The 57671-nt window shown below is 53.4% G+C and carries 50 protein-coding genes and 1 pseudogene (1 of these 51 only partly in view); 14 read left to right on the forward strand and 37 right to left on the reverse strand.

Annotated features, from left to right (window positions below; all coding sequences use genetic code 11):
* Nucleotides 1-39: 39 nt before the first annotated feature.
* The 8 genes from KDC22_RS25700 to KDC22_RS25735 form a co-directional block, all read right to left on the reverse strand.
* Complete coding sequence (locus KDC22_RS25700; RefSeq protein WP_173128643.1) at nt 40-798, reverse strand: tRNA threonylcarbamoyladenosine dehydratase; 759 nt, start codon at nt 796-798, stop codon at nt 40-42.
* A 73-nt stretch (nt 799-871) separates the two neighbouring features.
* A complete protein-coding gene (aspS, locus tag KDC22_RS25705) occupies nt 872-2650 on the reverse strand; it encodes an aspartate--tRNA ligase (protein WP_173128646.1) in 1779 nt (592 codons plus the stop codon).
* A gap of 45 nt (nt 2651-2695) precedes the next feature.
* The gene (hisS, locus tag KDC22_RS25710) at nt 2696-3949 is read right to left on the reverse strand and encodes a histidine--tRNA ligase (protein ID WP_173128648.1); all 1254 of its coding nucleotides are present in this window, start codon (nt 3947-3949) and stop codon (nt 2696-2698) included.
* Nucleotides 3950-4639: 690 nt separating this feature from the next.
* A complete protein-coding gene (locus KDC22_RS25715; RefSeq protein ID WP_211720818.1) occupies nt 4640-5101 on the reverse strand; it encodes a hypothetical protein in 462 nt (153 codons plus the stop codon).
* A 47-nt stretch (nt 5102-5148) separates the two neighbouring features.
* The gene (locus tag KDC22_RS25720; RefSeq protein WP_173128652.1) at nt 5149-5655 is read right to left on the reverse strand and encodes a type 1 glutamine amidotransferase domain-containing protein; all 507 of its coding nucleotides are present in this window, start codon (nt 5653-5655) and stop codon (nt 5149-5151) included.
* Nucleotides 5656-5914: 259 nt separating this feature from the next.
* Nucleotides 5915-6070, reverse strand: a complete 156-nt coding sequence (locus tag KDC22_RS25725) for a hypothetical protein (RefSeq protein WP_173128654.1) — start codon at nt 6068-6070, stop codon at nt 5915-5917.
* 248 nt (nt 6071-6318) lie between these two features.
* The gene (gene dtd, locus KDC22_RS25730; protein ID WP_211720819.1) at nt 6319-6762 is read right to left on the reverse strand and encodes a D-aminoacyl-tRNA deacylase; all 444 of its coding nucleotides are present in this window, start codon (nt 6760-6762) and stop codon (nt 6319-6321) included.
* Between the two features lie 28 nt (nt 6763-6790).
* Nucleotides 6791-8971, reverse strand: a complete 2181-nt coding sequence (locus tag KDC22_RS25735) for a RelA/SpoT family protein (RefSeq protein ID WP_173128658.1) — start codon at nt 8969-8971, stop codon at nt 6791-6793.
* Between the two features lie 322 nt (nt 8972-9293).
* Here KDC22_RS25735 and uraA point away from each other — a divergent pair, with 322 nt between their 5' ends.
* Nucleotides 9294-10604, forward strand: a complete 1311-nt coding sequence (gene uraA, locus KDC22_RS25740; protein ID WP_173128660.1) for a uracil permease — start codon at nt 9294-9296, stop codon at nt 10602-10604.
* Nucleotides 10605-10880: 276 nt separating this feature from the next.
* Here the strand turns inward: uraA and KDC22_RS25745 are convergent, their stop codons facing one another.
* From KDC22_RS25745 to KDC22_RS25770, 6 genes are all read right to left on the reverse strand, one after another.
* Nucleotides 10881-11399 (reverse strand): adenine phosphoribosyltransferase, encoded by a 519-nt coding sequence (locus tag KDC22_RS25745; protein WP_211724198.1) that lies wholly within the window; start codon nt 11397-11399, stop codon nt 10881-10883.
* An 84-nt stretch (nt 11400-11483) separates the two neighbouring features.
* Nucleotides 11484-13886, reverse strand: coding sequence for a single-stranded-DNA-specific exonuclease RecJ (gene recJ, locus KDC22_RS25750; RefSeq protein ID WP_211720820.1), 2403 nt, complete (start codon nt 13884-13886; stop codon nt 11484-11486).
* Nucleotides 13887-13915: 29 nt separating this feature from the next.
* Nucleotides 13916-14878, reverse strand: coding sequence for a cation diffusion facilitator family transporter (locus tag KDC22_RS25755; RefSeq protein ID WP_173128666.1), 963 nt, complete (start codon nt 14876-14878; stop codon nt 13916-13918).
* A 120-nt stretch (nt 14879-14998) separates the two neighbouring features.
* Nucleotides 14999-15898, reverse strand: coding sequence for a protein translocase subunit SecF (gene secF, locus KDC22_RS25760; RefSeq protein WP_173128669.1), 900 nt, complete (start codon nt 15896-15898; stop codon nt 14999-15001).
* The gene (gene secD, locus KDC22_RS25765; RefSeq protein ID WP_173128672.1) at nt 15888-17141 is read right to left on the reverse strand and encodes a protein translocase subunit SecD; all 1254 of its coding nucleotides are present in this window, start codon (nt 17139-17141) and stop codon (nt 15888-15890) included. The genes secF and secD overlap by 11 nt, the downstream gene beginning before the upstream one ends.
* Before the next feature lie 230 nt (nt 17142-17371).
* The gene (locus tag KDC22_RS25770) at nt 17372-17623 is read right to left on the reverse strand and encodes a post-transcriptional regulator (protein WP_173128675.1); all 252 of its coding nucleotides are present in this window, start codon (nt 17621-17623) and stop codon (nt 17372-17374) included.
* 215 nt (nt 17624-17838) lie between these two features.
* Between KDC22_RS25770 and spoVB the strand changes: the two genes are divergently transcribed.
* Nucleotides 17839-19440, forward strand: coding sequence for a stage V sporulation protein B (spoVB, locus tag KDC22_RS25775; RefSeq protein ID WP_211720821.1), 1602 nt, complete (start codon nt 17839-17841; stop codon nt 19438-19440).
* An 11-nt stretch (nt 19441-19451) separates the two neighbouring features.
* Here the strand turns inward: spoVB and KDC22_RS25780 are convergent, their stop codons facing one another.
* Entirely contained in the window at nt 19452-20243 is a 792-nt protein-coding gene (locus KDC22_RS25780) for a YetF domain-containing protein (protein WP_425517076.1), read from the reverse strand.
* A gap of 219 nt (nt 20244-20462) precedes the next feature.
* On the opposite strand from KDC22_RS25780, the gene KDC22_RS25785 reads away from it, so the two are divergent.
* Both KDC22_RS25785 and KDC22_RS25790 read left to right on the forward strand, forming a co-directional pair.
* Nucleotides 20463-20855: a TIGR04086 family membrane protein gene (locus KDC22_RS25785; protein WP_173128683.1), complete on the forward strand. Its 393-nt coding sequence runs from the start codon at nt 20463-20465 to the stop codon at nt 20853-20855.
* Between the two features lie 115 nt (nt 20856-20970).
* Nucleotides 20971-21795, forward strand: coding sequence for a phosphatase PAP2 family protein (locus tag KDC22_RS25790; RefSeq protein ID WP_211720822.1), 825 nt, complete (start codon nt 20971-20973; stop codon nt 21793-21795).
* Nucleotides 21796-22019: 224 nt separating this feature from the next.
* Here KDC22_RS25790 and yajC read toward each other — a convergent pair whose 3' ends face one another.
* From yajC to KDC22_RS25855, 13 genes are all read right to left on the reverse strand, one after another.
* On the reverse strand, nt 22020-22334 hold the full coding sequence (gene yajC / locus KDC22_RS25795; RefSeq protein ID WP_036732365.1) for a preprotein translocase subunit YajC: 315 nt from the start codon (nt 22332-22334) through the stop codon (nt 22020-22022).
* 50 nt (nt 22335-22384) lie between these two features.
* Nucleotides 22385-23521, reverse strand: a complete 1137-nt coding sequence (gene tgt, locus KDC22_RS25800) for a tRNA guanosine(34) transglycosylase Tgt (RefSeq protein WP_173128688.1) — start codon at nt 23519-23521, stop codon at nt 22385-22387.
* 21 nt (nt 23522-23542) lie between these two features.
* Nucleotides 23543-24571: a tRNA preQ1(34) S-adenosylmethionine ribosyltransferase-isomerase QueA gene (gene queA / locus KDC22_RS25805; protein WP_211720823.1), complete on the reverse strand. Its 1029-nt coding sequence runs from the start codon at nt 24569-24571 to the stop codon at nt 23543-23545.
* 17 nt (nt 24572-24588) lie between these two features.
* A complete protein-coding gene (locus tag KDC22_RS25810; RefSeq protein ID WP_211720824.1) occupies nt 24589-26697 on the reverse strand; it encodes a SpoIID/LytB domain-containing protein in 2109 nt (702 codons plus the stop codon).
* An 89-nt stretch (nt 26698-26786) separates the two neighbouring features.
* Nucleotides 26787-27794, reverse strand: coding sequence for a Holliday junction branch migration DNA helicase RuvB (gene ruvB, locus KDC22_RS25815; RefSeq protein WP_211720825.1), 1008 nt, complete (start codon nt 27792-27794; stop codon nt 26787-26789).
* Between the two features lie 25 nt (nt 27795-27819).
* A complete protein-coding gene (gene ruvA / locus KDC22_RS25820) occupies nt 27820-28443 on the reverse strand; it encodes a Holliday junction branch migration protein RuvA (RefSeq protein ID WP_173128700.1) in 624 nt (207 codons plus the stop codon).
* Nucleotides 28440-28943 (reverse strand): crossover junction endodeoxyribonuclease RuvC, encoded by a 504-nt coding sequence (gene ruvC / locus KDC22_RS25825; RefSeq protein WP_211720826.1) that lies wholly within the window; start codon nt 28941-28943, stop codon nt 28440-28442. The genes ruvA and ruvC overlap by 4 nt, the downstream gene beginning before the upstream one ends.
* Before the next feature lie 193 nt (nt 28944-29136).
* On the reverse strand, nt 29137-29883 hold the full coding sequence (locus tag KDC22_RS25830; RefSeq protein ID WP_211720827.1) for a BofC C-terminal domain-containing protein: 747 nt from the start codon (nt 29881-29883) through the stop codon (nt 29137-29139).
* Nucleotides 29884-29985: 102 nt separating this feature from the next.
* Complete coding sequence (locus KDC22_RS25835) at nt 29986-31227, reverse strand: serpin family protein (RefSeq protein WP_211720828.1); 1242 nt, start codon at nt 31225-31227, stop codon at nt 29986-29988.
* 159 nt (nt 31228-31386) lie between these two features.
* A complete protein-coding gene (locus KDC22_RS25840) occupies nt 31387-33036 on the reverse strand; it encodes a CocE/NonD family hydrolase (protein WP_211720829.1) in 1650 nt (549 codons plus the stop codon).
* A complete protein-coding gene (locus KDC22_RS25845) occupies nt 33033-33518 on the reverse strand; it encodes a hypothetical protein (protein WP_211720830.1) in 486 nt (161 codons plus the stop codon). The genes KDC22_RS25840 and KDC22_RS25845 overlap by 4 nt, the downstream gene beginning before the upstream one ends.
* A gap of 13 nt (nt 33519-33531) precedes the next feature.
* Nucleotides 33532-34692 carry a dipeptidase gene (locus KDC22_RS25850; protein WP_211720831.1) on the reverse strand — a complete coding sequence of 387 codons (1161 nt, stop codon included), beginning with the start codon at nt 34690-34692 and terminating at the stop codon, nt 33532-33534.
* Between the two features lie 335 nt (nt 34693-35027).
* On the reverse strand, nt 35028-35996 hold the full coding sequence (locus KDC22_RS25855; protein WP_246553786.1) for an ornithine cyclodeaminase family protein: 969 nt from the start codon (nt 35994-35996) through the stop codon (nt 35028-35030).
* A 142-nt stretch (nt 35997-36138) separates the two neighbouring features.
* On the opposite strand from KDC22_RS25855, the gene fabV reads away from it, so the two are divergent.
* Nucleotides 36139-37329: an enoyl-ACP reductase FabV gene (gene fabV / locus KDC22_RS25860; RefSeq protein ID WP_173128716.1), complete on the forward strand. Its 1191-nt coding sequence runs from the start codon at nt 36139-36141 to the stop codon at nt 37327-37329.
* 390 nt (nt 37330-37719) lie between these two features.
* Here the strand turns inward: fabV and KDC22_RS25865 are convergent, their stop codons facing one another.
* The 3 genes from KDC22_RS25865 to KDC22_RS25875 form a co-directional block, all read right to left on the reverse strand.
* Nucleotides 37720-38430: an ABC transporter permease gene (locus KDC22_RS25865; protein WP_211720833.1), complete on the reverse strand. Its 711-nt coding sequence runs from the start codon at nt 38428-38430 to the stop codon at nt 37720-37722.
* Nucleotides 38427-39272 (reverse strand): ABC transporter ATP-binding protein, encoded by an 846-nt coding sequence (locus KDC22_RS25870; protein ID WP_211720834.1) that lies wholly within the window; start codon nt 39270-39272, stop codon nt 38427-38429. The genes KDC22_RS25865 and KDC22_RS25870 overlap by 4 nt, the downstream gene beginning before the upstream one ends.
* Before the next feature lie 104 nt (nt 39273-39376).
* Nucleotides 39377-40312, reverse strand: coding sequence for a LytTR family transcriptional regulator DNA-binding domain-containing protein (locus KDC22_RS25875; RefSeq protein ID WP_211720835.1), 936 nt, complete (start codon nt 40310-40312; stop codon nt 39377-39379).
* Nucleotides 40313-40418: 106 nt separating this feature from the next.
* On the opposite strand from KDC22_RS25875, the gene KDC22_RS25880 reads away from it, so the two are divergent.
* From KDC22_RS25880 to KDC22_RS25890, 3 genes are all read left to right on the forward strand, one after another.
* The gene (locus KDC22_RS25880; RefSeq protein ID WP_211720836.1) at nt 40419-40889 is read left to right on the forward strand and encodes a hypothetical protein; all 471 of its coding nucleotides are present in this window, start codon (nt 40419-40421) and stop codon (nt 40887-40889) included.
* An 86-nt stretch (nt 40890-40975) separates the two neighbouring features.
* Complete coding sequence (locus KDC22_RS25885) at nt 40976-42109, forward strand: glycoside hydrolase family 88 protein (RefSeq protein WP_211720837.1); 1134 nt, start codon at nt 40976-40978, stop codon at nt 42107-42109.
* Nucleotides 42110-42344: 235 nt separating this feature from the next.
* On the forward strand, nt 42345-43223 hold the full coding sequence (locus tag KDC22_RS25890) for a phosphotransferase family protein (RefSeq protein ID WP_211720838.1): 879 nt from the start codon (nt 42345-42347) through the stop codon (nt 43221-43223).
* On the opposite strand, the pseudogene KDC22_RS25895 reads toward KDC22_RS25890, so the two are convergent.
* A pseudogene (locus tag KDC22_RS25895) lies at nt 43220-43839 on the reverse strand (flavin reductase family protein). The gene KDC22_RS25890 and the pseudogene KDC22_RS25895 overlap by 4 nt on opposite strands.
* Nucleotides 43840-43933: 94 nt before the next feature.
* Between KDC22_RS25895 and KDC22_RS25900 the strand changes: the two are divergent.
* From KDC22_RS25900 to KDC22_RS25925, 6 genes are all read left to right on the forward strand, one after another.
* Nucleotides 43934-44638, forward strand: coding sequence for an ArsR/SmtB family transcription factor (locus tag KDC22_RS25900; protein ID WP_211720839.1), 705 nt, complete (start codon nt 43934-43936; stop codon nt 44636-44638).
* A gap of 57 nt (nt 44639-44695) precedes the next feature.
* Entirely contained in the window at nt 44696-45400 is a 705-nt protein-coding gene (locus KDC22_RS25905) for a response regulator transcription factor (protein WP_211720840.1), read from the forward strand.
* Nucleotides 45397-46395 carry a sensor histidine kinase gene (locus KDC22_RS25910; RefSeq protein ID WP_211720841.1) on the forward strand — a complete coding sequence of 333 codons (999 nt, stop codon included), beginning with the start codon at nt 45397-45399 and terminating at the stop codon, nt 46393-46395. Before KDC22_RS25905 ends, KDC22_RS25910 begins: the two co-directional genes overlap by 4 nt.
* Nucleotides 46396-46505: 110 nt before the next feature.
* Nucleotides 46506-47273: an ABC transporter ATP-binding protein gene (locus KDC22_RS25915; protein ID WP_173128744.1), complete on the forward strand. Its 768-nt coding sequence runs from the start codon at nt 46506-46508 to the stop codon at nt 47271-47273.
* Nucleotides 47245-49125, forward strand: a complete 1881-nt coding sequence (locus KDC22_RS25920; protein ID WP_211720842.1) for an FtsX-like permease family protein — start codon at nt 47245-47247, stop codon at nt 49123-49125. Before KDC22_RS25915 ends, KDC22_RS25920 begins: the two co-directional genes overlap by 29 nt.
* 372 nt (nt 49126-49497) lie before the next feature.
* Entirely contained in the window at nt 49498-49644 is a 147-nt protein-coding gene (locus tag KDC22_RS25925) for a hypothetical protein (RefSeq protein WP_173128750.1), read from the forward strand.
* Nucleotides 49645-49804: 160 nt separating this feature from the next.
* Here the strand turns inward: KDC22_RS25925 and KDC22_RS25930 are convergent, their stop codons facing one another.
* The 5 genes from KDC22_RS25930 to KDC22_RS25950 form a co-directional block, all read right to left on the reverse strand.
* The gene (locus KDC22_RS25930) at nt 49805-53569 is read right to left on the reverse strand and encodes an Ig-like domain-containing protein (RefSeq protein ID WP_211720843.1); all 3765 of its coding nucleotides are present in this window, start codon (nt 53567-53569) and stop codon (nt 49805-49807) included.
* A gap of 101 nt (nt 53570-53670) precedes the next feature.
* Nucleotides 53671-55218, reverse strand: coding sequence for an ABC transporter substrate-binding protein (locus KDC22_RS25935; protein WP_211720844.1), 1548 nt, complete (start codon nt 55216-55218; stop codon nt 53671-53673).
* A gap of 38 nt (nt 55219-55256) precedes the next feature.
* Nucleotides 55257-56141, reverse strand: coding sequence for a carbohydrate ABC transporter permease (locus tag KDC22_RS25940; protein WP_209994197.1), 885 nt, complete (start codon nt 56139-56141; stop codon nt 55257-55259).
* 15 nt (nt 56142-56156) lie between these two features.
* A complete protein-coding gene (locus KDC22_RS25945; RefSeq protein ID WP_211720845.1) occupies nt 56157-57080 on the reverse strand; it encodes an ABC transporter permease in 924 nt (307 codons plus the stop codon).
* A gap of 249 nt (nt 57081-57329) precedes the next feature.
* Nucleotides 57330-57671 carry the 3' end of a helix-turn-helix domain-containing protein gene (locus tag KDC22_RS25950; RefSeq protein ID WP_211720846.1) on the reverse strand. 1968 nt of this gene lie beyond the right edge of the window, so the window shows 342 of its 2310 coding nt (coding positions 1969-2310); its start codon lies beyond the right edge, outside the window; it ends in the stop codon at nt 57330-57332.

The raw sequence follows: 57671 nt of genomic DNA on the forward strand, positions 1-57671 counted from the left end.
GCCGGAAACCGGCTACACACCCTTTTACCTGTAAGAACGTTATTCAAATGTTATGCCGCCGGTCTCGAGCAGATCCCGTACCGTTACACTGACCATAATCAGGCCGACAACCGGAGGTACAAAAGAAGTACTCGCCGGAGGCTGCTTCGCCTTGCGCCGGTCCGGTGCGTCCGCAGGAACAATCTGCTCCGTCACATCCTCCCGCGGCTTCACGGGCTTCTCGGTGGAGAAAACCACCTTCACGCCCTTCTTGATGCCTTCCTTACGCAGTCTGGTGCGGATCACCCTGGCAATCGGGTCCATGCTGGTCTTGGAAATGTCGGCTACCTGGAAGCGGGTCGGGTCCATCTTGTTAGCCGCCCCCATACTTGAGATCATCGGGATCTTCCGGGCCAGACATTCCTTGATCAGATGAATTTTGTAAATAATCGTATCCGAAGCGTCAATAACATAATCCAGCTTGTATTGGAACAGCTTCTCGTACGTCTCTTCCGTGTAGAACATATTCAGGGCAATTGTTTCGCATTCCGGATTGATCAGCTTGATGCGGTCCACCATCAGATCGGTTTTGTTCTGACCGATTGTTGTGGTCAGCGCATGGAGCTGGCGGTTGATGTTGGTAATATCCACGGTGTCCTTGTCAATCAAGATAATCCGGCCGATACCGGTCCGGGCCAGAGCTTCTGCCGCCATGGCACCGACTCCGCCGATCCCCAGCACAGCCACTGTGCTGTTCTTCATGATCTCAAGGCCTTCGGGTCCGATAGCCAGCTCCGTACGCGAGAACTGATTCAGCATGATGTCAGCCTCCTTAAGGATGGCTTCCGGGACGCGCTCACTTTCCTCGTACGCCCCTTCAGCCCTGTATGATTTATTTCTTTTCTTTGTCCGGCTTGGGTGCCAGCTTGATATGCAGCTGCTCAAGCTGTGCAGCATCTACAGGTGCCGGAGCATCCATCAGCAGGTCGGTTGCGCTTGCTGTCTTAGGGAAGGCAATCGTCTCACGCAGGTTCGTGCGGCCGGCCAGCAGCATAATCAGACGGTCGAAGCCAAACGCGATTCCCCCATGCGGAGGCGTGCCGTATTCGAAGGCATCCATCAGGTAACCGAATTTCTCATGAGCCAGCTCCTGTGTGAAGCCCAGCGCCTGGAACATTTTCTCCTGAACCTCACGCTTATAGATACGCTGGGAGCCGCCGCCCACCTCGTAGCCGTTAAGCACGATGTCATACGCCTGCGCACGGATCGCGCCGGGATCCGTCTCGAAGAGCGGCAGATCCTCGTCCATCGGACGGGTGAACGGATGATGCTCCGCCATATAACGCTTCTGGTCTTCGTCATAGCTGAGCAGCGGGAATTCAGTGACCCAGGCGAATTTGAACACACTGTCGTCGATCAGGCCAAGCTGACGGCCAATCTTCAGGCGCAGCGCGCCGAGTACATCGGCAACGACCTTCTTAGTGTCGGCGGAGAAGAGCAGCAGGTCGCCATCTTCGGCCCCCGTGCGCTCCTTCACGGCAGCGATTTCTTCCTCGGAGAAGAATTTCACAATCGGTCCCTTGAACTCGCCGTCCTTCACTTGAATCCAGGCCAGGCCCTTGGCGCCATAACGGGCGGCATAAGGTCCGAGATCATCAATCTCCTTACGGGTCCAGGTGCCGCAGCCCTTGGCATTGAGGCATTTCACTTCTCCGCCCTTCTCGATTACGGAAGCGAAAACCTTCACGCCGCTGGAAGCAACGATATCGTTCATCTCTACCAGCTCCAGGCCAAACCGCAGGTCAGGCTTGTCCGAGCCGTATTTACCGATCGCTTCGGCATACGTCAGACGCTGGAACGGAACAGCAACCTCTACTCCAATCGTCTCCTTCAGCAGGCGCTGCATCAGAGCTTCCATCATCGACAGCAGCTCATCCTGAGGCATGAAGGAGGTCTCAATATCGAACTGGGTGAATTCCGGCTGGCGGTCTGCACGCAGGTCCTCATCGCGGAAACAGCGGGCCATCTGGTAATAACGCTCGATGCCGCCGACCATCAGCAGCTGCTTATAGATCTGCGGGGACTGCGGAAGCGCGAAGAATTCGCCTTCATGCACACGGCTTGGCACGAGATAGTCACGTGCGCCTTCCGGTGAGCTTTTGGTCAGAATCGGCGTTTCCACATCAATAAAGCCTTCGTTGTCCAGGAAATCACGGAAAATCTTCGCTGCCTTAGAACGGAGCAGCAGTGTCTTGTGCATCTCCGGACGGCGCAGATCCAGGTAACGGTATTTCATCCGCAGCGATTCATCCACTTCCACACCGTCTTCGATGAAGAACGGAGGGGTCTTGGCGGCATTCAGCACTTCAATATCTGTAATCTGCACTTCAATCTCCCCGGTCGGCAGGTTGCGGTTCACGGTTTCATCGTCCCGTTTGACCACCTTACCCGTTACGGCCAGCACGTATTCACTGCGGACCTTATCGGCAATCTGCAGCGCTTCCCCGGAATAGTCAGGGTTGAAGACAATTTGTACAATTCCTGTGCGGTCGCGCAGATCAATGAACAGCACGCCTCCAAGGTCACGGCGGGTCTGTACCCAACCGTTCAGTGTTACTGTCTCGCCGATGCTCGCTGTCGTAAGTTGTCCGCAGTTATGGCTTCTGGTCATCTTTTATCCTACCCCTTCATGATTGAAATTACATTGGTAATCCTTCTAATTCAGTGACTGTGCCAGCTCTTCCAGCTTGACGGTCCGCTGCTCGCCGGTCTCCATCGACTTGAGCGCGATGACGCCGCTGTTCAGCTCATCTTCGCCAAGAATCGCCGTATACCGGGCCGACATGCGGTCCGCCGACTTCATCTGCGCCTTCATCTTGCGTCCCAGGTAATCGCGCTCCGCAGAGAATCCAAGGCTGCGCAGGCGGAACAGTTGCTTCGTAATTTCCAGATCTGCGGCTTCGCCCAGTGCGACAAAGTACACATCCAGCGGCTTCGCCGCCTCAAGCGTCACTCCCTGATTCTCCAGAATCAGCAGAATGCGCTCCAGGCCAATCCCGAAGCCAATGCCCGGCTGATCCGGTCCGCCGATCTCCTCTACGAGACCGTTATACCGGCCGCCGCCGCCCACCGTGTCAATGGAGCCGATGCCTGCCGCTTTATACTCAAACGCTGTGTGCGTATAATAATCAAGGCCGCGTACCAGGCGGGGGTTAATGCTGTACTCCACGCCCATCACATCCAGATGCCCCTTTACTTTCGCAAAATGCTCCGTGCACTCTTCATCCAGACTATCCAGAATGGATGGTGCACCGCCGAATTTGTCCTGATCGACCTTGCAGTCCAGTACACGCAGCGGGTTGCGTTCCATCCGCCGCTGGCAGTCACTGCACAGGCTCTCTCTCATCGGTCTCAGGAAATCCAGCAGCTTCTCGCGGTAAGCTGCGCGGCTGGGTGCGTTGCCGACGGAATTCAGCTCTACCCGCACATCCTTCAGCCCCAGATCAATATAGAACTGATACCCGAGCGAGATGACTTCGGCATCAATGGCCGGGTCTACGGCGCCAAAGGCTTCAATGCCGAACTGGTGGAACTGGCGGTATCTGCCGGCCTGCGGACGTTCATAGCGGAACATCGGTCCGATATAATACAGCTTGCTGACATCCGGTTCCCCGTACAGCTTGTTCTGGACATACGCACGGACAACACCTGCTGTCCCTTCGGGGCGCAGTGCCAGATCACGGTCGCCCTTGTCCTTGAAGGTGTACATCTCACCTTCCACAATATCCGTTGTTTCGCCTACCCCGCGCTCGAACAGCCCGGTGTGCTCGAACAGCGGGGTACGGATCTCCCGGTAATTGAAGCGGCGGCATAGCTCTCTTGCCTTGGCCTCAACCACCTGCCATTTCTCCACTGCACCCGGAAGCACATCCTGCGTACCTGTAGGTTTCTCGAATCTTTCTTTAGCCACAGTCTATCCCTCCTGAAAATAACCCCTTAAACAGCAAAAAACCCCTCACCCCTGTTCAATTACAAACAGGGACGAGGGATTATCATAACCAATAATTCACCCGTGGTACCACCCACATTCCGAACCGGGCAACTGCTCTGCTCCAGATCCGCTCTAAGCGGTTAACGCCCGCCTACGCGCAACCGGCTACTGACTGTAGGCTATCTTGCCGCCTGCTTTCGCCGTGCGTTCTCGGGGAGGTCATTCGTCCGTTCATCAACAGAATCCTTACAGCCATGCGGATCAGCTTGTTGCCCGGCTTAACTTGGTTGGGCAGTCCGATCTGCGGGATTCCTCTCTGGGGTTGTGGGGTACGGAGTACTTGGTCCCGTCATCAAAACAATATAAACTTACCGTATACTGTTAGATTCTACTGAACCACTGTGCTAAAGTCAAGGAATGAATGAAATTCTTGTCGTAAATAAAAAAATGACCCGCAGCCGATTGCTGCAGGTCCATCGTCATATATTATAAAAAAGGGGGTCATGCTTCTATTATAAACACGCTATGTTAAGGAATCATGAATGCAGTATTACGGTTTCATTACAGAAAAGAAAGCGTTTCAATATTTCGTAAAATATAAACAGCTCCAGCCCCTCCATAACGGAGGGCTGGAGCTGAACTTAGGTCCGGGTTAAGCAGCGGTCCAGCTTAATCAAAAATCTCCACATATGCCTGCTTGCCGCGCAGAACCTCTACCACTTCATTGTATTGATTCTCGGCCACCTTGAGATCCATAACATAGTGCAGGTTCTCCAGGTCACTGTCTTTCAAATCGTTCCCTCTGTGGACCTCGCCCTCATTGCGCACTTCCTCTGCACGCACTTCATCGGTACGGTTCACATCATCGTCATCTGCAACAGCAGGGACAATCGCCGCTCCAGCAGCCATTCCGGAGGCGCCTCCGGCTGCGTATACTCCTCCGGCACCCGTGGAAGCGGTATTAGTGGAGCCCAGCGGAATCAGAATATTACGCCGGTTGTTTCCTCCATTATTCAGAGGGTCCGTTAACGCCGATACTTCCATTCCCTTTACGCCATAAGGAATCAATGCTGTCTTGGCACCTTCCGCTGCACTTTCTGTACTGAAATAGGCCTGGATTCTTTTAGTCATTGTAAATCCCTCCCATAAATTAGTGTTAATCCTCGGATCAAGCTGTATTACAACACCTTAAGCAGCTCACGCACAAAAGCGGGCTCATCCTTGGGTGTGCGTGAAGTAATGTAATTGCCGTCAACGACGACCTCTTCGTCCTTGAACTCCGCACCGGCGTTAATCAGATCATCCTTCAGCGGCGGATAGGAGGTAAGCGTACGGCCTTTCAGCAGCTCAGCGCTGATCAGAATCTGCGGCCCGTGGCAGATGGCAGCAATTGTCTTGCCTGCCTGGTCAGCATCCTTCACAAATTGCAGGATATCAGGATCAAGACGAAGATTCTCCGGTGAAGAACCGCCAGGGATGACCACCGCATCATACTCTTCGGCTTTTACCTCACTGATCGCCTTATCGGCTGCATAGGATACGCTTCCTTGTTTGCCAAGCAGAGTCTCATTCTTCTTCAGACCGATGATCTCCGCCTGATGGCCAGCCTGCAGTACTTCTTCGTAAGGAACCTTCATTTCCGAGTCTTCAAAATCATTCGCGAGCAGAAATGCAACTTTACTCATGAGATAGATCGCTCCTCTCTACGCTGCTATCGTTCTCGTCATTCTATTACCCTCATTCCCCGGCTTTATAACGAGACCTGCCAGCTTACTTGCAAATTATGTTCCACAATCGCTGACCCTTCACGCCAAGTGGAAACGACTTTGCCGTCCTTTTTATAAGGACGGTATTCGTTTCAGCGAGAAATATAAGGATAAGTTATTGTGTGCAACATATAAATTCTTATATTTCAAAAAAAAACAAGCCGCAACCCTTCGCCCCCTAGGTCCGGGGCAAAAGACTGCGGCGCATCCTCTGGAGTCCCTGCAGCTCCCGCGGGTCATCGGCTTCCTTCGCTGCCGCCGTAGCTTCAGCCATAGATCCCGCCGTATGGGACTGTATCGTGTTCCATATCCATGCTTTTGGTGATTGTCTCATGCCTCTTGCTCCTTGCAGCTTATGAATAGTGGTTCAACCCTTAGTCTATCCAGCAAAGGTAGCTGCTATCCGGCAGGAGCCAGCACATTGTATTCGGTTTTTCCGCATACCTTCCACCCATTGATCTTCGCGCCAAAAAAAAGACCCCACCCTGTGGAGTCCCTTAGATCCATCTATAAAGTAAACCGGCAACCTAAATCTGCCCAGCGCAGTCTGCTTCAGGGCACCACCTTGACTGTCCAGCTATACTAACCCCGGCTGTCCAGCAGCAGGGTAACCGGCCCCCAGTTGGTAAGGGCTACGTCCATCATCGCTCCGAACACGCCGGTCTCCACCTGAAGCCCGCCTCTGCGCAGCTCCTCGTTGAAGTAGTCATAGAGCCGCTCGGCCTCAGCGGGAGCTGCCGCAGCCATGAAGTTGGGGCGCCTGCCTTTGCGGCAATCCCCATACAGCGTGAACTGTGACACGGAGAGAATGGCTCCTCCGGCGTCCGTTACGCTGAAGTTCATTTTACCGGCATCATCCTCAAAAATCCGCAGCCCGGCTACCTTGTCAGCCAGATACTTGGCATCCTTCTCCGTATCTTCATGGGTAACGCCGACCAGCAGCAGCAGGCCTTCTCCAATCGCTCCGGTCACTGCACCGTCCACCGTCACACTGGAGTTCTTGCAGCGCTGCACAACGACTCTCATCTCATCCTTCAGCTCCTTGCCTTAGCACCTATTGCATAATACGGTTAACGGTATACACATCCTTGACCCGCTTCACCTTATCGACCACAGATTGCAGATGATCGGTATTGCGGATCAGAATGGTCATGTGAATCATGGCCATCTTGTTCTTGTCGGAGCGCCCGGTGACGGCTGAGATATTGGTCTTGCTCTCCGATACCGCCTGCAGCACCTCGTTCAACAACCCGTTGCGGTCATGGCCGGTAATCTCAATATCGACACTATAGTTGGCCTCCATACTGCCTTCCCATTCCACTTCGATCACGCGGGCTGCTTCCTCCCCGTCCATCTCATTCGGAATATTCGGACAATCCTCACGGTGCACGGATACGCCGCGTCCACGGGTGACATAACCGATAATATCGTCGCCGGGCACGGGGTTACAACATCGCGCGAAGCGTACCAGCAGATTGTCGATGCCCTTGACACGGACTCCGTTAGTCGGCTGATTGCGCTTCTCTCCGCTGGATTTAATGGCCTTCATCTCGGAGGTAAGCTCCAGATGTCCTGCGGCGTCTTCCTGGTCCTTGCGCAGCTTCTCGGTCAGCTTGGAAGCAATCTGCGCGGCGGTAATTCCGCCGAAGCCGACAGCCGACAGCATATCCTCAACATCGTTGAAGGCGAACTTCTTCGCAGCCTCCGACAGTTTATCTTCGGTCAGCCAGTCGGAAACCTCCACGTTCAGGCGCTTCAGCTCGCGTTCGATCGCTTCCCGGCCCTTTTCAACGTTCTCTTCGCGTTTCTCCTTCTTGAACCATTGCTTGATCTTGCTCCGCGCATGGGAGGACTGGGCAATCTTCAGCCAATCACGGCTGGGTCCGTACGAATTCTTCGAGGTCAGAATCTCCACGATATCCCCGGTCTTCAGCTTATGGTCAAGCGGCACAATACGCCCGTTCACCTTGGAGCCGATCGTCCGGTTGCCGACCTCGGTATGGATACGGAATGCGAAATCCAGCGGCACAGAGCCGGCAGGCAGCTCCACAACCTCACCCTTAGGCGTGAACACGAAGACCAGATCGGAGAAAAAGTCCATTTTGAGCGATTCCACGAATTCTTCCGCATCCTTGGCTTCATGCTGCAGCTCCAGGATCTCGCGGAAAAACGGCATCCGGTTCTCCGGATTGACATTGTTGCTGCTGCCTTCCTTATACGCCCAGTGGGCTGCGATCCCGAATTCAGCCGTGCGGTGCATCTCCCAGGTACGGATCTGAACCTCAGTCGGCTCCCCTCCGGGACCTACCACTGTTGTATGCAAAGACTGGTACATGTTCGCCTTAGGCATAGCGATATAATCCTTGAACCGGCCAGGCATCGGCTTCCAAAGAGTATGAATAATGCCCAAAGTGGCATAACAATCCTTAATATTGTCGACGATAATGCGGATAGCCAGCAGATCATAGATTTCATTGAACTGCTTGTTCTTGGTGTTCATCTTGTTATAGACACTGTAAATATGCTTCGGGCGTCCCGAAAGATCCCCGTCGATCCCCATCTCATCCAGCTTCGAGCGGATGCGGCCGATGACACTGTCGATGAACTGCTCGCGTTCTGCCCGCTTCTTGTGTACAAGATTGGCGATCCGGTAGTACTGCTGCGGATTCAGATAACGGAGGGCAATATCCTCCATCTCCCATTTAATCGCTGAAATCCCCAGGCGGTCAGCAATGGGACAAAAAATCTCCAGCGTCTCATAAGAAATCCGGCGCTGACTCTCTTCCGACTGGTATTTGAGCGTGCGCATATTATGCAGACGGTCCGCCAGCTTAATCACGATCACCCGGATATCCTGGGCCATGGCGATGAACATCTTGCGGTAATTCTCGTTCTGCTGCTCTTCCTTGGAGCGGAAGCGGATGCGTTCCAGCTTGGTCAGACCGTCCACGAGCATTGCGCAGGTATCGCCAAATTTCGTGCGGATCTGCTCCAGAGACACCGTTGTATCTTCCACAACATCATGCAGCAGCGCAGCAATAATGGAGATAACATCCATTTGCATATTGACGACAATATCTGCGACCGCCAGCGGATGCAGAATGTATGGCTCCCCCGATTTCCGGACCTGCCCATGATGAGCCTGATCGGCGAATTCGTAAGCTTCACGGATGCGGAGAAGATCTTTTTCTTTTATATAGGCGCCAGCCTTTTCGGTTAGTTGCTCTATGCCCATTCTCGTCGTATCCGTTTCCCTTCTATAATAAAATGAACCTGCAAGCCATGCAGAATTTGCAGGTTCCATATGTTCCCGGCTGCATTACGCTCAGGTTAAAGTTGTCTATAATTATGACGCTTACGAGGGATTCCGTCAACACTTGCCATAGCGTGGGATTCCTGACAGGTAAAGGGTCAAGAAAAGACAATTTTGTGGCGCGGGCAAAAATGTTGTTGTAAAAATCCCCCGATCTATTTAATCTAGTAAAGGCGGTTTTGTAAAAAGAGAAGAAAAATCAAGCTGCTACCTCAAATTAGATCAGAAAGAGAAGTGAACTCCATTGCAACGCGAAATTCAAGTTAACGAAAGACTCCCTTGGGGCCCGGGTTTCCTCCTGAGTCTTCAGCATCTGTTCGCCATGTTCGGCAGCACCGTGCTTGTTCCCAACCTGTTCGGGGTAGATCCCGGCATGATCCTGCTGATGAACGGTATCGGCACCCTGCTCTACATTCTGATCTGCCGCGGCAAAATCCCCGCTTATCTGGGTTCGAGCTTCGCCTTCATCTCTCCGGTACTGCTTGTGCTGAAAGAACACTCCGGCGATCATGAGCATGGATATTCGCTTGCACTTGGCGCATTTATCGTTACCGGTGTTATTTTCATTCTGGTTGCCTTAATTGTACGTTATGCCGGTACCGGCTGGATTGATATCGTATTCCCTCCGGCAGTTATGGGAGCTATCGTAGCAACTATCGGACTGGAGCTTGTACCCGTAGCCGCACGTATGGCCGGACTGATTGCTCCTGAAGGGGTGGCGGTCAGCGACTGGACTCCTGACGGCAAAGCCATTACCTTGTCGCTTGTCACGCTCGGCGTCACCGTACTCGGCTCCGTGTTATTCCGCGGCTTCCCCAAAATCATTCACATCCTCATCGGTATCGTTACCGGTTATGTACTCGCTTATATCTTGGGTCAGGTTAATACAAGTGCCATCTCTGAAGCAAGCTTCCTCTCCCATCCAACGATTATTACCCCGTCCTTCGACTGGCAGGTTATCTTAACCATCATTCCTGTATCTCTGGTTGTTATTGTTGAGCATATCGGCCATTTGCTGGTCACCAGCAACATTGTCGGCAAAGACCTGACCAAAGATCCGGGGCTGGACCGCTCGCTGATGGGTAACGGGATTTCAACAGTACTGTCCGGATTCTTGGGGTCTACTCCAAACACTACCTATGGTGAAAATATCGGCGTTATGGCATTAACCAAAGTGTATTCGGTATTCGTGATCGCCGGAGCTGCTGTGATCGCCATCGTACTGTCGTTCTCAGGGACCTTCTCCTCGGTCATTGCCAACATTCCGCTGCCGGTTATGGGCGGTGTGTCGCTGCTGCTGTTCGGCGTCATTGCAGCGTCGGGACTGCGTATTTTTGTAGAGCAGAAAGTCGATTTCTCCAAAGCTACCAACATGATTCTGGCGACGCTTGTACTGGTTGTAGGAATCAGCGGCATCTCGCTTAAGCTTGGCGGTGTAGAGCTGAAAGGGATGGCGCTGGCGACAATCGTCGGTATGGTTCTCGCCATACTCTTCAAATTGATTGAGGTTCTGGGCTTGTCCAATGAACAGGAATCTGAGAAGTCTGCTCATTAAATAAATGTCTATTATGCGATGCTGACCGTAACTGCGGTGAATTTTGAACTTACGGCCGCTGTTGTCTACAGATTTCTTGATTATTACCGCTTATTGCGGGTGAAATCCGTAGACAAAGGCGGACGCTTCCGCTCCTACAGCTTCAAAATCCCCCTCCGTTACTATCATCTCATTAATGAATTTATAACTGGGGCTGACATAACAAAAAGCGGACTGCTGTCTTCATTCGACAGCAGTCCGCTTTTATATTTCCCGGGAAAAGTTAACCGGGCAGAATTAATCCTCGTAAGTCAACAACGTAATAACTTCAATATCCGACAGCTTATTACGTCCGGCCAGAGCGGTCAGCTCGATCAGGAATGCAGCACCGACCACCTGCCCGCCGAGCTGTTCCACCAGACTTACCGAGGTAGCAATCGTACCGCCGGTAGCCAGCAGATCATCAGCGATCAGCACCTTTTGGCCGGGCTTGATGGCGTCGGTATGTACAGCCAGCGTATCCTTGCCGTACTCCAGATCATAGCCCACTTCAATGGTCTCATAGGGAAGCTTGCCGCTTTTGCGGATGGGTACGAAGCCTACACCCAGTGCATAAGCCAGAGGGGCGCCCACTACAAAGCCGCGCGCTTCCGGTCCGGCAATAACATCAATCTCCAGATGTGCGACCAGAGCCTTAAGCTCATCAATGGCTGCACGGTACGCAGCGCCGTCCTTCAGCAGAGTAGTAATATCTTTGAAGCTGATTCCAGCCTGCGGAAAATCAGGAATTACGCGAATATTGTTTTTGAAATCCAACATCATCATCTCCTAAAAGTTGTGAGGAATGCCTCACTGAAATTACCTTATTTGAACCCTAACCCCAAAACCATTCTGCGGCTGCTATGAAGCGCCTAAATTGCGCGACAGCATGAATTCCTGCAATTCACTGCGGCTGCCCTCCATGAAATACTGCTCCATCTCCGCCGTCTTGCCCAGTCTGACGAAATGCTCCGAGGCGGTCAGACTCTTCGCGGCAGGCTGCGGGACAAAGGTGATGCTTCCCCCGCTGCGTTCAATGAAATCAAGCTCGTCGAACACATCGAGCATCCGGCTCACCATACGCACACCCAGCGCAGACTGGCGGCTGAGCCGCAGCAGCACTTCATGCTCAGGAGTTGGAGAAGCGGCGATCGAAGCAATCCATTTATATAACGATTTGAAATGATCACGTGTAGGAATCTGCAGCCGGTCCCGCCCGTCGCGGATCGAATGAAGCAGGGCAATATTCTCTGCCTGAGGAAAAGCAGCCAATAGTGCCTCAAGCTGCTCCGGAGACTCCGGCATATCCAGCAGGCAGAGCAGCGAGATCCCCGCCTCGTCATGCCCTGCCTCCGGCTGGTGTACAGCAGATATCCCGGCAGCCTCATCATATACCCAGAGGGACATGCCCTTCAGATCACGCAGCGGCGTCGTCCGGCTGTTCTGAAATACTGCCGCACTCCTGCCCGGACTGCTGCCGTTATAGGTACGCAGCAGCTCATGTATATGCGCCGCCTGCTTGACCGCATCCGCTGCACCGCGCAGGTCGAACAGCTGTGCATTCGGCACCGCAAGATCCTGCAGCATCAGCTGGGGCTTGCGTGAGCCGTTCCATTCATTGACGGACAGCTCCGCGAGTACATCCACGATAGTGCCGTCCGGAAGCAGTTCGGCCAGCGGGCCCTTACCGAAGGCTACAGCTTCAATCGTCAGCTTGTCCTGTTGCAGGACAAGCTTCAGGTGCTTGCCGTCCTGGCCCATCTTGCGGGTCTCCTTCACAGCAGCTCCGCGCAGAATGAACTTCGGCAACGGATTCGCCATTCCGAACGGAGCCAGCCGTTCCAGCTCAAGCGCTGCCTGCAGGGTCAGATCGGCAATGGACACCTCGCCGTCTGCAGTTGTTACAGCTATGAAGTCCTCCGGTGTCAGGATAGAGGCGGCATAGCTGTTCAGCGCTGCATCGAAGGCTTCGAGCTTATCCTGCGACAGGCTCATACCGGCAGCGGCCGGATGTCCTCCGAAGTGGTCCATCAGTCCGGCACAAGCGGATAAGGCCGCATAGATATCAAGTCCTGGAATTGAACGGGCTGAGCCTTTGCACATTCCGGTATCCGGGTGAATATCCAGAATAATTACCGGACGGTAGTACCGTTCCAGCAGCTTGGAGGCTACAATGCCGACTACACCGACATTCCAGCCCTGTTCCGCCAGTACAATAATATCCGGCAGTCCGCTCCGGCTGATTCTCTGCTCCAGCTTGGCCGTAGCTTCCTGGACAATCCGCTCCACAACCAGCTGACGTTCCTTATTCAGCAGATCAAGCTCTCCGGCGAATTGCTCCGCTTCAGCCGCATCTTCCGTGGTCAGCAGCGTAACTGCCCGTCCGGCGTGATCCAGTCTTCCGCTGGCATTAATTCGCGGTGCCATCCCGAAGGCGATATTCACCGCACTGACGGTGTTCATCGTAATTCCGCCTACCGAGAGCAGCGCCCGGATACCCGGGAATGACGAATTCCGCATACTGCGGAGACCCCTGCGGACAAGACTGCGGTTCTCTCCCAGCAGCGGCATCAGATCAGCGACCGTACCGATGGCGGCAATCTCACACCATTCCTCGGGCACCTCACTGCCAAGCAGCGCCTCAGCCAGCTTATAAGCCACTCCCACTCCGGCCAGACCCTTGAAGGGATAAGGGCAGTCCGGCAGCTTGGGATTAATAAGGGCATAAGCCTCGGGCAGCTGTTCAGGCGGTTCATGATGATCAGTAACAATGACATCAATCCCCAGCTCTCTGGCATAGGCTATCTGATGATAAGCACTGATACCAGTATCTACCGTAATAACGAGAGATACACCCTGCTGGAGCGCCCAGTCGAGCGCATGATTATGCAGTCCATAACCTTCATTGGAACGATGGGGGATATAAATGTCAAAAGAGGCGCCCAGATGACGCAGAAGGTAGATCATCAACGCAGTGCTGGACACTCCGTCCGCATCATAATCACCGTATACCAAAATATGCTCTTCTTCCTGCAGTGCCTTTTGAATCCGCGGCACAGCCTCAGCCATTCCTTTGAGCAGGAATGGATCATGTCTATCTTCCGCTCCGCCATCCATAAATACCCGTGCCAGTTCAGCGGTATCCATGCCTCTTTGCACCAGCAGGGAGGAAAGGAGCGGAGAAATAGAAAGGCTCCGGGCCAGTTCCGAAATACGCTCGGAATCGGCTGCCGGAGATTGCCATGTTGTTTTTGAATGAAGCAATACAGCTCACCTTTCTCTCACCTTGCAGACTACTGAAGCAGCGTGGGAATATCGTTGTCCACGAGCTCATGATTGCTTTTATAAGGGTAACCCGGATCATACGGCACAACATCCATATGAACCTCACCAACATGAACGAACCGGTGCTGCAGCAGCTTCCGGGCACATTCCGAAATATCCTGGGCTTCCATCACGCTGATCCGCGGGTTCACACTGATCTTCACGTGAAGATTCACATAACTGCCTTCCTCCAGTGCGCTTAGCTGCTCGACACGGATGACTCCATGCACACGCTGAACCGTCTCAATGAAGCTGGCCGCTTCCTCGGAAGGAAGCTCCTGTATTCTTTTGTACACCGAGGAAGTAATTAATGAATAGCCTTTGCGGAGAATCAGACAACCGGCGAGCAGGGCTGCGATAGGGTCCATATACAGCAGAGGATGCCAGTTCAGGTATCCTCCCGTCATCGCCAGGGCAATCCCGATGAAGACAGTTATAGACGTATATAGGCTGAACCGGTGGCTATCAGCATAGGCGGCATGACTGCCGTCGCCCTTTTTTTTGTGATAACGGTATTGATATTGAAACACAGCCTCTTTGAACACAATGCACAGCAGGACAGCGGCAAGCGCTGACTGCCCCGGTGCCGACAAATGTCCCCGGGTCAAATCGCGGATCGCCGAGAAGGCCACCTGCAGCCCGCCCATAAGAATCAGCACAGAGAATAGAATAGCCGCCATCGGCTCCTTGCTTCCTTGCGCAGACCGGCTGCGTACTGCTGAGCCTGCAGCCTTGTGACTCTGCTTCCGGTTCCACGGAATCACCCCTGCCAGCTTGGCAGCGGCATCTGCTCCAGAATAGATGGCATCCCCCATCAATGCCTTGCTGCCCGACAGATAACCGATACTGCCTTTGGCTACAGCCAGTAGAGTATCACTAAGTATTCCGGTCCAGACAACGGTTTCTCTTGGGGGTAATTGTTTGTCATTCATAACGAGGCCCTCCTTACCACTAGCAGGTAATCTCATGATGATGAAATCGGCGTGACTTCCTGATCCGAAGATTCCGAAAAGCCGCGTCGCTACTGACGCGGCTTGAAGGACAACCGGGTGTTAGACTTTGGCCGGGGTCTTCACCGCCGGCTTCTGGCGTTTCTTCAGGAGCAGCCAGAGCGGGCTTGCGATAAAGATGGATGAATAGGCTCCGAAGAGCAGACCGATAACCATGGCAAGCGAGAACATCTTGATCGACTCGCCGCCCATGATCAGCAGGAAGAACGCGGCAATAAATACAGTGAATGCTGTATATAGCGAACGCATGAGCGTCTGCGCCACACTCTTGTTGACCAGCTCCTTAAGATCCTCATACGACTTCTGTTTGCCGAAGCGCAGATTCTCACGGATCCGGTCAAAGATAACGATAGTATCGTTAATCGAGTAACCGATAATGGTCAGCACCGCGACAATGAAGGTTATGTCCACCTCCAGACGGAAGATGGAGAAGATCGCTACAACCATAAAGGCATCATGGAGCAGCGCCACAATGGATGCCAGCGCAAAACGCCATTCAAAACGGATACTTACATAAATAATAATCCCGATACTGGCGAGCAGCACCGAATAGATCGCATTGCGGGCCAGTTCCTTAGCCATTTCGGTATCCACGGTGTTGATCTCAAAGGATGCCTTCTCATCAATCTTGTTGATTGACTTCTTGAGGCTTTCACTTTGCGTATCACTCAGCTCTTGATCATAGCGGATATTAACCCGCTTATCACCAACGGTAATAGTGGGATCATCTCCAATGCCTGCTTCATTCAAAGCCGGCTTCAGCTGATCCAGTGTGATACTCTTGGAAAGGGCTACGTCCACGTTGGACCCGGCCTTGAAATCTACGCTGTAATTCAGGCCGAAGGTTGCCAGAAAGATCAGACCCGCCACCGTAAGGGCTATCGAGAAGATATAGAAGAATTTGCTTAAATGTACGAAATCCAGCTCTTTCTTAAAGCGCACTGATGTCACTCTCCTTTACCCCAAATTGCTTCGGCTTCTTGAGCGCGCCGGCTTTAACCAGCACTGTCAGCAGCCAGTGGGCAAAATAAAGGTTTGTTACAATACTAAGTACAATTTCCACGATCAGAATCAGCGCGAAGCCTTTTACCGCACCTGTACCGAAGGCGAACATGACAGCCGCCACGATAATAGTGGTTACATTCGCATCCATAACCGTACGGAAGGAGGTCTTGTTCCCTGCTTTGACGGAGGACATAATGCCCTTCCCGCTGCGGATTTCTTCCCTGATCCGTTCATTGGTTATGATATTGGCATCGACAGCCATCCCTATACCGAGAATGAACGCGGCGATACCGGGAAGGGTCAGCGTAAAGTCAGCCAGAACAAACACCAGAATCAGCAGCCACGTGTGCAGGATCAGCGCGAAGCTGGCCAGTACGCCCGGAAGACGGTACATGAACAACATGAAGAGCAAAATAATCACGGAACCGACAATACCTGCTCTGACGGTATCATTCAAGGACTGCTTGCCAAGTGTTGCCCCTACGCTCTGGGAATATTTCTCCGTAAGCTTCAGCGGCAATGCACCGAGGTTAATCGTATCGGCAATCTCACGGGCTTCATCTAGTGTATATCCCCCGGAGATCGAAGCTTTACCATCTGTGAGGACTTGTCTTACTGTTGGGGGCGAAGATAACAAGTTCTCATCGAGATAAATAGCGAGCTCTTTACCCAGCAGGCGCTCGGTAATTTCCGCGAATTTCTCCTTGTTTTTAATGGAGATACTGATCTCAGGACGGTTCAGATTATCGCGTTGAACCTCTGCAGCGCCCTCTACAAAGTCACTGCCCACGAGTTCAATCTTGCTGTACACTCCGGGCTTATCCCCTTCCTTAGCACTGCGGAAGGTCAGAACTGCGGGTTCTTTCATTTTCTTGCGGACCTCTGCCTCATCGGTAACACCAGCAATCTTCAGACGGATCCGGTCCGTACCTTCGGTTGTCACCTCAGGCTCGCTTGTTCCGAGTGCATTCGCCCGCTTTTCCAGACTCTCTGCTGTTTTTTGCAGCGAAGCACGGGTCAGGGTTCCTCCCGTATCCATTGGCTCTGCGTGGTACAGAATTTCAAATCCGCCCTTGAGGTCAAGACCCAGACGGACTCTGTCCAGCAGCCCGGGAGTTGTAAATACCATGGCGCCGGTTAGAACGACCACAGTAATGATAAAGCTCAACATTCTCTTCATGCTCTAGCTAGTTCCCCTTTCATTACTCAATATTCCTATTATAGCTACGTGCGAAATGACCGTCAATTCAGAAGGAATGACGGTGCCGGATTCACACAAAGAAACGGCCGGTTCTGCTGTAGGCCAGAGACCTCCGTTAGATAGGACAAGTCCAAACTTACCTTACTTACTTTACTGCTTCCTGTACCTGTTTGCAAAAGAAAATCGTTCCTTTTGGACAAATTAGTCTATTAATTCAATCCCCGGTAGGCTGCCAGTGTCAGATAAGTCATATAACTCCCCGATTTGAGCGAATAAATATCATTGACCAGTTTATGCAGGGGAGGTCTTCCTTCCTTGGCATAATTACGGCTGATACAGTCCCAAATATCCTTGCCGGTCACATATTCATAGCCGAGGAGCCGGAATTCCTCCGCTTTGCTGATGCACATGGCTTCGATCTCTTCACTAAGCTCGTCGTATCTCCATTGTTCCGATTCCACGTGTGGGCACCTCCAAAGAATCCTCAATTACGCATGTTCAGGGTAGATATTCGACCTGCCGGTCATACTTTCCTGCTTACAGTCAAAAAACTTGTCTGCTATGGAATGCTTGTCATGGAGTAGGCCTGTACCCGCATATCCTTATACAAGCCTACCTCGGGATCACGAAAGTTCACTGGCAGTTTCATTTCATTTGCGGGAAGAAGGAGTGCCCTTTGAGGAAACAGAGTTTTATACAAGGAACGATCATCCTGCTATTCGCCGGGATCATTAACCGGATGCTTGGCTTCATCCCCCGGATTGCCCTGCCACGGATTATCGGCGCCGAAGGGGTGGGGCTGTATCAGCTTGGATACCCGTTTTTCATTGTGCTGATCACAGTCATTACCGGCGGCATCCCCCTGGCGATTGCCAAGCTGGTCGCTGAAGCCGAGGGGGAGAACCGTCCGGAGCAATCGCGCAAAATCCTGCATACGGGCCTTGTCCTCAGTCTGTCGCTGGGGGTTCTGTTCACCTTTGTGGCCCTGTTCAGCGCCTCCTGGGTCTCCAATGTTCTTCTGACGGACCGGCGTGTCTATTATACCTTTGTCAGCATGACCCCCATGATCGCAATCGTTGCTGTTTCGTCTATCTACCGGGGGTACTTCCAAGGCAGGCAGAATATGATTCCATCGGCGTTCTCCTCCGTGCTGGAGTCGGTCATCCGGATCTTCTTCATGCTGTGGTTCTCCTGGCTGCTGCTGCCGAAGGGAATCGCCTTTGCGGCTGCCGGTGCAATGCTCGGCGTAACGGTAGGAGAGATTGCCGGAATGCTGGCTCTGCTGGGGCAATATTATTTGAACGACAAAAAAGACAGGTCTGAGCTCCCCTCTGCCGCTGATATGACTATTCAGGATATGCAAGGGAGTGCCGGAAGCGATCCTGCGCAGACAACAGCACCTGTCCTAAGACGGCTAATAGGCATTTCGGTACCGGTAACAGCCGGACGCCTGATCGGCTCATTCTCCTATCTCCTGGAGTCTATTATTACTGTACGCAGCCTCGCACTGGCCGGAATCGCCACCGCAGCCGCAACTGCGCAATATGGTTCATTGCAGGGAATGGTGATCCCACTGCTGCTCCTGCCGGGTGTACTCAGCTCTTCGCTGGCCGTTTCCCTTGTCCCTTCCTTGTCCGAGGCAGCCGCACGCAATGATCTGCCCACGATTCATAAAAGAATGCATCAGGCACTGCGGCTCGCCATGGTAACCGGTGCCCCGTTTGCTGCCGTTATGTATATTCTTGCCGTACCGTTATGTACGCTCATGTATGGCAACGCAGCGGATACGGCACCTATGCTGCGGATGATGGCCCCGTTCGCTGTCTTCCTCTACGTCCAGGCTCCGCTGCAGGCTGCTCTTCAGGCGATGGACCGGCCGGGGAAGGCACTTATCAATACGCTGATAGGGGCGGTTATCAAAATCCTGCTGATTCTCCTGCTGGCCTCCCGGCCCGAATACGGAATCCTGGGAGCCATTATCGCCATTATGGTTAACAGCCTGCTCGTTACACTTCTGCATGGATATAGTGTGATCCGGTTAACTGCATTGTCCCTGAAATGGTCCGACCTGCTCAAAATCACAGCGGCCACAATCATCATGGCTGCCGGGATGTCATACGTCTATACCTCTGTACCCGTCTCGTCATCCCAGTGGATACAATTCCTGGCCGCTGCTGCCTCCGGGATGGCGATCTATCTTAGTATCTGCCTGTTATCCGGCCTGATCTCCAGGCGTGACCTGGAGCGTGTGCCCTTCTTCAGACGCTGGCGCAGTTAGGTCTTGCGGCCTTATCTGGGCTTAATCGGGTCAATATAGAGCTGCCCCTTATGATCGACTGAGCACAGAAAGACATCACGGAAATCGGAGACACCCTTCTGACGAATCTGGGTTCTAAGCCAGAACCTGTTCTTGCCGATCATCTCCAGATTGCTGTCCTGCACCTTCCCGTCCATAATCAGCGGAATCGGCAGGCCTTCATAACGGATCTTATGCTTCGGCAGTTTCACGGAAGCAGAATCGCCGGATGATTGTGTTTCCTTTGAATTCTTCTGGCTTTCTCCGTTCTGCTCTTTGCGCTCTGCCCCTGAGCTGCTGTTGCCGGACTGATTGGACGAGGTCACACTCTTATTCTTCTCGATCACCGTTAACTGCCCGCTTGTCTCCAGGATCGCAAACTCCACATCTGCCGGGCTGACAATGTTCTGCCCGCGGAGCTGCAGCAGCAGGTCATCAATGTTATACCGCTGCTTGCGCATCTCGCCCCGGTGCAGCTTGCCGTCCGAGATCAGGATACTGGGCCTGCCGTCCATCAGCAGGCGCATCTTCCGGCTCTTCAGACTGAGCTGGGCGACGATCACCTGAATCAGCACCAGGATCGCCATTGGAACAAGCCCGTCATAGATGGGCCGTTCGATATCTTCAATTACAAACACAGCGATCTCGGCAATCATAATGGAAATCGTGAGATCAAACACCGACAGCTTGCCGATTTCGCGTTTACCCATGATCCGCATACTCAGGAAAATGAAGATATACATCAGCACGGTCAGAAAGATGTGGGCAGTAATATGCTGGAACAACATATTCTCTTAGCTCCCCTTCCGCTTCTCACCCGGGAGGTCTGTCACCCTGCGGGCGGATTAATGTACACCTATTCTGGCCTGCCGGCCGAGGGAACATGCGGAAATCTGCTGATTAATTACTGGTAAAATTCATGTCGGCCATTCTTGTACTATTGGGGCAAGCCCCCCCATACAATAATTAGTATCCGGTTAACAAACTTTTTAGGAGGTCTTACCATGTCTCTGATCAGGCGTCTATTCTCATGGAAAATATCAAGTCCTGTATTGTCGGGTTTAATCCGCTCGTTCCTGTGGATGATGCTGGGTGCGTTCATCCTTTCCCTCCTGCTCTGGGGCAGCGGACTCCAGGAACAGGATCTCACTATGTACACCTATATTGTACACGGTGTTGCTGCCGCTTTTGGAGGATTGACCGCAGGCAGCCGGGCTCTCCGCAAAGGCTGGTACCAAGGGGCGCTGACGGGTCTGTTCTACGGTTTGGCGGTGCTGCTGATCGGATTTCTGGCTCTTGACAGTTCCCCTGCAGGAATGGATTTCCTCTGGGTTCTGGCGGCTGCGGGCATAAGCGCACTTGGGGGAATGTTTGGGGTTAATTTACAAAAATCCTAATTAATATAATTCCTAAAAATTGAAACCTAACCTTGAAAATATGGTACACTACGTATGTCTGACTTCATATGAACGATTTATCAAGGAGGCTTCGAATGCTTTGCTTTACCAGTCCATGAATTTAGTAGTTGTATATACCGTTGCCATTGTTGTGATACTAATCTGGATCGGCGCCCGGCGCAATCCACTGATGGCCTTAGTCGAAATCGGGAGAGAGCTGCTGCGCTCTTATAAATTCGCGCTCATTATTATAGGAATGTTCGGCATTCTTGCCCTGAATAAATATGAGCTGCAGATCGAAGAGAAGATGCGCCTGACCGCAGACTATACAGGTTTTGTGTTCGGCCTTGAAGGGCATTTTGTCCGTATGGTTCAAGAGCTGTTCTATGCACCTTGGCTGACTCCAATCATTGTCTTCTTCTATATTTTCATGCTTCAAGCCGTGCTGGCGGCCTCACTTGGTATCTATCTACTGGAAAAGAACCGCGTAATCCTCTATGCGACCTGTTACACTATTATCTTAACTTACGCTATTGCAATCCCATTCTATCTGTATTTCCCGGTAAACGAAGTATGGTCCTATGTGCCCGCAGGGGTAAGGTTCACCATGCTGGATGTTTTTCCAAAGTTTGAACAGGAGTACCGCCCGCTGTCCGGGCTGAATAACTGCTTCCCTAGCCTGCATACGGCAATCTCTGTATCCATGGCCCTCCTGGCCTTCCGTTCCGGCAACCGCCGCTGGATGGTCATTACTACAGTCTCCGCTGTGGCCATCGTATTCGGGATCTTCTATCTCGGGATTCACTGGCTGACGGATATGCTCGGGGGTACCTTACTGGCTGTCGTGTCCACAGCGATTGCCGTACCGCTTGCCAGACTTACACTGCGCAGCGGCGAAGAGAATCTGAGAGTCCGGGGCCGGGTAACCAATTCACGCTAAATGAAAACCTTCTATATAGATTGAACTTTTAAGTTTTCTGTTATGGGATGGCCGTGTGCCAAAATTCTCCTCCGCCACTTTTCCCTCTCTGTATATTTTCAAGTTCAATCTATATATTTCCAAGTAGAAACGGCTACGCCGTCCTGGATAGAAGGATAAAAAAACCGGCGTTTTCTCCAAGGAGAAAACGCCGGTTTTATGTAATTTGGTGCAGAGATCAGATCTTACATCTTGTCCTCTACTTCCACTACTGCATGACTGATCGAACCCCGGTCAAAGGTCAACCGGGTCACATCGTTAACCCGCAAGATAACGATGTCATCCGAAATCTCCATGATGGTTCCGTGAAGACCGCCGATGGTAACTACCTTATCGCCTTTTTTCAGAGCTTTGAGCATTCCGTTGCGTGCCTTGGTCTTCTTCTGCTGCGGACGAATCAGCAGGAAGTAGAACACAACAAACATAAGTACAAACGGACCTACCAGACCCAATATGCTGCCTCCGCCGCCTGTACCTGCTGCCATATAAAACTGTGACATCTTATTTCCCCCCTTTCAAGAATAAACATGAACACTCCACTCAGAACCGTTTAGAAGCCTTTTAGATTATCATATAATCCGTATTGTGCAAAAAACTCATCGCGAAAATCAAGCAGCCGGTCTTCCATGATGGCTTCACGCACTTTACGCATCAATTCCAGCAGGAAGTGTAAGTTATGGTACGTTGTCAGCCGTAAACCGAAGGTCTCGTCGGCCTTGATCAGATGACGCAGATAAGCACGGGAATAATTCCGGCAGGTGTAGCAGTTACACTCCGGATCTAGCGGCCCGAAATCACGGGCATACTGCGCATTGCGCACTACGAGTCTTCCCTGACTGGTCATCGTTGTTCCATTACGGGCAATACGGGTAGGCAGTACGCAGTCGAACATGTCTATTCCGCGGATTGACCCTTCCAGCAGTGCATCCGGTGAACCTACGCCCATCAAATAGCGCGGTTTCCCTTGCGGCAGCAGCGGAACCGTATAATCCAGCACTTCATACATAAGCTGCTTGGACTCTCCGACGCTGAGCCCTCCAATAGCATACCCCGGGAAATCCATGGAAGTCAAATCAGCCGCGCTCTGGCGGCGGAGATCCTCGTGCATGCCTCCCTGTACGATAGCGAACAGCCCCTGATCGTTCGGACGGGCATGGCTCTTAAGGCACCGTTCGGCCCAGCGGGTGGTGCGTTCGAGGGATTTGCGGACATACTCATATTCTGCCGGATAAGGCGGACATTCGTCGAAGGCCATCATAATATCGGAACCGAGAGCGTTCTGGATCTCCATCGCCACTTCCGGAGACAAAAACTTCTTGTCGCCGTTCAAATGGGAGCGGAAATGAACCCCTTCTTCGGTGATCTTGCGCATGTCGCTCAGCGAGAATACCTGGAACCCTCCGCTGTCGGTCAGGATGGGACGGTCCCAATTCATGAACTTGTGCAGGCCGCCCGCCTCACCTATGATCTCATGGCCCGGACGAAGGAACAAATGGTAGGTATTGCTCAGAATGATCTGTGCCTCCATTTGCTTAAGCTCTTCCGGACTCATGGTCTTGACGGTAGCTTGCGTGCCCACCGGCATGAAGGTTGGTGTGTCAATAATTCCGTGCGGAGTGTGGACTCTGCCGAGCCGTGCTCCGGATTGCTTACAGGTCTTAATGTGTTCGTAAGTGATTGCTGCCATTAGTTTAACCCTTCCTCTTGCTTAATAAATGAACATTGCATCGCCGAAGCTGAAGAACCGGTACCGCTGCTTAATCGCTTCTTCATAGGCGGCGAGAATCAGCTCCCGGCCAGCCAAAGCGCTCACAAGCATGACCAAGGTTGACTTGGGCAGATGGAAATTGGTAATCAATGCATTGACGACAGTGAATTCATAACCCGGATAGATAAAAATATCCGTCCAGCCGCTGCATGCCTCAATCGGACCGCCCTGGCATTGTCTGCCTACGGTCTCAAGGGTCCGGCAGGAGGTTGTTCCTACAGCGATTATTCTTCCGCCCCTTGCTCTGGCCTCATTCAGCAAATCCGCCGTTGCCTGGGATAACTCGAAATACTCCGCATGCATTACATGCTCTTCCACCGTCTCGACTGACATCGGGCGGAAGGTGCCAAGACCCACATGGAGTGTAATATAAGCGATATTCACACCGATGGCTGCAATCTGTTCCAGCAGCTCATTAGTGAAATGTAGTCCTGCTGTCGGCGCGGCAGCCGAGCCTTCATGCCGGGCATACACCGTCTGATACCGTTCACGGTCATCCAGAGTTTCCTTAATGTACGGAGGGAGAGGCATCGAGCCGAGCCTGTCCAGAATCTCCTGGAAGATTCCCTGATAGATGAAGCGGAGCGTCCGGCCGCCCATATCGGCTTCTTCTTCGATAACTGCGCGAAGCTCTTCACTGAAGATGATAACCGCTCCGGTCTTCAGCTTCTTGCCGGGCTTCACCAGTGCTTCCCAGCGGTCCCCTTCGAGATTCTTCAGCAGCAGGACCTCTGCCTTCGCTCCGGTATCTTCCTTGACACCGAACAGTCTGGCGGGAATGACCCGTGTATCATTCAGCACCAGCGTATCTCCGGGGCGGAATTGCCCCAATATATCTGTGAAATGCCCGTGGTCCAGCTGGCCGCTCTCCTTGTTCACAAACAGCAGCCTGGATGAACTGCGGTCAGCCAGCGGAGTCTGGGCAATCAGCTCCTCCGGCAAATTGAAATCGTAATGATCTACATTCATGATAGAGTCTTCATTCCTTAATTCTTAATGATAGTAACGTTACTGAAATAGTGTTGCAATATTTGCTTATAATCATACCCTTTGTCCGCCATCCCCTTCACGCCCCATTGGGACATGCCGAGTCCGTGCCCGTAACCCCAGCCGATGAAATAGAATCCCGGACTGCCGGTTAAGACTCTGGACGTCTGATCCGCACCCATCACAACCGTGCCGCTGCCGCCCGCAGTCACTTGGCCCGAGGCGGACAAGACTCCTGCTGATGTGGAGCTGCCAATGTCGGCTGTAGAGCCGTCAGCGCCTAGTACAGTATAACTTCCGGCAGGTACAATATCAAACAAAGTACTCGGTAATCCGCCGAAGGAGGAGCGGAACAAATCCGGGTACTTCACCTGCAGAACCTGCCCGTTCGCCTTGACCTCCACCGCTCTTCCCGATGGCCCGCGCCGGGTCACCTGAAGACTGGTTATGGAGGAGGGCAGGGTACCGCTGGTTTTGCCGGCCAGGCTCTTCAGCAGCTCGGCTGAAGAATAGGGACCCTTGATCCAGCTGTAGCTGCCGGATTCATAGACCTGATTCAGCACAACGGCATTCTGGCCGGGATTCAGCTTGCCTGAAGCTGGAACACTGCTCTCAACGACAGGCAGTGGCCGGATATTCACATCCTTGGTCGTAGCTGTAGCAACCGGTAGCCCGGCAGCCGTCTTGTCCCCGGTCAGCTTGATATTATCTTCACGGGCGTAGCCGGAGACACCGCTGTCCAGCAGCAGGTAATACCACTTCTTGGATGAACCAGCTGCCGCATTATCCTCGGGGCTGGCCACACTCACAAAGGTACTGCTGCCGCCGCTGTTCCATACCTCAGACGGATCGGCTGTGACGCCGCCGCTGTTCGAGGAGAATACAGCTTCAACGACCTTGCCCCCGCTCATCACCACTTCACCTGCCGTAGCATCGACTGCCTTGATGATTGTGGGGGCTTCAGCACCGATTCCGTTGTAGACCTGGCTTAGCGTTGTATCAACCACGTTCGCAACATCGAAGCGGTTGCCCTGGGACAACGCGTAGCTGCGTGCGGCTACTGCCTGGGCCTTGAGCGCCTCTTCCGGCCAGCCGGATGAGACTTCTCCCCCCACTACCGCATAGAGATATTGTTCCATTGGAACCACGTTAATGACAGACAATGAACCGTTCAGATTGCCAAGCTCCAGATCGCCGCGGTAGATCCGTTTCGATCTCTCGGTAAGCATGATCCCCTTCTCATTGCCGGACGCTATAAACTTGGCGTTACTTCCGGATAACAGATAATGAAAGGCCTGGACTTCACTGCTGAAATCAAGCCCTGCATCCATACGGATAATTAATCCGGGTGCGCCGGGAGACACAGGGGTCAGAGCAAGCTGAGGAAGCTGCGCGGCTGCCGAAGCAGAGACTGCAGCAAGCTCGCTGTCACTGGAGGCCTCGCCTACCCATACTTCCGTACGGGCACTGCCGCCCTCACCGGATACGAATACCGGCCAGGCATCCAGCCCGGCAGTGGTAAGGCTGCCGACCACCGCTTGGGCTTCCTCCAAAGTGGCATAGGAGCCCGCCGACAGATGTTTGGTTCCGGCCACCACAGGAGTCTGCCCCTCGGGAATTGCCAGACCGGCTTTCAAGACGGAATTCAGGCCATTCCTGGCTGCATTCTCACTGGTATAACCTCCGGTATAGAGCTGATATACCTTGGAACCTCCTCTGGCAGCCATGAATAGCTGAGGTTTGTCGGATGTAGCCTGCAGCTTCTTGGCTGCATCAGCAGCCGTCTGCCAGCTTGGCGTCTCCAGCACCTTCACCCGGTATCCGTCCAGACTGACACGGATTCTGTTCTGGGCCGGAACCGACAATAGAGGGGCCCCGCCGGCAGCCGGAAGGAGACTGAAGCTCTGCTCAGACTGCAGGGTAACCAGAGGTACAGTAGACTTATATTTGCTGCCAATATCGGCATACAGTGCAACCCGGATGGACCCGGCGGAATCGGCGCGGGTAATGTCTGCCGGAATCAGCAGGCTGCCTGCTGCAAGCAACACAGCCAGTGCCCCCCGGCCCAGCAGCCCTATCCCTGTTTCTTTCCACTTGGCAAGTTTCATTGTAGGCCTCCTAAAAGTATTAATGATATCAAACGCAACTTAGATGACTATCAATCGAATCACTTATCCGGTGCTTATATCTGAAGAAATCAGTTCGGCTGCGGAGGAAGCGGAAGTCCAAGATGATGATAGGCCGCAGGGGTAACCACACGCCCGCGCGGAGTACGCTGCAGGAAACCGATCTGCAGCAGATAAGGCTCATACACATCCTCAATGGTCTGGCTCTCTTCGCCTATCGTAGCGGCAATGGTATCCAGTCCGACAGGTCCGCCCCGGAAGGAGCTGATCATGGACTGGAGCATCTTATGGTCGATGTTGTCCAGTCCCCGGGGGTCCACCTGCAGCATCTTCAGCGATTCGGCGGCAATCTCCGGGGTGATGATTCCATCCCCGCGAACCTGAGCGTAATCGCGCACCCGCTTCAGGAGGCGGTTGGCAATCCGCGGAGTCCCGCGGGCCCGCAGGGCAATCTCTTCCGCAGCGTCGCCCAGAATCTCGATGCCAAGCAGCTCAGCATTGCGGGCTACAATGAAGCTGAGTTCATCCATTGTGTAGTACTCCAGCCGGCTGACTACGCCGAAGCGGTCACGCAGCGGAGCGGACAGCAATCCCGCGCGTGTCGTCGCCCCAATCAGCGTGAAGGGCGGCAGGTCCAGCCGTACCGACCGGGCGCTCGGCCCTTTGCCGATCATGATATCCAGCGCGAAATCCTCCATCGCCGGATACATGACCTCCTCCACCGTCCGGTGCAGACGGTGAATCTCGTCAATGAACAGTACATCGCCTTCCTGCAGATTGGTCAGCAAGGCCGCCAGATCACCGGGCCGCTCAATCGCCGGGCCGGAGGTGGTCCGCAGATTCACGCCCAGCTCATTGGCGATAATATTGGCCAGTGTGGTTTTGCCGAGACCCGGAGGCCCGTAGAGCAGCACATGATCCAGCGCTTCACTGCGCATTTTGGCTGCTTCAATATAGATCTTCAGGTTCTCTTTCACCTGGTTCTGGCCGATATATTCTCCCAGATAACGGGGGCGGAGGCTTAATTCCACCGCCTGCTCGTCCATCATCAGATTTGCTGATATAATCCGGTCATCCATTATTCCTCACTCCGTTCTTCCGGGCCTATTTGGCAATATACAGCAGCCCCAGCGCCTTCTTCATCAGCACATCAACCGGTCCGGTATCCGTACCTTCCTGCTTCATCTTCAGCCACACACGGTCAAGCTCGGCATCGGTATACCCCAGCGCCTTCAGACCGTCCCGCGCCTCTTCCCACGGAAGGGCCTCCACCTTAGCCTGGGCCTCAGCCGCCACTGCGAACAGCCCGGTCTGCAGGGCCGCACCGCCGAATCCGTCCAGCTTGTCCTTCAGATCCAGAATCATCCGCTGCGCCGTCTTCTTGCCGATCCCCGGCAGCTTCGTCAGGAAGGTGATATTCTCCTGATAGATAGCCGCGATCAGCTGATCCGGTGTTCCGCCGGTCAGAATCCCCAGCGCAACACGCGGGCCGATGCCCGATACCTCGATCAGCTTGCGGAACAGCCTCTGCTCCTCGCGTGTCGGGAAGCCGAACAGGAGCGTAGCATCCTCACGGGTCTGATAATGAATGAAGACGGTCACCGGACCCTCCACCTTGGCAAAAGCATACGGATTCGGGCAGAATACCCGGTATCCCACATCCTGCACATCCAGCACAACATATTCCGGCTCCAGATGCACAACCGGTCCTCTAAGAAAATCTATCATTTTCGCAATACCTCATTTAATTTGGAATTAAGACTCACAGAATGGGCGTGGCAGACAGCCACCGCCAGCGCATCCGCCACATCATCGGGCTTCGGCACAGCCGACAGCTTAAGCAGCAGCTTGACCATCTCCTGAACCTGCTTCTTCTCAGCCTTGCCGTAACCGACTACGGCCTGCTTCACCATCATAGGGGTGTATTCAGCCACCGGAAGCCCGCGCTGCACGGCTGCCAGTATCAGCACTCCGCGCGCCTGCGCCACCGGCAGGGCTGTGGTTACATTACGGCTGAAGAACAGCTTCTCTACCGCTACTGCATCCGGCTTATATTTATCTAGCAGCTGTACCATACCTTCATAGACATGGAGCAGACGCTCCTCCTCCGGGGTATGGGCCTCGGTCTGGATGCAGCCGTATTGGACCGGTGTCAATTTGTTCCCTGTCTTATCTACAAAGCCAAAGCCGACAATCGCCAGCCCCGGATCAATCCCCAAGATGCGCAAGATCCTTCTCTCTCCTCTATGCCAGGGCAGAGGCTTGAGATAGATAACAAGGCGGAATAGCCCTGCGGGTTCATCCATCCCTCCGGCCCTAAAGCGAACATATGTATTCCTTCCACCCATTATAGCAAAAAAATTTCCCCGGGAGACAAAAACTTTGTCCCGGGGAAATGAAATACATACTATGACCTGACTATCACTCCGGATGCATCACCTGTTCAGCAGAATCCCGTGCATAGTCGCTGAAGGTGGAGAGTACACTGTTGTACTCCTCCAGATCCTGAACCCGGATGCCCTGATGAAGCTGCTCCCAGATTTCTGGAGGCAGAGAGGATTTAATGGAGCCTATATCCATCTGAAAAAAGGTCTTCATGACTCTCTCGGCCTCAGGAGGGCCTTGGAACAGGGTCAGGTTCCCCTGCTCGTCTACACCGAAGTAGGCTTCTTTTTTGGTCAGCGGGGACAGATCATTGACTCGCTGCTCCAGCCACAGGTCCCCCTCCCGGCTTAGCCAGCCGCTCCAGCCTGCATGACGGGCTATCAGCTCTCTAAGCTGGGCGGGAGTCCGTTCGCCGGGCAGGGTCTGCACCTCTTCACCGGCTACATAGAGGGTCTTGAGATGCACCGTTCTGCTGACCGCATCCTTGCTGATCGCTTCCAGCAGCTCCTGGCTGTTCATCACTGCCGTTCTCTCTTCTTCATCACTAGCTGTATGGTTATATACGGCTGCCACAGCCGCCATGCTGCCGCCGGGTTCTTGGTTCTGCTCTAAGGTATCGCTAAGTGTTCCAGACCATGCCCAGGCCGGATGATCCAGCAGATGGCTGATCTCTTCCGGGACCTGCATCCCGCGCCAGGCCAGCAAGGTCAGCACGAGACATGCCGCACCCACCCAGGGAGCTTTTTTCCAGCGTCTCCACCGCCGCCACAGTTGTTTTTTCAAGCGAAAAGCATTCACGTTAATCCCTTCATTCTGGTTTTTTCCTATTGTGACCTGTGAAGGGAGTATTTATGCGTAAACACTTGAAATTCATCCCAGCCGGAGCTAATCGGTCTCCAGCGGATTCTCAACCGCTCCAAGGAACAGCACGACCTTCGTCTGCACATCCCTGATGAGGAACAGAAACGGCCGGTTGACGGTCATTTCAAAGGGCTTATCCATAGGAGGGGCTGATCCGGCACGCATATCAATGACGGTCGAAGCCGCCGCCTCCGTTCCCCGTTCATTTACATCAATGTACGTTTTATGGATAACCTGCTCGAAGTAAATGGGGCTGTCTATATCCGCCATTAGGGAGAAATCCCCCCGGCTCGGATCGAAGGCATGCTTAACCCCAAGCGCCTGCAGAGCCTTACTCAGTTCTGTCCCGTAACTGGCCGTGAACCTTGGCAGCCGGAGCGTCCCTCTGGAAGTGGCAAAATCCTCATCAGACGGCAGCCCCTCCGCTTCCAGCCGGTCCGCAAGCTCCTGCAGCGAGGAAGCCTCTGCTGGAAGGACCACCACCATCTCCATCTGGCCCTCTCCGTAAGGAAGCTTCACTGCCTGCCAATCCTTATGAGCTGCATACGGGAGAAATCCGCTGCGCTTCATCATCATTACCTGTACAGCTGCTCCGCCCGGAGGATAGAAGTCTGCCTGATGTGTAGCCTCATCCGGGAACACATCACTCCAGCCGCCTGTGAAATACAGGGCGTTGACAAGCACCGCCACCGCCTCGGTTCCGGGCGGCTCCGTGAGCATCCCGTCGATCTTCTGCTCCGTATGGTCAGAGACCCATTCATTAATCTGCCGGACGGACTTCGGGGCAGCCAGGTCGGTCGTCTTAATCTGCGCATCGTAGAAGTCCTCACCGGTCTTGAGATACTCCCTCCGCAGCGGCAGACCCTTCATGCCCCAGACTGAATTCGCGATCTTCAGCTCTACCCCTGGTCCTCCATCCTTCAGTAGCCTCAAGAGTGCCTGATGTCCGGTATTCAGTTTCTGCCGTTCCTCCGGCGCATAACCCAGCAGATCCCCCAGCTCCTCTGCCGTCTCCCCGGCGCTGCCGTTATAGGCCAGAGCCAGGGCAGCAGCAACACTATAAGGGGAGAGGGTCAGGTTCCCGCCCCCCGGCTTCCATAATTGGCCGAGCAGCTTCACGCCCAGCCGGTTGCTCTGTTCCACCAAGCGCGAATCAAGTTCCGCTGCGGCCGTCTGTCTCTCCGCGTAGCTCATAGTTGAACCCCCTTCACTGCAGCCGGCCAATAGAAGCACAGCCAGCAGGAGTATAGATAATCTTTGGCCCACTCTAATTCCTCCTTGAGTTCATCCGAAGCGCAAGGATCTGTACAAGAATCCCATCAAATTCATGGACGCTGCCAATGGGGAAAAGTTGCAGACCAAATCCGCTCTTCCATCCAGGACCTTCTACACACCGTCTAAAATCAATTCGGAGTCGAGCCAGGGCTAGATATCGAAATTCGGCACCACCGGCAGCTTAATATGGCTCGGGTACTCGCGGTTATGACAGATCGTCTGCTGCACAATGACCGCTTCCGTATCTTCATACGGATTGTTCCCGGTATTTGTATTGGGGAAGGCCACAAATTTGCTGGAGGAGGTGACTGTGAAGCGGACCCGGTGTCCTGCGGCAAACGTGTGTGCGATATTCTGCAGGAAAATATCGTACCGCTCCACCTGCCCCGGCACCAGCAGCTGCGGCCGCTCCAATCCGTGACGGTATTTCGCCCGCACAATATAATTGGACAGGCGGATGGAATCCCCCTGTTCATTCACATCGCTCAGCGTCACTACCCAGTCCGTATCCAAGCCCGTGCTTGCTGCATAGAGAACCGCCGACAGCTCACCGGCGATTGTCAGCCGCTCCGCCAGCGGTTCACTGGTATAGACAACAATGTCACTGCGCAGCTCATGCTTCCGCATATTCTCCGGCTCGCGCTCCCCGCTGTCAGCCACCGGATCAGCCGGATTATAGATGTACGTATCGGCCACGGAATGCTCCTCCGGCTCCAGCCCCAGCCGGCCATCCCCCAGCGAAGAATTCGCCCGGCCGCCGCCGCCCAGATAGAACGGGGTAATCACCGCTTCTGCCGGTGTCCAGTCCTCCGAGGTTCTCCAGCGGTTCTCGCCCACCACATAATAAGAAGCGCGGGGCTCCTGATCAATGCCGTTCGGGATATCCTTCAGATAGCGGTCGAACCAGCGCAGCACGGAGACATCATAGTCGTACACCACTGCATCATTGCCGAAGGACACGCCGGGCAGATCCCGGGACCGGTTCGGGCCGTGTTCCCAGGCGCCGAGACGGATTTTGCGGCCCGGCACATCATGTTCCGTCAGCATGCGCCAGGTCTCCGATACCCCGGGACTGTCCCCGTCATACCAGCCGGAGATTACATACATCGGCACCTTGACCTGATCCCCGCGCTCGGTGAACGTACAGTTTCTCCAGAAGTCATCATATTCGGGATGCTGGCTCCACAGCTCCCAAGGCCCTGAGGGGCGGCCGATCATCTGCTGCGGAATATCCCTGATCGGTCTGGCATCCACCGCCGTCTCCGGATCTACCGTGATGCCACCAAATATATCGAAGTCCGTCCTCGTTCCCACAGACTGAGCCAATGTCCAGGACAGCAGCGGCCAGGAGCAGAGCGTCCCGCCTTTGCGCGCGGTGTCTACGAACGGTGAACCTACATTTACCTCATCGACCACTGCCAGCAGATTCGGGTGACCGCTGGTAGCGGCTGCAACCACAACATAGCCGAGATAAGAGGCGCCCCACATTCCCACCTTGCCGTTCGAAAAATCCTGGCTGATCATCCACTCGATGGTATCATAGCCGTCCTCCCTTTCATTATAGAAGGGAATCAATTCCCCTTCCGAATCGGCCCGTCCGCGCACATCCTGGGAGACTACGGCGTAGCCCCGGTTCGCCCAGCGCATGAAAATTTCTTTTTTGCCATTACGGTCATAGCAGGTTCTTACCAGAATAGCCGGCACCTTCGCTCCCGGCGGCAGGCCTTCCGGCAGAAATACATCGGTCGCCAGCTTCACCCCGTCCCGCATCGGCACAAGCTCCGTCCCCAGATCATTCACACCGTACTCCGGCTGCGACAAAGCGGCTCAGTATAGACCGCAAGCGGGGTCAGCGGCTCATAGCCTGCCCGGACAATCAGCTCCAGCCCGTAGCGGTTAGGGGTCACAAAAGCAATCACCTCACCGTCCACCGTCACGATATCCAGCGCCGTGCCACCCCGGTAAGCCCAAACCTGAGAGGTCCGTTCGGTGCCGGAGATCTCCGCCTGATAAGCGATATGCTTCTGATACCGGTCCCCGTTCTCCAGCACCACCTCATCCCCAGCCCATTCTGCGGAGCTGTATGAACTAAGCTGCCCGGCGATCTTGCTCAGAGGTAGCACATATTTCGTCCCGGGGTCCAGCACATTCTCCTGCATCTGCGTACGTCTGCGGGCATCAACCTTGGCGTGCATTACCGCTTGGTCCGTGAACCGGATTGTCCCGCTGTAGATTCCCGAGCAATAGAAATTGAAGCTTGTCTGCTGTAAATATGTACTCATCTCTCCAGGTCCCCTATCCGCAAATTTGCTCAAATACACACAGCCAGTTGCCGCCCATCAGCTTCGCGATCTCTTCATCGCTGTACCCGCGCGCCACCAGTCCCCGTGTGAAATTAATGAAATTACTGTATTTCGCAAGGCCGGCTACGGTTTCGGTTGAGGGTCCATCCCCTTTGGCGAATCCCAGCTTCGGTGCGATCTGCTCTTTGAAAAAAACCAGCGACCACTCCAGGTCACTCATAGGCCAGTCCGTTCCGATACCCACATGCTCTACGCCTACCAGCCTGATCACATATTCCATGTGGTCCAGCACATGCTCTATCGTGGTATGGTCAGGATCTTCATGCACAAACCACGGCATCGCAAACACACCAATCACTCCCCCGGTTGCAGCAATGGCGCGGAGCTCCTCATCGCTTTTGCAGCGCATATGGGGATAGACCGCTTCGGCGCCGGTATGCGAGGCGATGACAGGGGAGGCTGAGGCGGCGCAGGCGTCCAGAGTCGTCTGCCTGCCGCAATGCCCGGTATCCACGATGATCCCCAGCGTGTTCATCCGCTCCACTACACGCAGGCCGTAGGAGGACAGACCGCCATTCCCCGGCTCCGCACAGCCGGAACCGATCAGATTCTGGTTGTTGTACGTTAACTGCAGAATTCTTAGACCGAAGCTGTGCAGCGTATCCAGCAGGGCAAGATTCTTGCCCAGTGCATCCGTCTCCTGTGCCGTTACGATCCCGGCCTTCTTGCCTTCACGTTTAGCCCTGCGGATATCCTCTGCGGTCAGCGCCTTCACCAGCCAATCGCAGGAATCGAACTGCAGTTGCACCTCACCCATACTGGTAATCAGGCTCTCTGTATCCTTCAGATGCAGCTCCCGGTTACCGGCGGTGATCCCGGACTTGTACCACTCCTCCTTGTACTCCGCAATCTCACCGCTGGCCGCCAGCCGGGTGATGATCTGCGCCGGCATGGTGCTGTAGACCATGGGTTCATCCTTGTACGGCTCGCATAGCTCCTTCACCTTAAGGGAGATGCTCTCCGGAATGGCGGCTGGGGATAGCGGTCCCTGAAACAGCAGGTCGATATTTATATTCTCATCATGCAGGCGCTCCGCCCGCTCCTCCTGCGCAGCACTCAGTCCAAAATCGTACCGGCCTTCCTGTATACTCACTTAATCCAGCCCCTTCTATATGAAACTATCTAATTTTACTTGGTGCTCATTTATAACTGCGGTGGACAATTAGGGCTTCCGGCAGCTGCCCCTTTGACGCGCCTACGCTCTAACTGTATTTTGTACAACTAAAGCGATTGATTATTGTGCTGTGAAGGGTTTAATTGCATTCTCTACAGCTAAAAATCCCATATTTCATATAAAGAAGACTTACCGCTATTTTTAATAGTACAGAATACAGTTAACCTGGAAAATCCGGCCTTCCGCCGCTTTTTAACTGTACAGAATACAGCTATATTGATGGAACTTGAAGAATATACAGACACGCTATTTATTTAAAATGCAATTTCCACGCCTTTGTGCAGAGCAACCGCCTGTTTGTAAATATAGAAGGCTGCGGCAAGATCCTCAACAGCCAGCCCCAGCCCCTTAAACAGCGTAATCTCATGGTGGCTTCCTCGGCCGGGGACAGTGCCCGTCAGCAGCCCGCCGATTTCGCCAATAATATGGTCCGCAGTGATCGCCCCTTCACTGAGCGGGATCAGATAATCCCCCGCCTCATGGACCGCCGACTCCAGCCGGTCCACATAGAGTCTCGCCCCGGCTACAAGCGCCGTGTCCAGCTCCCGTTCATGCGCCCTGCATGCGCCGATCGCGTTAATATGCGCGCCTGGCTTCACCCAGGCGCCGTGCAGCACCGGCTCTGCCGAAGCCGTCGCCGTACAGATAATGTCCGCGTCCTTGACCGCGTCCTGCACAGACGGTGCCGCCGTGATCTCTGCGTTCCACCGGCGGCTCATGGCGGAGGCGAACGCCTGGGCTTTGCTCGGCGTTCTGCTCCATACCTGGGCACGCCTGATACCGCGCACCTGCAGCATCGCTTCCAGATGGCACCGGGCCTGCTCACCGGTACCGAGCACCGCCAGGGACTCCGCCTCCTCCCTGGCGAGCAGCTTCGTCGCTGCCGCACTGACTGCCGCCGTGCGGATCGCGGTGATGGCCTGGCCGTCCACCATGGCCAGCGGCACACCGGTGGCGGCATCGAACAGCGCCACCACCCCCTGATGCGAAGGCAGGCCGATCCCGTGATTCCCCGGGAATACGCTGATCAGCTTCGCACCGGCAACGCCCCCGCGGCGCAGATAGCCGGGCATGAAGCCCAGCACATTCCGCTCCTCCAGCGGCAGGACCTGGCGGAGGCTCTGCACCGCCTCCCCCTCCGACAGTTCAGCGAGAACAGTCTCCATCACTTTTATACACGACTCCATGGTCAGAAGCTCCGCAGCTTCACTCCCTTTAATCACCAGCAATTATAGACCCTCCCGGAATTCCACAGAATAAAGAATTGCAGCTAAACAGATTCAAGCTTATCTTTCTATGCCATCATTTGCTATACTCTATATTAACGAAAAAAATTAAAAAATTAAAACAAAGGGGATATCCTTGATGATTATTCAGCCAAAAACACGCGGCTTTATCTGCACAACTGCTCACCCGGAGGGATGTGCCGGACAAATACAGGAACAGATTGATTATGTACGGGCACAAAAGAAGCTCACAGGCCCGGCCAACGTGCTGGTGATCGGCGCTTCTACAGGATATGGACTGGCTTCGCGGATTGCCGCTGCCTTCGGCGCAGGCGCCAATACCATCGGCGTATTCTTCGACAAAGCCGCTGAAGGCGCCCGCACAGCCTCGGCAGGCTGGTATAATTCTGCGGCTTTTGAACAGGAGGCGGCCAAGCAGGGCCTGAAATCCTTCAGCATCGTCGGCGATGCCTTCTCGGACGCTATCAAGACCAAGACTATAGATCTCATTAAGAGCGAATTCGGCACCGTTGATCTGGTGGTGTACAGCGTGGCTTCCCCGCGCCGCACACATCCGGTAACCGGAGAAGTGTTCTCCTCCGTGATTAAGCCGGTAGGCGAAGCGTACACGAACAAGACGATGAATTTCCACACCGGAGAAGTCTCCACCGTTACCATTGAGCCCGCCACGGAAGATGAAGTCCGCCAGACCATCGCCGTTATGGGCGGAGAAGACTGGGGCATGTGGATTCATCAGCTGCAGGAAGCCGGTGTGCTGGCAGACGGCGCAACGACAGTGGCTTATTCCTATATCGGACCCAAGATCACCCACCCTATCTACCGCGATGGAACCATCGGCCAGGCGAAGAATGACCTGGAGCAGACAGCCATTGCCCTGAATGATCAGCTCTCCGCCACCGGCGGACGGGCCTTCGTATCCGTGAACAAGGCGCTGGTTACCCAGTCCAGCTCTGCAATTCCGGTGGTGCCGCTGTATATCTCCGCGCTGTACAGAGTGATGAAGGAGAAGGAGCTGCATGAGAACTGCATTCAGCAGATGTACCGCCTGTTCGCAGACCATCTGTATAACGGCGGTGAAGCAGCTGCGGACGGCAGCCACCTGATCCGCATTGATGACTGGGAGATGCGTGAGGATGTGCAGATCGAGGTTATGAGACGCTGGAATGAGCTGGAGACGGACAATGTGCCTGAGCTGGCGGATCTTGCAGGCTATCAGGATGACTTCTTCCATCTGTTCGGCTTCCGCACCGAAGGCGTGGATTACGAGGCCGAGACTGATCCTGCTGTTGAGATTCCTAATAGGGTTTAAGAGTTCTATATAAGATGCACTTTAAGTCTTGAACAATGAAGCTTCGTCGTCACTGCGGTGAACATTTGGACTTCCGGCCGCTGTTGTCCCCAGATTTCTTGAATTAAACCGCTATCCGCGGGTGAAATCCGGTGACAAAGGCGATCGCTACCGCTCCTACAGTTCCAAATTTCCCCTCCGTTTCTTTTGCTTTTTGTTAATTTCTTTTGTGCATCTTTTATAGATAGATGTACTTGTAAGCAGTTCAATTTATATAGATCAACATAGATCAACGATAATAAGCCGCCCCCTCTCCGGGGCGGCTTATTATGCATTCCTTTACAGTTGGTCACTACACGGCCGCACGGCAAGCGGCCCTTATCCTTTAACGCCTACTCGTTCCTCAAACATCTACTCGTCCTTCAAACGCTTCTGATATAGAACCACAGACACTATCGTTAATCCAACCGTCCAGGCCAGAATAATAAGCAGAGGCTGCGTTAGATCGGCTGTTGTATAACCTGTACCGCTTATGCTCAGCAAATGCACCAGCTGACTGCTTGGCATATAATCCAGCACCTGGAAGACCGGATAATCCTTCGCCAGTACGGCCCCCCACGGTGCACCCATAAAGATGAACGCCACAGGAAGTATGGATAATGAGGCTTCAAGCAATGTCTTGGAGAACAGACCGCAGATCGTCCCGGCTGCTGTGTACAGAATAATGGACAGCACGATTCCAGTGACGAACGCCCCTGCATTCACTGGCTCATAGCCGAATAATAAGCTGGAAATAGCGATAACCACCGCGGACATGACAAAGACCAGACTGCTTTTGCCCAATAGAACATCCATCGTAGTCGCCGGAGTCATCATTAATGAACGCAACGTGCTGCGCTCCTTCTCTTCCGCAATCAGGCAGGCTTGGGCGAAGCAGGTCAGCAATACGAACGAGCTGTTGAACAGGAATCCGCTGGCCCCGGGCAGAGTCGTACCTGCCCTCCTGAACAGCAGAGCGAGAATAATAGGAAAAATCAGCATAATGGACAGCGCATAGTTGCGGGAGAACTCCTTGTAATCCTTCACAAAAATCGCCCGGACCCGTTTATAGGAGATACTCATAGCAGCTCACTTCCCGTCATTTTGATAAAAATATCGCCCAGGCTCGGTTCCTTCGTCTCCAGGCGGTCAATTAACCCCTGCTTCATCCAGTCCGCAATCCGGTCAGCCGTTACCCCATCCACCGGAAGCTCATGGGCTTCCCCGTTGATCAGGTCCACCTGGATCACATTCTCCCGGTGCTGCCGCTTCAGCTCCTTCGGGGAGCCAATCGTTTGAATGCGCCCCTGATACAGAATCGCTACACGGTTACAGATCAGCTCTGCCTCCGCCATATTATGTGTAGTGATAAAAATCGTTGTTCCCCGCTCATTCAAGTACCGTAAACCTTTGTAAATATGCGCGGCGTTAACCGGATCGAGCGCCGAAGTAGGCTCATCCAGGAACAATAATTCCGGCTCATGGATAATCGCACAGGCCAGCAGGACGCGCTGACGCATTCCTTTGGACAACAGATTGGCTTTCTTCTTACGGTCGGCGCTTAAGTTGACAAACTGCAGCACCTGATCGACCGCCGAGGGGGGAAGATCATATAACTTCCGGTACAGCTCCAGATTCTCCTCAACCGACAGTCTCTCATATAGGCCGCTGTTATCCGTCAAAATGCCAAAGCGCATCTTCTGGGCAGATTGCCGCATGGTCTCGGCCGGCTGATTGAATACTTTCGCCTGTCCGCTTGTCGGATTTAACTGTGCCGTCAGGATTTTAATCAGGGTTGTTTTGCCTGCACCGCTCGGACCGAGGAACCCGAATATCTCTCCCTTCGGAATGTTAAAGGACACCTCTGCAAGCGCATCCCTGTCTCCAAATGTCTTGCGGACCCGTTCTACCCGGATCACATCCATGAACACCACTTCCTTAACGTTGATGCCATAAACATATACAGATCATAGACTTTCAGCCACCAAAACACGCCGAAATGTAGCCCTTGCCGCCTGAACGGTACCTTTTACAGCTTGAGCAGTACCTTCAATTCCTGCAATCTGGAACGCGATAACGGGACCACGGCATCCTGACCTGTGTTCAACCGCAGGCTGTAGCTATTCTTCGTCCAGGTGATGATCTCCCTGATTTTTTGCAGATTGACTATGTAGGACCGGTGGCACCTGAAGAACCCGAAATTCAGCAATCTCTGTTCGAGCTGGGTCAGCGTCAGGGCACAGTCATAATGCTCACCGCCCACATGAACCAGGATGGAGCCCTCTACACTTTCGATGAAATCAATCTCCGGCGGATCAAATAAAATCACCTTGTCCTGCCGTTTGGTAGAGACCTTCTGTAAGGTGATATTGGCCTCGTCCTGCTTCTGCATCTCCTGCTTGTCCTCTTCGGAATCCCGGATATCGAGCGGATGGCAGCCGGACCCGTTAAGCCGGTAAATGACATCACAGGATATCATGGCATCCTCCAAATTGGAGGTCAGAATGAGAATCTGCTTGTGCTGTGACAGATCATCGAGTATCCGTTTGAATTGACGGCGATCCTGCTCTTCCAGGTAGAAATAAGGCTCCTCCAGAACAAGTGCCCGTTGATGTGCAAAAAAGACACGCAGCAAGGTCACATACATCCTCTTAGAGGCACTAAGGTGCATAATTCTCACCCTGCTCTCCTCTTGCAGGCCGAAATAGCCGATCAGTGAAGCGGCATGCTCCTTCTTCTCCGTTACCCGGATCAGAAAAGTAATCAGTTCCTCTACCGTCAGGCGCATGTACTCATTTTGCCCGGCCCGGAATACATAATAATGCTCCGCATTCTCCAATTGACTCATTAATAGCTGCTTCCGCTTCAGATCTGTTATGATGCCAGTCGATGGGGCTGCAGCCAGATCTAATTCGATCAGGGGCAGAAGTAACTCCCCGTCTTCATATATAGGTTGAAATTGCATGTCTTCCTCCCGGTTAGAGCGCTCTTGGATATATAATACGATTATAAAGTTATGCTATGTATTTGTCAGGTACGGCCAATTTATAAGTATAGGACGGCGATATCATATGGGCCTGCATCCCCTAGGATTTATTGTACCCTTATTCGTATTACTTCCGAATCTGATTTTTATATTCCTCCCGCCCCGGAATGCTCCTGAATCCCTGTCCCCCACCCTGCTGATCTTCACGCTCCTGGAACGGGCCGGCCAGGTCACCTGCTTCATGATGCCTATTCTCTTTGGCGACCTGCTTGCTGCAGAGCCGCTTGGAGGGTCCGCTGTACTCATGGTAATCTGTCTGCTGATTTATTACGGGTGCTGGGTCCGCTTTTACCGCAGGAAGAGAGAGTTCGCTGTGTTATTTGCGCCCTGGCTTGGCATTCCGGTCCCTATGGCCGTCTTTCCGGCCCTCTATTTCCTGCTGCTCGGTTATTGGCTTCAGTCCTGGCTGTTTGCGGTCCCTGCCTGCCTGTTCGCCCTGGGTCATCTGGTCAATAGCTGGAGCGTCTATCAGCAGATGCGCCAATACCGCAATTAACCTAAAGTTTCACGCAACAAACCTATATCCTACCAGGCCTATAATATCCATAAGAACAATATAACGATATTATGGAGGTTAGGATAATGAATTGGACCGATGTCATTGAACACACGCTAACGACTACTCGGCTTAATATTAAGCGCTTTGGAGAAGCTTTTCCCATCGTAAGCATGGGGGACGGCAAATACCACCTGACGGACCACACCAACTGGACGGAAGGCTTCTGGAGCGGCATACTGTGGCTGAGCTATGAATACAGCCAGGACCCGGAGATTCACGCCGCCGCGACCCGGACGACAGAGTCCTTCCACCGGCGTATGATTGACGGGCAAGCGCTGGATCACCACGACATAGGCTTCCTGTATTCGTTGTCGGCCAAGGCCCGCTGGATCACCGGACAGGATGAAGCCTCGCGTCTGCTGGCGGTGGAGGCGGCCGACATGTTAATGAAGCGCTGGCGCTCCGGGCCCCAGCTCTTTCAGGCTTGGGGACCGGAAGGCGATGAAGAGAACGGAGGGCGGATCATCATCGACTGCCTGATGAATCTTCCGCTCCTCTGCTGGGCCAGTGAGCAGACCGGAGACCCGGTCTATGCCAGGGCCGCCCGGACCCAAGCCGAGAAGAGCCGCCGCTTCCTGGTGAGGGGGGACGACTCCTCCTATCATACCTTTTATTTCGATCCGCAGACGGGGAATGCCCTGCGCGGCGGGACAGCCCAAGGCTATCAGGACGGCTCCACCTGGACGCGGGGACAGGCCTGGGGAGTCTACGGCTTCGCCCTGGCCTACCGCAGCTTCCAGGAGCCTCCTTATCTCGAAACCTCCAAACGAATGGCCCGCTACTTCCTGGAGCATCTGCCCGCCGACCATGTAGCCTACTGGGATTTCGATGCCCCGCAGGAGGAAGGCACGCCGCGCGACAGTTCAGCCTCCGCCATCGTCGTATGCGGTCTCCTGGAGCTGCTGGAGCATCTGCCGGAGAATGACCCGGATCGGGAATATTTCAGGGAAGCCGTGACCCGGTCTATGGATTCGTTGATGAACTACTACTTCACCGCAGGCAATCCATCCGAAGAGGGGTTTCTGCGGCATGGCTCCTATTCAGTCAGAGGCAATTCCTCGCCCGATGATTTCATGATCTGGGGCGACTACTTCTTCCTGGAGGCGCTGCTGCGTCTGGAGCGGGGGGTTCCGGGGTACTGGTATGAACGGGGATAACCGCACCGCTTCTAGATGAAGCCAGTGGACCGTATGATGACCTTGCGGCAATCCGCCGGTCCGCCTGGACAGGCAGGCTTACTATAAGTCTGCCTGTTTGTGCGGCTCTGGCCTAGCTGTAAAATTCATGCATTCTATGCAGCATTCCTCCCGCGCTCACGGCTATCGCGGAGGCAAAGCTGCAATTTTTACAACATTTTAGGAAAAGTGGCTTAGATTACACAGGAGGTCCCACATGAATTCTATTCTAAACGTTATAGAGAAGCTAAAGTTGAACGTCTTGAATATTGAAGATGTCCCAGAGTCATTTAGCTCTGATGTCTACAAGCTTACTCTTGCCAGTGGAGAAACTGTATTTGTTAAAATCCCCTTCAACAAGGATAAACTGTTCCGTGAATTTCAGATGCTCGAAACCTTAAAGGAGGTATTACCTGTTCCTAAGGTACTCGACATTTGGTATGGGGATGAGAGCACTAAGGGCGCATTGCTTCTATCAGCCATTCAAGGTATGCCTTGTACAGGTGACGTAGATGAGAAGCTTTCTTTTCAAATGGGTACGTATCTTGCCATGCTCCATGAGGTCCAGGCTCCCGGGTATGGGCATCATGCAGCCGAAGGTTATAAGTTATTTGACCATAATGACTGGAGATTACATATCCAAAGTAATTTTGAAATGTGGAAGGAGCCATGCCAAGAGATTCTCGGCTCAACATTGTATGAGAAATGTATTCTTCATTTTGATAGAGTTTTCTCTGCTTTACCGGAGCCTGACGGGCCGTGCTTTGTTCACATGGATTTTCGACCAGGCAATATATTGGTGCAAGGTAACGAGGTTGCCGGCATTATTGATTTCGAGAGTGCCCGCGGAGGATCATCGGAAATAGATTTCACCAAAGTCAACCGCTATATTTGGGAGGCCAACCCGAGAACAAAGTCACCATTTATTGAGAGTTATCAATCGGTTCGGCCTATGATGGCACTGGAAAGAGTGCTGCCATTTTATAATTTTTACGACGCTTTCTCCTCCATTGCCTGGTGTAAAAAAAGAGGAATTGCCAAAAATCAAAGATTCCTCCAGGAAAATATTCTTATTTTATCAAATTTGGTGGGCTAAACTTCGGCCCTAAAGGTTTTACCAAGCTGGTTACCCAGACCGAAATAATGACGAAAATTATATATTAGAGGAGCCCATTTTTGGGGATCAATATGATTGCCTTCCATGATTATTTCTTTGTGGGCATGTACAAGTACGGCTTGTGTCTCAATGATCGCAAAGTTAGGGGAATGCTCAGGAAACCGGATGTTGTGAACCCTGGCCTCTATTTGTAACGGACATTCCATAATTCTTGCAGGCTGTACCGTCTCCGAGTCAATGGGGGTTAATCCGCTCAAAGCATACTTATCTTTTGATACGTGTATCCATATTTCTCCTTATTTTCAGGAACTGGATTCTTCCCTGTGTAAGGAGCCAGCTGTTCAACATTCTCCCAAAGTGAAGGACCGGGAATATTAATCACACACTCCGGAAGCCGTTCTAAATTATCAATCGCTTTCCCCCCAAGACCAATCCCTAATACAATACAATCTCCTAAGGCCCATGATGATGAGATCGGGCTAATATTTACTGTTCCATCTTCATTCAATGTATTTAGTAAAATGACAGGGGTCCCATAATATAAAATTTTAGGTTTAATCGTTTCTGTTACCGGAATCTGTTTTGAATTTTTCATTTTAGTTCTCCTCGATGTGTATTCGTTCTCCTAAATTGTATAATATAAATAATTCAAGGATCATCGAATGATGGAATGCAAAGCGGAGGGTAACATGAAAACAAATTCAAATGTAGCAATCATCGCTTCTCTAGTGAGTGAAACTTCCCGCGCAGCAATATTAACTGTCCTATTGGACGGAAGGTTTCATGCAGCAGGTGAACTAGCCTATATAGCCGGAATCACACCTCAAACGGCAAGCTTCCATTTAGCCAAAATGGTCGATGCCCATGTAATTTCCGTTGAAAAACAAGGCAGACACCGATACTACGGGATTCACAATCCAGAGGTGGCTCAGGTTATGGAATCCTTACTATCTATTGCTCCCCCTGTTCATATCAAGTCATTAAAACAAGCTTCAGAGGATAAAGCGCTGCGTCTGGCAAGGACCTGTTATGATCATCTCGCCGGGAGTTTGGGGGTGCAATTAACAGATTCACTGATCAGGACAGGCATTCTGTGCGAAGAAAACAAACAGTTTACCGTTACTGAACGCGGGAAGGACTTTTTCACAAACTTTAGAATTGACCTTGAAAAAGCCGAAAAAAAACGCCGCTCCTTCTGTCATAAATGTCTGGATTGGAGTGAACGGCGCCCCCATCTTGCCGGAGCATTGGGTAATGCCCTTCTGGAACGGCTTTTAGAGTTGAATTGGATTCAACGTCTGCCCAAGACGCGCGCGATAATCATTACTTCCGAGGGTAAGATAGGCTTTAAAGAAGTATTTTCATTGGATATGGAGATTGGTAGCTACGAATAAAGTTCGACCTAAGGCTGCCAACCGGCATAGACAACCAAGACAAGGAGCCCCATAAATATGTCCAGAATCATGATTGTGGAAGATGATCCGAAGATTGCAGACCTGCTGCAGTCAGCTATTGAGAAGTATGGGTATGAGGTGGTCAGGGTCAAGGACTTCCGCCACGTGCTGCAGGAATTTGAACAGATGAGACCGGAGCTGGTGCTGCTGGATGTGAATCTGCCCAGCTATGACGGGTATTACTGGTGCCGGCAAATCCGCGGGGTCTCCACTTGTCCGGTGCTGTTCATCTCGGCGCGGGACGGGGAGATGGACCAGATCATGGCGCTTGAGAACGGCGGGGATGATTATATCACCAAGCCCTTCCATTCAGGAATTGTACTCGCCAAAATCCATAGTCACCTCCGCCGGGCCTACGGGGAATATGCGGGCAAGCGCGGGGAGCTGATGCTGGAGAAGGAAGGGCTGAAGCTGTATCTTGAACGGCTTGAACTGCAGTATGGGCAGGCGGTTGTGACCCTCACCCGCAAGGAGTCCGATCTCATCGAGAGTCTTATGGAGCGCTACCCCAGAGTAGCCAGCCGGGAGGCTCTGCTGGAGAAGCTGTGGGACCCGCAGGCATTCGTGGATGAGAACACGCTTAATGTGAATATCGCAAGGGCCCGCAAGAAATTCCAGGAGCTTGGGCTGGAGAATGCGGTGCTTACCGTCAGAGGTTCGGGATACCGGCTGAATCTTAGCGCTGAAGAGGCGGAGTCATGAAGCTGTTTATCCGTGAGCATGTCTTGTTATTGGTTGTTCAGATCGTGCAATTTGGCGCTATGCTGTCGATCTACTGGCTGGACGGCTACCGCGATCTTCCGACCGCACTCTATTCGGTCTTCCTTGGCTTCTTTTTTCTCGGCTGCTACCTGATCTATCAATTCATCAGCAGGCGCCGGTACTATCTCCGCCTCGGGAAGCCGCTTGAGACGCTGGACGAATCCTTCCAGACGATGGAGAACAGCCCCGTATCCCAAGCCCTGGAGCAGCTGCTTCACTCCCAATACCGCCTCTATCAGCAGCAGCTGACAGCGGCGAAGCTCCAGCAGGAGCAGCACCTGACCTTCATCGACCAGTGGGTGCATCAGATGAAAACACCGCTGTCCGTGATTGAACTGACGGTGCAGAATATAGACGAGCCTGAGTTCGCCAGCATCCGCGAGGAGCTGGAACGCATGCGCGGCGGACTGCATACCGTTCTTTATATGGCCCGGCTGCGGGCCTTTGAACAGGATTTTCATATTAAACCAGTTGTCCTGCCGAGACTCGTAAATGAGGTTGTCCATGATCACAAGCGTCTTTTCATCCGCAACAGCCTATTTCCTGAAGTGAAGGCCGGCTCTCCCGGAATTACCGCCCGGACCGATGAGAAATGGCTGTTCTTCATGCTGTCGCAGATCTTGGGCAATGCCATCAAATATTCAGCAGCGGCCTCTAAGGGCGGCGGACTGAAGATTGCTATATCCTGCTACATGAGAGGAGCGGACGCGGTCATTGAGGTGAAGGACCAGGGGATCGGTATTCAGGCGTCTGATCTGTCCAGGGTATTCGCCCCCTTCTTCACCGGTGACAACGGGCGCGGACTGCGGGAGTCTACGGGAATGGGGCTGTATTTGACCAAGGAGGCCGCAGACCGTCTGGGGCACCGGCTTGAGCTGGAATCGGCGGTGGGCGAAGGAACAGTCATACGGATTATTTTGAAGGCTGATCCTTAGCTTACACACGTGTAATACAAGTGAAATCTAATTCGATAGATGAAAGGCCGCCGCCTCCGCTATATTGGTCTTATCACCATTCTAGTGTATACAGAGAAGGAGAGAACCTTATGCTGGAGGTACAACAGGTCAGTAAAATATATGAGGGAAATGTCACCTACCGGGCCTTGACCAATATTGATTTAACCATTGCGGACGGAGAATTCGTGGGGATTATGGGGCCTTCGGGAAGCGGAAAAACCACTCTGCTGAATATGATTGCCACCGTGGACGCACCGACTACGGGAAGCATTCTAATCGGCGGCAAGGATATCGGCAAGCTGGATAACCATGAACTGGCGGTATTCCGCCGCCGCGAGCTGGGTTTTGTCTTTCAGGATTTCAATCTGCTGAACACCTTAACGGTAGAAGAGAATATCGTGCTGCCGCTGACACTGGATGGCACCCGGATCAGTGAAATGAAGCAAAAGTCGCGGGAGATTGCCGGGAAGCTGGGCATTAGCTCCATTATGAAAAAACGCACCTACGAGATCTCCGGCGGACAAGCCCAGCGGACAGCCATCGCCAGAGCCATGATCCATTCCCCCAAGCTGCTGCTGGCGGATGAGCCCACCGGTAATCTGGATTCAGGCGCAGCCAGGGATGTGATGGATCTGCTGGAGACGATCAACCGGCAGCAGGCAACGACGATGATGCTGGTTACCCATGACGCCTTAGCCGCCAGCTATTGTCATCGCGTGGTGTTCATTAAGGATGGCAGGTTCTATACAGAGATTCACCGTGGGGATAACCGCCAGAGCTTTTTCCAGAAAATTATGGATACACTTTCGCTGTTAGGGGGGTATAACCATGACGTTCCGCCAGTTCGCATTCCGTAATGTCACGCGGAACGCCAGGTTATACACCGCCTATTTTCTCAGCAGCATGTTTACGGTGATGGTCTTCTTCACCTTCTCCATCTTCGCTTATCATCCGCTGCTTAGCGGGGAGCGCATTCAATCCAGCGCCGCTCTTGCGCTTGCGGTCTCCAAATGGGTGATCTACATATTCTCCTTCTTCTTCGTCCTCTACTCCATGAGTGCATTTCTGCAATCGCGTAAACGGGAGTTCGGACTGATGATGATGCACGGTATGACTGTCCGGCAGCTGCGGCGGATGATTTTCCTGGAGAATATGATCGTCGGGTCAGGCGCCACTCTGAGCGGCATCGGACTTGGCCTTATCTTTGCCAAAGGGATTCTGCTTGCAGGAGAGAACGTGCTTGCCCTTAACGAGCCGCTTCAATTCTATTTGCCGTTCAAGGCGATAGTGTTGACCCTGTTCTCCTTCCTGCTGCTGTTCGTCCTGATCTCCCTGTTCATCTCGTCCGTGCTGCGCAGCGGCAAGCTGATTACGCTCATTAAGGCAGACCGTCAGCCTAAGCCGGAGCCGAAGGCCTCGCTGCTATTGTCATTGCTGGTGGTATCGCTGCTGGGGGTCAGCTACTTCCTGTCTCTCCGGGCGAGTGGTCTGAATGTAGTACTGCTGCTCGTGCCGGTGGTCATTATGGTCACAATCGGTACCTATCTGCTGTTCACACAGCTTAGCGTGTATCTGATTCACATGCTGAAGGCACGGGAGGGTCTGTACTGGCGCCGGACCAATATGCTGCTGTTCTCTGACCTTTCCCACCGGATGAAGGACAACGCCCGCGCTTTTTTTCTGGTCGCCATCATCTCTACCGTGTCCTTCAGCGCGATAGGAGCGTTATACGGATTTCAGTCGATGATTAACGGAGCGCTTACGCAGAAGAATCCCTATCTGTTCACCTATCAGTCCTTGGACGGAGACAGCAAGGCACAGGCCCATATACAGCTGATTGACGAGAGCCTTGGCAGAGCCGGGATTTCCGCCGAGAAAACAGGTCTGGAGCTTAACTACTATAAAGCTGTGGATGGCCGGACAATGGTTCTGGTGAAGCAATCCGATTATAACCGCCTGGCAGCGCTGATGGAGCTGAAGTCCATCCGGCTGGCCGCAGGGAAAGCCGCAGTTGTTGATTTCGGGCTGTCCCGCAAGGGAGAAGAACTGCTCAACCAGCCGGTCGAGCTGCAGCCGGGAGGCGTCATCGAGGCGGACCAGGCTGTCGTATCTTGGGCGATCCGGGGAGTCAGCGGTTATTATGTCGTCCCCGATGAGTGGATCAGCACGCTGGGACAGCCGCTCAAAGTGAGCCGTTATTATGCATGGCACGGGGCAACTGGACAGCCGGGAGTAAAGAAGGCAGGCGAAAAGCTGACCAATGAGCTTCCCTATGATGAGCAGTATACTTTCTATGCCCTTGAATATTTGACCTCCAAAACAAATGAGGGCTTTGGCCCGGTAATGTTCATCGGTTTTTTTGTCGGGATCGTATTTTTTGTCTCTGCCGGCAGCTTCCTCTATTTCCGGCTGTATAGTGATCTGGATGAGGATAAGCACAAGTTCAAGGCTATTTCCAAGCTGGGGCTGAGTGACAAGGAGCTTGGCCGGATATTGAACCGCCAGCTCAGCCTGCTCTTCTTTGCTCCAATCGTGGTCGCCCTGGTACATGGAGCCGTTGCCCTTACGGCCTTGTCTCACATGTTCCAGTACTCCATATTCAGGGAGTCCCTGCTTGTGCTGGGCCTGTTCTTCTTCATTCAGGTGATCTACTTCTTCATTGTCCGCCTGTTCTACACGAGACAGATCCGGTCGGCATTAGCCGGATAACCCCGGCACGTCACTTTGTTTTGGAGTAGGATCAACGTGAGCACTTGGGTGGACGCTGCGTGAACGGACCGTTGTTCCAATCGCTGTGCTCTCCAGATTTTTTTCATTCCCCTTAGCGGTGAAAATCCGGAGACCAAGGCGACCGCTTCCGCTTTTCCGCAGGTCGTTCCGTCCTCTCCGCTGTTTAAGCGGGAAAAGTTTTTAAAATCTTTCTAAAATCACAAAGAGAAACCGGCCTTTGGTAAAATGGAGTTACTACACAACCCTTTCAGAGGAGAGTTTTCTGTACATTCAATAGTCCATGGACCCACTTTGCTTGCCAATGGATCTGGAAGAAGATATCCCGGAAAGTCACCTCGTTCGTGCTCGTGAATGCAACCGTCAATCGGCTGGACAACGCCATTTTTGACGCTGCCTATCCCGGCGGCGGCCGTGACAGCTACCACCGCCATGCTTCAGTTTCTGGCTGACGAAAAAGCCACCCATGACCAAAAAAGCAGAGCAGCGATCCTCCAATAACGGGAGAATCGCTGCTCTGCTCACTTTTTGTAGCATTAAGAATGATGACAACTGCCTTCTGCCATAGAAAATCTGCTTTTGGTACAGCCTCTTTTGCCGTATCCATTGTCTGTTCTAACCGCACCCGTTATGGTTCTGCGCAAGTAGCGCCCGCCCTCCCCTACGGCAAGACCGAGAAGACAATATCGTCGAACAGCATATAAGCGAAGCCGCTGGTGTAGAAGCCGACCTTGCCGGACAGGCGGTGGCCCGGATCAGTGCCGGAGAGCCTTGGCGAACCATTGACAGATACGGCAATATCTCCGTCCTGCACCGTCACCTTCACCTCATATTCTGTATCCGGCAGCAGGTCATGTCCCGGCAGCACACTCTCGGTAAGCTTCTGCCACGCGGTATCATACAGAATCCAGCCGGAAGATCCGTCGGCCCGGGTCCGGTAGCCAATCCGGGTGGAGCCGGCGCTGTCCTGGCGGTCGAAGATGTACAGGATACCGTTATCCGGCATCACGGGTGGCGTCTTCAGCTTGAAGTCCAGCTGATAGTTCGTGAAGCTGCGGTCGAGCAGACCGCTGGCACCATTCAGGAGCTTGTAGCGGCGGTTGCCGTCCGCATCTGCGGCAATGCTGCGGTTCGGGTCTACCGGCCAGCCGTTGCCTCCGTTCTCGAAGTCTGTCTCATGCATAATATTCGAGACGGTGACTGTGATATCCGCCTTCACGAGCGGATTCACCGTGGACACTGCAGAGATCAGGGTCTGCCCCTCGTATACGGCTTGAACCACTCCCGTACTGTCCACCGTAGCGACCGCAGGGTTAGCCGACTGCCAGGTGACGCCTGTATCCGGCGTATCCACAGGGTCGAAGGCCAGCTCCAGTTGCCGCTGTTCCCCGGCGGCTATACGCACTGTGCTCTCTGCCGGAATGATTCCGGCCAGCGTAGAGGTCAGCGCCTTGAACTGAATGTCATCGAAGTGCATCTGGCTGACATTGCTGACGTAGAATCCGACTTTCCCTGCCGCGTTATGCCCCGGATCATTGCCCTTCAGACGAAACGCCCCATCCAGGTAGACGCTGATGTCGCCGCCCTTCACCAGCATCTTGACCGCATATTCCGTATTCGGCTGCAGATCATGCCCTGGCCGCTTAACCTCCTTCAGCACCGTCCAAGCCGAATTGTACAGCAGCCAGGCAGAGCTTCCGTCTGCCCGTGTCCTGTACCCGATCCGGCTGGAACCGCTGCCGGCCTGACGGTCGAAGATGTAGAAGGTCGCATTATCCCCCATGACCTCCGGTGTCTTCAGCTTGAAGTTCAGCTCGTAATCAGAGAAGGACTTGGGACTGAGCGACGAGGCCCCGTTCAGAATCTTGTACCAGCGGTTCGACCCAATCTTCTCAATGCTGCGGTTCGCATCCTGCAGCCAGCCGTTCGCGCCGGATTCGAAATCCGTGAAGTCCATCACGCCGTCCCCTGCCTCCACGTGCACCGTAACCGCAGCGGTCAGCAGCGGATTCTCCGCCGAGGCTACCGTAATAACCGTGGTGCCAACCGACTGTCCGGTAACGGCACCTCCACTATCTACAGCCGCAACTCCGGGATCGGCCGAAGTGAAGGTCAGAGCGGGATGGTCCGCGTTCCACGGAAGCACCGCCGTGCGCAGCTTCACCGTTTTCCAGCGGTCCACGGTAATTTCACTGTCATAGACGGCTACCCCCTCTACAGGATAGCTGTCTGGACCGTCTGTTGTGCCCGCCTTGCCGTCAATGCCGATATCGCCAAACGGGATATCCGGGAAGCCGGGAATAACATCGAAGACATCCGCATCCGGCCGCAGCGACAGATCGCCTCCCGCCAGGTTGGTGAAGCCGGGATCTGCTGTGGTCACCCAGTTATCCGCGTACTGGACCAGTCCGAACTTGTCATATGCCCCGTATACATTGGTCGTCACACTGCGCGGAACCGACGGGTTATAGACGACATTCCCCTGGAAGGTATTCGTGTCCGGATAATAACGGTTCTCCGTGAAGAAATCCGCCAGCTCCGGATACTTGGTCAGATAAGGGGTTCCGGTGAAATTATTGTTCGCCGCGAACAGCGCCTGCCATTTCGGCATGTAGTTGAGCGGGACCTGATCATCCGGCTCATCGCCCAGGAACATATCCGCATAATCATAAGGAATTTTGCTGTCGATGAATATATTGTTACGGGTCAGGATATGTGCACCGCCGTTGTTTTTAATAGCCGAATTGCCCATCTTGTAAAAGATATTCTCGTCGATGGTCAACCCCATCGTGAAATTGTCGGGATAGACGCCCTCCACCCCGGCCTTGCTCTCGCCGATGTTATGGAAGTAATTACGCCGGATGACCGTCCCCCGCTCATGGGGCTGCTCACCTGCATTCATATAGATCGCGCCGAGATCCGAGAAGGTAGTGCATACGTCATAGATCTCGTTATACTCCACGGTATGATCATTGCCGAAGATCAGCACGCCGGGATGAGGCGCATCATGCAGCTCATTGTCCGACATGCGGTTGCCGACGCCGGATAGCAGTACCCCGGGATTGTAGGCTTTGTGATAGTAGGCAAAATCGTGAATATGCGAATTCTCCACCACATTGTTCCCTGGCGCCAGCGTCGTTTTGTTGCCGCCTGTCAGTGTGACGGCGGTGCCGCCGATATGATGAATATGAGTGCTGATAATGGCGTGGTCCGTTCCCGGCGCCCCTTCAAAGTTGTTGTAGTAGAACCGGCTCTGCGTATTGACCAGCACGCCGCTGTTGGTGAAGTTACGGATCTCGCTGTTCAGAATACGCATATGACTGCCGCCCATGAATACGGCTGCCGAATCACGGCCGTTCTCAAGGATAAGCTCGGAGAAGTCGATATACGAAGCATTGAGCGCGTTAATCATCGGACTCTTCAGCATCGTAACTTCAATATCCGGGTTATCCGCTGCAAACTCGGCGTTCGGCAGGAAATAGAGCTTCCCCGCCTGGCGGTCAATATAATATTCGCCGGGCATATCCATTTCCTCCAGCAGATTCTGCGCGAAATGGAAGTCCGGATACCAGTTCTTGAAGATGCCGCTCATTTCCCCGTAGCGAAGGGTGATGCTCTTAGCGGCCGTGTCAATGGATGCAATCTTGTTGTACGACCATTCCCAGCTGTAGCCGAAGATCCCGTCCAGCCAGATATCGTCTGCCTGCGTCCAGTACTGGGGCCGGTCATACGTGTACGTGAAGGTCCCGCCGCGCGTATGCACTTCCCCGTTCGGGTCCTTCCTGGTCGGACCCGGATCAAGGATCTCATCCATCTGGACCGTGCTCTCATTGGGCCAGCGGGCCAGGGTCATGCCCTGCCCGGCCACATACAGCTCCATCGGCGGCACCTCGCTCAGATCATTGGCCAGATAATAGCCATGGCGGCTGAGCTGGCCGTAATCGGTGATGCCAAGCGCCCCCAGATCTGCTGCGAGCACTTTCGTTCTCGCGTCGGTACTGATAATCCGGCCGAGAATGGCCGGGTCAGTGACCGGAACGAACGCGGATTTGGCCAGCTTACGGGAGCCTGACAGAGTCACCGACTCCCCCGGATAAGCCGTGTACTTAACCGGCTTACCGGACTCGCCGGAGTCCTGTTCACGCAGCTCGAAGCTGGAGGTCCGCTCATACCTTCCTTCCCGCAGATACACGGTGACTCCGCCGTCCGGCAGTCCTTCCTCCGTCTTCAGCGTCCGGATCGCATCGCGCGCCTTCTCCAGCGTCTGGAATGGGGCAGTCAGGGTCCCGGAATTGGAATCGCTTCCATTATTGGCGACATAAAAAGCCGTCCCGGACGTACCGCCCTCCGCTTGTGCAACTGGGGGAGTGGGGTTGAGCGTGAACAGCAGACTGGCTGCAAGTGCCGCAAGCAAACGTTTTTTCACCAAGGCTCCTCTTCCTTTCAAAGTGGGATGTAGGGGGCTTCGCCATCCATACCTTGACGAAGCCCTCCATGAGCAGCAGATTTCTCCGGTTTCTCCTCAGCCTATTTCTTCAGACCTTTATCCTTCAGGAATTGTTCAAATTGCTTGGTGACTTCCGCCACGTATTTCTCCTCGCCCGCTTCCTTCAGCTTGCCGTACAGCGCAGGCCAGGTCTCTTCAAAATCAAGCGTACCGGTAACCAGTCCCCGTTTGTATTCTCCCCATACGGCGTTCAGGTTGGCAATTTCGGTATTCACCGGCTCGGAATTGAATTTGAAGGCACCGACAGGATTGACCTCGGAATCAGAATTGATCTTCTTGGTCTCTTCCCAGACATTCTCCGGCTGTCCTTCCTTCAGATAAGAGTTGAATACACTCCCGAACACCCAGTCCATATTCGGCAGGTAACGGGAATCCGCTTTGGCCTTGATGTATTCTCCATCGGCCTTATCATAATGTTCACCGGCAATGCCGTTACAAAGCAGATTGTACAGCTCCTTGTCGGTATTCACCAGATTCAGGAACATCATCGCGCGTTCAGGATTAGGAGCGGTACGGCTGATGGACTGGTTGGTGGTGGCTGAATAGCCGTTGGAGAACCAGTCGCTAAGCGGAACGGTGATCACATCATTGCCGCCGTTTTTGGCCTTCACCTCAGCCTCAACCCCCGGCTTCAGCGTCACGTTGAAATCGACGGCAATTTGGCCTTTCGCCAGGTAATCATTCGCTTTTTCGGTGGCGGCATCCTTGTAAATATAGCCATCCTTATACCATTTGCTGGCCAGCCGGAAATTGTCCAGCTCTTCTTCGGGATAGCGCTGTAATGTATAAGTGGGATCATCCGTTTTAATATAGAAATGGTCATCCAGACCTGGAACCACCCAGTACTTGTCGTCATGGGCCTCGGGATTGATGAAGGAGGTACCGAATATGCCAAACGGAATGATGCCCGGCTCATTCTGCTTAATCTGGGCCAGGAAGGGCTCGATATCGGCTACTTTTTTGATGGAAGCGGTGTCAAGTTTGTACTTGTCAGCGAAGCGCTTCTGGATGATGAATCCATACCGGGAGCCGTTGATCTGCTGGTTCGGGATGCCGTATATCTCCCCGTCCACCGAGAGACCGTCCCACATGACCTGCGGCACATCCTTCTTCAGCTCCGGCGCATACTCCTCAAGCAGAGCATCCATCGGCTGGATGGCGCCCTTGCGCACCAGCTCTTCAGGCTTCAGCATGTAGCCGGTCCAGAGAATATCGAACTTCTCGCCTGCCGCAAGCACCGTGTTCATCTTCTGCACATAATCCCCGATCGCTACAGGCATCAGCTTGACGGTGGCATTGATCTTCGCCTTCGTAATCTTGTTTACTTCCTCCTGCACCTTAGCCTGATCCGCCTGAAGCTGCGACAACGGATAATACCAGGTCAGTTCAACCGGCTTCAGCTCCCCTGCGCTTCCAGATTCGGGAGCCGCACTTTGCGCGGCATCCGTCCCGCTTCCTCCCGTGCCTGTCCCGGCATTCGTGCCGCCGTTATTATTCCCCCCGCAGCCTGACAGCACAGATGCAACCAGCATTACGGACGCCAATACTCCAACCAGCCTTTTTCTCATGTAAGTGACCTCCTGTACTTTGTACATGTAATTGTATGTTAACCCTTTAGGGAGCCAACCGTAAGTCCTTTGACGAAAAACCGCTGAAAAAACGGGAAGATCACCAGCATCGGTCCGCCGGCCAGTACAGCAATCGCCATCCGCGCGGAGCTGTTCGGGAAGCTGCTCAGATCAATGCCGAGCTGTCCGGTAAATTCAGAGTTCGTCGTCAGAAACTCGATGCTGTTGAGCGTCCGTACCAGCAGAAGCTGCAGCGGCACCTTGTTCGGATCGTCGATATAGAGCATCGCGTTGAACCATTCGTTCCAGTAGGTGAAGGAGATCAGCAGACCCAGCGTCGCCAGCGCCGGAGTGGACAGCGGCAGGATGATGCGGAAGAAAATGCGGAATTCCCGCGCCCCGTCGATTTTGGCCGATTCAATGATCTCCAGCGGAATCTTGGACATGAAGCCCTTCATGACCATAATGTTGAACGGTGACAGCAGAATGGGCAGAATCAGCGCCAGCAGGCTGTCTTTCAGATGCAGATATTGCGTAATGAGAATGTAGGAGGGAACGAGCCCCCCGCTGAACAGCATGGTGAAAAATACATAGAAGGTCGTCGCCCGGTTATACCGGTAATCCTGCCTTGAAATCACGTATGCGGTCATCGCGGTCAGGAGCAGTCCGGCCAGCGCGCCGATAATGGTCACCGTGAAGGTCACCCCATAGGCACGGAGCAGAATATCGGGAGCGTCCAGCAGATACCGGTAGGCATCCAGACTGAAGGACTCAGGGATGAACTGATACCCATTGTGGGTCAGCGACTTCTCATCGGTCAGTGATACGGATATCACCAGCAGGAACGGCAGAATCACCACCAGCGACAACACCGTAAACAGCAGATTAATAAACAGCTTGGAAAATTCAAATTTCTTGCCCACGCTCAGGGCACCTCCTTACCACAGGGAATTATCGGGATCGACCTTGCGCACAATTCCGTTAGCCGTCAGCACCAGCACCAGACCTACAACCGACTGGTAAAAGCCTGTAGCCGCAGACATGCTTACATTGCCGACTTCACGCAGCGCACGGTATACATAGGTATCAATGATATCCGTAGAGCCGTACAGGAAACCGGAGTTATTCGGGATGAAATAATGCAGGCCGAAATCTCCGCGGAACATATTGCCGATGGACAGAATCAGCATAATAATGATGATCGGAGCCATCAGCGGGATAGTGATTTTGAACGCCATCTGCCGCTTGGTTGCCCCGTCGATCCGCGCCGCCTCGTAATATTCACTGTTAATGCCAATAATCCCGGCAAAATAAATCAGCGTATTGAAGCCCACGACCTTCCATAATTGAACCAGAATGAGAATGACCGGCCACGGCCCGGCATCCTGGTACCAGCTCACCGGATTCAGCCCGAAGGATTCCAGGGTGCGGTTGATAAAACCATCCGAATGGTTCAGGAAAGCATAGGCCACATAACCCACAAGTACCCATGAAAGGAAATGTGGCAGAAACAAGGCTGTCTGGTAGAACTTGCTCCATTTCGCCTTGATTTCATTCATTAGAATCGCCAGCAGCAGCGCGGCCGAGGTACCTACCACAATGTAGGCGGTATTATATAGAACCGTATTCCGGGTAATCCGCCATGCCGTATCCGTAGTGAATAAATAACGGAAATTATCCAGTCCCACCCACTTACTGCCGAAGATACCGAGATCATACCGGTAATTCTTGAAGGCGATAATCAGGCCGATCATGGGAATGTAGGCAAAAATCAATTTGTACAGCAGTCCCGGCAGTGAGAGCAGAAACAGCTCCCGGTTGTTCTTGAAATGATGCAGCTCTCTTCCGATCTTATTCAACATAACCTTAAGCCCCTTCCTTTCCTTCCTTAGCTGCAGCTGTTTGCCTGTGTCCCAGGCTTTGCACGACTAACATAGCGCAGAATCCGGCTGTAGCGTTACTGTACAATTGCAAGAATGCTGTAACGGCGGGCTGTATTGTTGCCAGATTCCTGTTCCGGCGGGCGCAGAACTCAGGTGCGGCGCAAAAAGCCCGCTAAATGAGCAGCGCTCATTCAGCGGACTTGTGGTTGGCGTATGAAGAGAAGGGGGTTATTTGCTGCGGTCAATAGCCGATTTCAGACGGTACTCCTTCGGCGTAGTGCCGTAGCGGCGTTTGAACAGGCGGTAGAAATAGCTCTCATTCCCGAATCCGACCTTCTCCATAATCTCAGTCACAGTCAGGTCCTTCTGCTCCAGATACTCTCTGGCACAGGACAGCCGGGCGGCATTGATCTGGTCGACCACAGTCGTCCCTTCCTGCGCCTTGAACACCTGCCCCAGGTACACGGAGCTCATCTTGAGCATATCGGCGATCCGCTGCACATTGAGGTCGGGATCAGCGTAATGCTTATCAATGATCTCCTTCACCGTTTCCGCCAGCAGCCGGTTCTT

Source organism: Paenibacillus tritici (assembly GCF_018207515.1).
Taxonomy (GTDB): Bacteria; Bacillota; Bacilli; order Paenibacillales; family Paenibacillaceae; genus Paenibacillus_AQ; species Paenibacillus_AQ tritici.

Bases quoted from the DNA above. Each gene is read 5' to 3' on its own strand.
- KDC22_RS25700 (WP_173128643.1), bottom strand. From the start codon at position 798: ATGCTGAATCAGTTCTCGCGTACGGAGCTGGCTATCGGACCCGAAGGC.
- aspS (WP_173128646.1), bottom strand. From the start codon at position 2,650: ATGACCAGAAGCCATAACTGCGGACAACTTACGACAGCGAGCATCGGC.
- KDC22_RS25715 (WP_211720818.1), bottom strand. From the start codon at position 5,101: ATGACTAAAAGAATCCAGGCCTATTTCAGTACAGAAAGTGCAGCGGAA.
- KDC22_RS25720 (WP_173128652.1), bottom strand. From the start codon at position 5,655: ATGAGTAAAGTTGCATTTCTGCTCGCGAATGATTTTGAAGACTCGGAA.
- KDC22_RS25725 (WP_173128654.1), bottom strand. From the start codon at position 6,070: ATGAGACAATCACCAAAAGCATGGATATGGAACACGATACAGTCCCAT.
- dtd (WP_211720819.1), bottom strand. From the start codon at position 6,762: ATGAGAGTCGTTGTGCAGCGCTGCAAGAACTCCAGTGTGACGGTGGAC.
- KDC22_RS25735 (WP_173128658.1), bottom strand. From the start codon at position 8,971: ATGGGCATAGAGCAACTAACCGAAAAGGCTGGCGCCTATATAAAAGAA.
- KDC22_RS25755 (WP_173128666.1), bottom strand. From the start codon at position 14,878: ATGAATGACAAACAATTACCCCCAAGAGAAACCGTTGTCTGGACCGGA.
- secD (WP_173128672.1), bottom strand. From the start codon at position 17,141: ATGAAGAGAATGTTGAGCTTTATCATTACTGTGGTCGTTCTAACCGGC.
- KDC22_RS25785 (WP_173128683.1), top strand. From the start codon at position 20,463: ATGTCTCTGATCAGGCGTCTATTCTCATGGAAAATATCAAGTCCTGTA.
- KDC22_RS25790 (WP_211720822.1), top strand. From the start codon at position 20,971: ATGAATTTAGTAGTTGTATATACCGTTGCCATTGTTGTGATACTAATC.
- yajC (WP_036732365.1), bottom strand. From the start codon at position 22,334: ATGTCACAGTTTTATATGGCAGCAGGTACAGGCGGCGGAGGCAGCATA.
- tgt (WP_173128688.1), bottom strand. From the start codon at position 23,521: ATGGCAGCAATCACTTACGAACACATTAAGACCTGTAAGCAATCCGGA.
- queA (WP_211720823.1), bottom strand. From the start codon at position 24,571: ATGAATGTAGATCATTACGATTTCAATTTGCCGGAGGAGCTGATTGCC.
- KDC22_RS25810 (WP_211720824.1), bottom strand. From the start codon at position 26,697: ATGAAACTTGCCAAGTGGAAAGAAACAGGGATAGGGCTGCTGGGCCGG.
- ruvB (WP_211720825.1), bottom strand. From the start codon at position 27,794: ATGGATGACCGGATTATATCAGCAAATCTGATGATGGACGAGCAGGCG.
- ruvA (WP_173128700.1), bottom strand. From the start codon at position 28,443: ATGATAGATTTTCTTAGAGGACCGGTTGTGCATCTGGAGCCGGAATAT.
- KDC22_RS25845 (WP_211720830.1), bottom strand. From the start codon at position 33,518: ATGAGTACATATTTACAGCAGACAAGCTTCAATTTCTATTGCTCGGGA.
- fabV (WP_173128716.1), top strand. From the start codon at position 36,139: ATGATTATTCAGCCAAAAACACGCGGCTTTATCTGCACAACTGCTCAC.
- KDC22_RS25865 (WP_211720833.1), bottom strand. From the start codon at position 38,430: ATGAGTATCTCCTATAAACGGGTCCGGGCGATTTTTGTGAAGGATTAC.
- KDC22_RS25870 (WP_211720834.1), bottom strand. From the start codon at position 39,272: ATGGATGTGATCCGGGTAGAACGGGTCCGCAAGACATTTGGAGACAGG.
- KDC22_RS25875 (WP_211720835.1), bottom strand. From the start codon at position 40,312: ATGCAATTTCAACCTATATATGAAGACGGGGAGTTACTTCTGCCCCTG.
- KDC22_RS25880 (WP_211720836.1), top strand. From the start codon at position 40,419: ATGGGCCTGCATCCCCTAGGATTTATTGTACCCTTATTCGTATTACTT.
- KDC22_RS25885 (WP_211720837.1), top strand. From the start codon at position 40,976: ATGAATTGGACCGATGTCATTGAACACACGCTAACGACTACTCGGCTT.
- KDC22_RS25890 (WP_211720838.1), top strand. From the start codon at position 42,345: ATGAATTCTATTCTAAACGTTATAGAGAAGCTAAAGTTGAACGTCTTG.
- KDC22_RS25900 (WP_211720839.1), top strand. From the start codon at position 43,934: ATGAAAACAAATTCAAATGTAGCAATCATCGCTTCTCTAGTGAGTGAA.
- KDC22_RS25905 (WP_211720840.1), top strand. From the start codon at position 44,696: ATGTCCAGAATCATGATTGTGGAAGATGATCCGAAGATTGCAGACCTG.
- KDC22_RS25910 (WP_211720841.1), top strand. From the start codon at position 45,397: ATGAAGCTGTTTATCCGTGAGCATGTCTTGTTATTGGTTGTTCAGATC.
- KDC22_RS25915 (WP_173128744.1), top strand. From the start codon at position 46,506: ATGCTGGAGGTACAACAGGTCAGTAAAATATATGAGGGAAATGTCACC.
- KDC22_RS25920 (WP_211720842.1), top strand. From the start codon at position 47,245: ATGACGTTCCGCCAGTTCGCATTCCGTAATGTCACGCGGAACGCCAGG.
- KDC22_RS25925 (WP_173128750.1), top strand. From the start codon at position 49,498: ATGCAACCGTCAATCGGCTGGACAACGCCATTTTTGACGCTGCCTATC.
- KDC22_RS25935 (WP_211720844.1), bottom strand. From the start codon at position 55,218: ATGAGAAAAAGGCTGGTTGGAGTATTGGCGTCCGTAATGCTGGTTGCA.
- KDC22_RS25945 (WP_211720845.1), bottom strand. From the start codon at position 57,080: ATGTTGAATAAGATCGGAAGAGAGCTGCATCATTTCAAGAACAACCGG.